Below are 53,944 nucleotides of genomic sequence, written 5' to 3' on the forward strand. Positions count from 1 at the left end.
TGGGGACCCGCGCAGCGGGCAACGACTCCTGCGGTCGCCTTCTTTTGCTTACTTTTCTTGGCGAAGCAAGAAAAGTGAGTAGCCGCCGGGCTACCCCCCGGCAAACCAAGGCTGATCGAAGAAAGAACAGAATCGGTAACCAAAATACGAAACGAAACCAACCCACCAATAAAAAATGCCGCTTAGTCAAAAACCAAGCGGCATTTTAAAAAAAACGTCAATTAATGACCGGTCGAATCAGCATTCCGGCCTGCCTCAAACAGGAACCACGTACGCTGCTCAGCCTCATCAATCCAGACTTCGATCAAACTGGTCGTACCAATATCGTGATGCTCATCGCATACAGCATGGGCGGCACGCAAACGTGAAGTCAGCAACTTGTTATCTTCACGCAGCTCCGCCAGCATGTCATTAGGCTCGACGTAATCTGCATCGTTGTCCTTGATGCGCTGGGTACGCGCAATGTGACCGATAGAGCGCAGGGTCATGCCGCCTACTTTACGGATACGCTCTGCTATCAGATCAGTCATCGCATAGATTTGAACGGCTTGTTCATCAAGCAGCAAGTGGTAGTCACGGAAGTGAGGGCCGCTCATGTGCCAGTGGAAGTTTTTGGTTTTCAGGTAGAGCGCAAACACGTCTGCCAGTACGCCATTCATTGCAGCAGAGATGTCTTTCGTCGCTTTGGCTCCCATGTCGCTAGGGGTAATCAAAGGCGCACTCTGTCTGCGCTTGATATCAGCTACCGAACTGGCCTTGGTAGTTTTCACGGCTTTAGCAGCTTTAACTGGTTTTTTCATACATCGCTCCTCGGTTATTGCTCAGTGATTGAGAGTCACATGCGTATGACTTGGCATGCTTGAAAGTACGCTCTTGCATTTTGACCCAAGCTGCACCATGCAGCAAGTTCGTTAAACTTATAACTCAGATAGCGAAAAATAATTGGATAGTGGATCGCATCATCGTTTAATTAGTAATGCGACCACCCTGCTTTATTTTCAAGTGTTTACTGCAAAAAGAAATCAACTGCCAGCGCAACGATAGGTGGCTGAATGGAGTGATTGCCATTGAATTCAACCAGCTCCACGTCATAACCGGCCGCTTTCAGTTTGGCGACATGCGGACGCGCACTGGTTTCTATCGGCAATTGCTCATCGACCAGACCGTGCGAGATGAAGACCTTGGGCGCGCCTTCTTGCATGAAGACCGACATGAAGCCGCCCGAAAACACGATGACGTGGCTAACCAGATCACCATTGGTGATGCCTGTTGACAGCGAATAGCTGCCACCATCCGAGAAGCCCGCGAAGCCGAAATGCTCCTGATCGATCAGGTAACGGGAAGCAACTTCTGTCAGCGCTTCACCCAGACGCTGGATGTCAGGACCATTGCCTCCAATGACGATATCCCAGGTCACGTACAGCGATTGCGGCAGCAGTAGCAGGAATTTATTGCGCTCGGCATGCTCTTCGAGGAAGGGCAAGACCTTTTCCGCGCTGCCGCCTGCGCCATGGAACATGACCAGCAACGGCACCTTGGCATTCGGTTCAAGACCGGTTGGAACATACAGCACAGCATCACGTTCCTCGAAGATCCCGAGAGAATGTCGACCTGGCTGCAACGGAGATTTGGTAGGCGACGCGTGCGTGAACGACAGGCGTCCCATTAATGAGAGATCAAACATGCCCTTATCTTACCTCTTCCCTCCTGAATTGAAAACCGCGACCCCGCTGCTTGCTGACTGCTCGCCTGCCAGCGCGAGCAAGAACCACACGCCGGCAAGCAGTTGCTGGTCAGCCTTGTCGGCTGGCCTGATGGCGTATTCGTCGATGATTTTGCCGAAGGTGATGGGATCAATCAGCGCCAGTACGGCTTGAGGTAAGTCCAGAGGATGTACACGGCTTCCGCTTCGTGCTTGACGAACGCTGGCTGCAGATAGCCAGGCGGAAGCGCTATCCGGTGATCAGGCCGCGGCGGAGCTCAGGCTGTCTGCGTTGCTGTACTCATCTGCCAGCACCCGGTTGCGACCCTCATTCTTGGCAGTGTACAACGCACGATCAGCCCGTATGCTTAAACGGTCAAAACTTTCACCTTCACGCCAGGTCGCAATACCGATACTGATGCTGTAATGACATTCGCCAAAAGCGCCGGAAATCAGATGCAACTCGGAATCTTCGCGCAAACGCCGTGCAATGGCCAATGCCCCGTTAGTATCCGTATTCGGCAGGAGGATGCCGAACTCTTCGCCGCCGAGTCGCCCCAGAGCATCGCCATCGCGCAGGGATGCGCGCGTCATGCGGGCAAATTCACGCAGCACCTCGTCGCCGCCGGCATGACCAAAAGTGTCGTTGATGCGTTTGAAATGATCGAGATCGATAATCAGCAAGGACAGCGGCCGCCCCAGCTTTCCGGCCCGCATGATCTGTTCGCGCGCCACTGCTTCCAGCCGTTTACGCGACATGGCTTCCGTCAGATGGTCATGATTGGCGGCGTCTTCCAGTGTCGCCAGCATGGCATCATGGGTCAGCATGACCGCTGCCATCGTCATGGTTGGCAAGGTCACCGCGCCAATCACCATGAGCACGATGTTCCAGAAGTTATCGAACATCATGGTGTTGGATGGCTGATCCAGCGTGATGAAGTAAATGCCGCGTGTCAGTTGGCAAGTCGCAAAAATCAGCGCCAGGATGGCAGCGAACCAGTAATTATAGGGATTGCGATGCGCCGGTCTGTGGCGCAGCAAGACCACACTGGACGCGACGCATATCGTGCAAAAGAAGGTGGTCATGATCAGCACCCGCACCGGGATGCTGTTAATCGCGTAGCGCCAGATGATCAGGCCGACGGCAATCGCCGTAATGCTGGCGATCAGCACATTCCAGCGAGACGGCTGGCCGACGAAACGTGCACAGCCGACGAAATAATAGGCGGCAGCTAAAGCCAGTACGGAATTGGCGATAACGACAGAGATGAAATCCGGGATCAGGTCGCGCAAGGCCAGCAAGGGCAAGGAGATGACCACCATCAGGTTGGAGGCAAACCACTCCTGCACACCTGGCACCGACGAACGCAGCAGCGATCCCAGCACTATCGCCATTGCGAGACTGAGCAACGCAGTGGTAGTCAGGATCGAAGCAAGTGTCAGCATGAGCCGGGAGCCGATTTTGGGTGGTGGATACCTATTGTAATCGGCGTAATCGGCAAAAACTTGATTCATTGCAACATTTGCCAGATCTAAATCGGCAAATGTTGTATGAATCGATGGACGTTTTAGTAATTGCTAGCAGCTGTTAATAACTGCGATCAGTCGGCGGCGTCCACTGGTACAACCAGGTTTCCGACAAAGGCTGGCCATCTGCCGCCAGATACAGGCGCAGATCGATAGGCCCTTTGACGTCATCCGCTACCTTCAGGTCAAAAATGGCGCGATAACCCTTGATATCGTGCAAAGGCCGGGCCGAGGTAATTTCCACCGTGCCGTGGGTTGCCGAGATGACCGGCACGACTTTGACGTCCTTGCCCAGCAGCGCAAAATCGCCGCCGGCGAAGTCCACCGCGAAGCGCCAGGAGAAATAAGTGCGTTTTTTGCCGATCACGCCACCTATGCCGGTGCGGGTCGCGACCACCGTTGCAGCCTTGGGTGCGTACGGCATCTTCGCGCCCCAATGCAGTTTGTAACCATATAGCAGCTCTTGCCCCGGCTGCGGCTTGGCTTCCGGATTCCAGAAGGCGACGATATTGTCGAAGGTTTCATCCAGCGTCGGAATTTCGACCAACTGCACCGAACCCTTGCCCCACCCGGCTTTCGGCTCTACCCACAGGCTGGGGCGGCGATCATAAAACACGCCGTCATCCTGATAGTGGTCGAAGTTGCGATCCCGCTGCATCAGGCCAAAACCGCGCGGGTTTTCGTCGGCATAGGCGTTGAAGCGCAGATGTTCGGGATTAAGCAAAGGACGCCAGATCCACTCGCCATTGCCGGTCCACATCTCCAACCCGTCGGAGTCATGGATTTCAGGACGCCAGTCATTGCTGATGCGGCGGTCGTTTTCACCCATCTGGAACATGCTGGTCAGCGGTGCGATGCCCATGCGTTCTATGGTCTTGCGCGGATACAGGGCGACATCCACATCCATCAGGGTCGTCGCACCCGGCGCTATTTCAAAGCGATACGCACCCGAGATGCTTGGTGAATCGAGCAAGGCATACACCACCAGATGACTCGATTGTTTGCTGGGGCGCTCCAGCCAGAACTCGCTGAAACGCGGAAACTCTTCCGGCCGCTCCATGCCGCAATCGATAGCCAACCCGCGTGCCGACAGACCATACTGCCAGTCGCCACCGACCGCACGGAAATAGCTGGCACCGAGGAAAGCGGTAATGTCACGTACCAGATCGGTATGGAAGTTGACACGGAAACCGGCGAAGCCAAGATCCTTGGGCATCTCCGATCCTTTCAGCCCACTCTTGCCATAGTTAAACATGGCCGGGTCGTAAGCCAGTTCGAGCGCCTTGCCGTCCTTCACTTCATGGATTTTGACCGACTGACTGGCATACATGCCGAGATGGAAAAATTTAACCTGGAAGCGCAGTTTGTCCTGGGCCCACAAAGCGTGATCGTCGCGATAGCCGATAGCCTGGTACTGATCCCAATCCAGTGCCTTGACTGCAGCCGGCACCGGATAATCCGGCGCATGGTAAGGCTTGGCGGCCAGATCGCGGGCCTGCCCTTTCAGCCATGCGTAATCGAAGGATGCGGGCTTACCCAGGGTTTTAAGATTGGAATTGGCACTGCCTGCGGCATACAGAGCGGGAGCATGAAATCCGGCCAGTGTCAGCGCGGCGGAAGCTTTGAGTAAATCACGACGTTGCATTGTGCTCCTTGATAGCTATAGGTTCAGCACGCTTTGGCATGTCTGAGGCAAGAACGTTCACTTTCTTGCAACAGGAAAATCATTTCACTGCGCGCATATGCAAGGTTTTACTAGCAATTCGTGCGCCACCACAATTTTTCCATCAGGAAATTAACCATCCTCGAATTTACTTTAAATAACAAGATTAAATTCAGCAAAATCAATTACTTGGAAGCTAATTGCAATGCTATTTATCCAAGTCACTATCCGCGCCCGATCTGATAAAAAATGATTAATTGACCCATACCAAGACAAACCCCGCCCTGATTGGATACTATTTGCCTCTTACTCATACCAACGATAGGAGCATCCATGAGCGATCAGAAAACAGACACGGCACCAGCAGAAGACACATACAGCCGTAGCGAGATCCTTTCTTTCTGCCGCCACCTCGGTCGCAGCCTGAAAGGCAGCAACGATGAAAGCAATACAGCCCTCGCCATGCACCTGATGCGTGAAGCCGAGTACCTGGGCAAAAACCAATTCGAAACCGTTGCTGATATGTTTGCAGCGGTGGCACACACGGTCGATCCTAATCTGCCGAAGAAATAATCTTCCGCATCAATTCACAGAATTGAAACACCTGCTGCACTGAGTAAAAATTGTGCAGCAGGCATCCCTCTCCGGCGCCCTCGCCTCCGTCATTCAGAATATCTCTGAACAATTTAACATCCGTTACAAAATATAGTCTGCTGCACGCTGCTTAACACCAACTTTGCAGTAAGAAACGAGGCTATTATTCCCGCTCAAAGAAATTCACCCGAGCGTTTATGATCCGTTCTCTCCTCCTCGCTGTTGCCATCACCGCTGCCAGCTCTGCATCTGCCGCTACCGTCGGTTCCAAACATGCCATCGTCATCGATGAAGGTACCGGCCATGTAGTATTTGAAAAGAATGCGACCGATATCGTCCCCATCGCTTCGCTCACCAAACTGATGACGGCGATGGTGGTACTGGATACCAAACCCGATATGCATGAGCGCATCACGGTGGCCGAAGAAGATGTCGATACGCTGAAGTTCAGCTCGTCGCGCGTACCGGTAGGCGCAGTGCTGTCGCGCCACGAATTACTGGAGCTGGCGCTGATGTCATCCGACAATCGCGCCGCCCATGCACTGGCACGTACCTATCCGGGCGGCATGGAACACTTCAAGCTGGCAGTGCGCAGCAAAGCGCATATGCTCAACCTGCGTCGCACCAATATAGAAGAACCGACCGGCCTCTCGCCTTATAACACCTCGACCGCTACCGACCTCGCCAAGCTGGCGCTGGCAGCATCCAAATATCCGGAAATCGAAAAGATAACGACCGTCAGCAATGACGTGATCGACGTCAACGGCTCTATGCGCCAGTATCACAACACCAACAAACTGGTCGGTGACAAGAACTGGTCTATTTTGATGTCGAAAACCGGCTATACACAAGAAGCCGGCCGCTGCATCATCATGCGTGTACGTGCCGCAGGACGCGATGCCATTATGGTTTTATTGAATGCACGCGGGAGTGCGAGTCGGACTGCAGATGCCAACTACCTGCATCGTTTGCTGACGAAAGAACATCATCAGCCGGTGATGGCCAGGCTCAATATCAAATAAGCCTGACCGGATTGCAATCGCTTAATGCATTTAAGCGATTGCGGCTTGCATAGCCAACCTCAAATATGCCGCTGGAACTCCAGCGGTTTCGCCTCAAGCCTCGCTTCAGACTCTGCTTCCGGATTTGATTCGCAAGTCGAGCAAGTGCTGCAACCGCTACCGCAGCCACCACCCGAACTTTCACCCGGCATCAGGAACGCACCCAGGCTGCGCAACAAATACGTGCGCGCAGGCTTGCTCAGCATAGTCGCCAACGCTTGTTGACGCGCGCGCATCCACTTCGGCAGCAATTTGCGCAGCACATACAGTGCACTGAAGAAAACGATCGCGCCGATAATCACATCCTGCAGCAAGTCATACGCGCTCATGTCAGTGCCTTTGTAATCTGATAAGTCAGGAATGCCGCCAGATAAGCCAGGCCAAACAGATAGCCTGCGGAAACGGCTACTGTACGCCAGGAATTCGTTTCACGCCGGATCACCGCCAGCGTCGACATACATTGCGGCGCGAACACATACCAGGCCAGCAAGGACAAGGCAGTTGCCAGCGACCATTGTGCCGCGATCAGCGGGCCGAGCTGCGCTGCCACCGCTTCTTCGCTACCCGACATCGCATACACGGTACCCAGTGCCGCTACTGCCACTTCACGTGCCGCCAGACCAGGAATCAGCGCAATACAAACCTGCCAGTTGAAACCGATAGGAGCAAAGACAGGCTCCATCAACCGTCCTAGCTGACCCGCCAGGCTGTAATCAATGGCAGGCAAGGTTGCGCCTTCCGGCGGTGCGGGGAAAGTAGAGAGGAACCATAGCAGTACCGTCAGCGACAGGATGATAGTCGTCACACGGCGCAAGAAGATCAGTGCGCGTTCCCACAGACCAATCGCGACATTGCGTACGCCCGGCATGCGATACGACGGCAATTCCATCAGTAAAGCGTGCTCGCTCTTATCCTTGCGCATGCGCTTGATAAACCAGGCCACCGCCATCGCGCTGACAATACCCGCCACATACAGCACGAACAGCACGATGCCCTGCAGGTTAAAGATGCCCCACACCGTGCTGGCCGGAATAAACGCGGCGATCAGCAAGGTATAGACCGGCAAACGTGCCGAGCAAGTCATCAGGGGTGCGACCAGGATAGTCGTCAGACGATCCCGCGGGTCCTGGATGCTGCGTGTCGCCATGATGCCCGGAATCGCGCATGCGAAGCTGGACAGCAAAGGAATAAACGAACGCCCGGTCAGCCCCGCCTTGAACATCAGGCGGTCCAGCAGGAAGGCCGCACGCGGCAGGTAGCCGGACTCTTCCAGCACCAGGATAAAGAAGAACAGAATCAGAATCTGCGGCAGGAACACCAGCACCGCGCCCAGTCCGGCAAACAAACCGTCCACCACCAGGCTACGCAGCAAGCCATCCGGCAAGGTCGCGGCAAACCATTCACCGGTTACCGTCACGCCGTTGGTAATGCCGTCCATCAAAGGCTCGGCCCAGGAAAATACCGCCTGGAAAATAAAGAACATCACCAGCGCCAGGATCGCCAGACCGAACACCGGATGCAGCACCCAGCGATCTATGGTGTCGTCTATGCCGGAAGTCGCGGTCGGCATCACTACCGCCGCAGCCAGTATCTTGCGTACCTGATCATGCACTTCACCTTCGTGCACAAGCGGCGCGACCATATCCCTGGCCACTACCTTATCCAGATGCGCTACCAGGTCTTGCGCGCCGCCGGTCTGAATGGCGACGGTTTCAATCACATCCATACCGAGCTGACGCTGCAACTCTTCGCGATTAATCGTCACGCCACGCTTGCGTGCCGCATCCATCATATTCAGCGCCAACACCATCGGGCGCCCCAGACGTTTGACTTCCAGCACGAAGCGCAGGTGCAAACGCAGGTTGGTAGCATCCACCACGCAGACGATCAGTTCCGGCACCGCTTCACCTGCACGTCGGCCCAGGCAGATATCACGTGTAATCACTTCATCCGGGCTGGTCGCATCCAGGCTGTAAGCGCCTGGCAAATCGAGCAGGCTGAAGACGCGACCGGATGGCGCAGTAAAGCGCCCTTCTTTACGCTCCACCGTCACGCCAGCGTAGTTCGCTACTTTCTGGCGGCTTCCGGTCAGTTGATTGAATAAGGCAGTCTTGCCACAGTTGGGATTACCGACAAGCGCAATGCGGGATATGGACATGGAATATAAAAATTAGCTGGCGACGTGCACGCGCACGCGCTGCGCTTCAGAACGACGTAAAGCAAAACGGGTAAAACCAATTTGCACTAGAAGGGGATCGGCACCTATAGGGCCACGCGCCACGATGCGCACAGGCTCGCCGGAAACAAAACCGAGTTCGCGCAAACGTTTGGCGATCGGATCATCGCCTTCGACATTAATAACGTCGTCAACTACGGCGGGAGTAAAGGGAAGCAATTCGGAAAGATTCACAGCGGACCAATACAAATAACAATGATTCTCATTATAAGACAATTCTGTAGAGAGGATGAGGCTGGGAAAAGTTTCACGTAATTAACAAACATGCGCTAATTTATTTTTTGCTGACGCTTTTCTTTGCCGTTCGCACCCGCAAAATATGCGAACGCCATTATCGTCGCTCCGGTCCGCGCTGATCTTTATTTTTTGTATCCGCATGTGCAGATAGGCAAAAACCGCAGTCTGTGTTTATCATGACGCACTGCATATGCGCACTATGCGGGTATCCCCATGAACAGTCACTGCCAGGAATCATGAACCAAGAAGCTCTTCAACTACTGGTAAGCCGCACCATGCCTTACGGGAAATACAAGGACAGGCTGCTGGCTGATTTGCCCGGCCACTACCTGGGCTGGTTTGCACGGGAAGGTTTTCCTGCGGGCGAACTGGGTAGCCTGATCGCGCTTATGTATGAACTCGATCACAATGCGTTGCGGCATTTGCTGGATCCTTTGCGCAACCGATAGCTCACACAAATGCCGTCAACGTTTATCTTTTAAAATCAACGTTTTGAGAGACATAGCGAATGATGTTTCTGACGCAAATCGCAAATAACAATCCGCCTGTCAGCAGAATAATCAAACCTGGCAACCAGGGCGCGACCAGATCTCCCATCCAATTCAATAGCGCAGTCATCGACAGCCAACCGTTTGTTCCGGATTTGCCGATGTAATCGCCTGTAATCATCATGCTCGACCCCAGCTTGATGAGTACCACCGCAATCGACAGCAAGATCCAGCTCCACCAGTACCACTTCTTCGCTTCGTGCACCACCGCATCCCGCCCATAACAGGCTTTAAGCAAACGAAAAAAGCAAACCGCATAAAACAAAACAATGGCCAGTACTGCAACTGAAACCCAGTTCAGGTTTGTCGCTACCATCAGCAGCGCAATGCAGGAAAACGCGGCCGTCAGGACGAACCAAAGCGCATAAAAAATCTGTTTCATTCCATTGCCTCAAACGAGATCAGGGTTACAAGCTCAAACACGCGGTCGCTCCGGCACATTAAGCCCAGCCACGCGCCAGCGGCATGCCAAACTCCACCATATCAATCAGGCGCTGCCCTATCGCTGCCGCCTGCTCATCATTCAGGCTGCGTAAAGGCCCGTCTATCGACAGCATGGCCAGTCCATGCACGGCCGACCATGCAAGGAACTCGGCACCCGCGCGCCGCTCCGGCGCCATTACACCGGCCGCCACCAGCTCGTCCAGCGCCGAACCCAATAACTGGAAAGGCGTAAGGCCACTCGCTCCGGCCATTGCCGGCGTCTGCGCCTGCTGCAAATCTTCATGCACCGAAAAGGCCGTGCGGAACAAGCCCGGCTCGGCGCGTGCAAAGCGCAGGTAGCCGGTGCCGACTGCACGCACATGTGCGCGCGCCAAATCAGCGGCATTGCCATTACCGACGCAAGCCTGCATTTCCGTTTCTATTGCCAGCGCAAGCTGTGACTGAGCGACAAAGCATACCGCCTGCAATAAGGCATTGCGATCGGCAAAGTGCCGGTAAGCCGCATTCGGCGCGACCCCGACCTGCCGCGTCGCCTCCCGCAATACCACGGCAGCCGGCCCTCCGCCCCTTGCCAACTGCGTTCCGGCTTCCAGCAAAGCCCGGTATAAATCCCCGTGGCGGTAAGTCTCGCGCTTAGGAATTACTGATTTTTTCGTCATCTTGAATAAATGTGTACGCCGTACACTAGTTGTACTATTATTTATGGACACTGTACACAATAACTTACTTCCACAGGAGAAACAGTATGAGTCAGGAGACAAATAACACCGCAGCAGAAGCAGAAATCCGCACCTTGATCGATAGCTGGATCAAGGCCGCCAGCGCCGCCGATGTGGACGCCACGATGGCGCACTACGCGCCTGACGTCATCGCCTACGATGCCATCCTGGCCTTGCAATTCAAGGGCTGGGATGTATACAGAAAGCATTGGCAGATGTGTATGTCCATGTGTTCTGCGATGAGCTTCAAGGTAGATGACTTGCATATCGCAGCGAGCGAGAACGTAGCCTTCAGCCATTGTCTGAATCGTTGCGGCGGCGTAGACAAGGACGGCAATGAACACACGTCATGGATGCGTGCGACCACCGGATATCGCAAGATAGATGGCAAATGGAAAATCGTGCATGAACATTTCTCCGCACCTTTCGATATGGAAACCAGTAAAGCCCTGTTCGACCTGCAACCTTAAACCTGGGAAATCGGGGCCAGATAAAAACAGAGACCATAGAGTCCGTGCAACAGACAGGGATCACTTATCACTTATCTGATATCCACGAGGAGCACACCATGAGCAAGCCGGCAGTCAAAGCCATTCCGGACGGAATGCACAGCCTCACCCCACACCTGGTCTGTGCCGATGCAGCGGCCGCCATCGAATTTTACAAAAAAGCGTTCCACGCCACAGATGTATCCGTCCTGCCCGGCCCGGGCGGCAAGGTGATGCATGCTCAGTTGCGCATAGGCGACTCAGCGCTGATGCTGATGGATGAATACCCTGAGTTCAACGCCTACGGCCCCAAATCACTGAAAGGCAGCCCGGTCACCATCCACCTCTATGTGGAAAATGCCGACGCCGTCTATAACCGCGCCGTCGCCGCCGGTGCGATTGCCAAGATGCCGCTGGACGATACCTTCTGGGGTGATCGCTATGGTGTGCTGGAAGATCCGTTCGGCCATTCATGGTCCATCGCTACCCATATACGCGACCTCAGCCCGGAAGAAATCCGCGCAGGTGCGCAGAAGATGTGTACTGAAGAGCCCGTCAAATAAAGCCAAAAAAGGAACATCAGCATGCGCTTTATGATCATCATCAAAGCAGACAAAAATACGGAAGCTGGCGTCATGCCCGACGAAAAACTCTTTACCGAGATGGGCAAGTTCAACGAAGAACTGGTGAACGCAGGCATCATGCTGGCGGGTGACGGCCTGCATCCAAGTTCAAAAGGCGCACGCGTCCAGTTTTCCGGTGATAAGCGTACCGTCGTAGACGGGCCTTTTCCCGAAAGCAAAGACCTCATCGCCGGCTTCTGGATCTGGAAAGTAAAATCGAAAGAAGAAGCCATCGAGTGGGTCAAGCGCTGTCCCAACCCGACTGGCGCCGAATCGGAAATCGAAATCCGCCAGTTATTTGATATGGAAGATTTCGGTGCCGAGCTGACGCCGGAACTGCGTGCGCAGGAAGAACGCTTGCGCGCCAAAATGGAAGCTGATCAGGGCTGAACCGTGCAACACCATTCATAACAACACTAATCATTCGAGACATTACATGCTAAAAATCATCGCCATTGCCATACTGGTTGTCGTCGTCGCCATCCTGATCTACGCCGCGACCAGGCCGGACACCTTCCGCGTTGAACGCACTACCACCATCAAGGCACCACCGGAAAAGGTATATGCGCTCATTAACGACTTCCACAGCTGGACCACATGGTCACCATATGAGAAAAAAGATCCGGACATGAAGCGCACCCATAGCGGCGCAACCAGTGGCACCGGTGCAGTCTACGAATGGGATGGCAATAAGAATGTCGGCAAGGGACGGATGGAAGTCACCGAATCCTCACCTTCATCGCGCATCGTGATCAAGCTGGATTTCTTCTCGCCGTTTGAAGCGCACAACACGGCGGAATTCATCTTGCAAGCGCAGGGTGACTCCACTGAAGTGACCTGGGCCATGTATGGCCCGGCCAACTATATGTCTAAATTGATGGGCGTCTTTTTCAATATGGACAAAATGGTTGGTGATGATTTTGCCATCGGCCTGGCCAACCTGAAAACCACTGCCGAGAAGTAAACATGGGCATGACGCAAACAGGCTGAAGCGAACATTCAAATTAAGAATGAATATTCAAATCAGCCTGCCTTGCGAAACGTCAGGTTAATCCGGCGTCTGCCCAGCAAGGGATGCATTGCCTCCCTCAGCGCCAGCACCCCGTGATAACGCAAACGCGCAGGCCCGCCCCACACCACTACATCACCATGTTGCAATGGTAAGCGTTGCGGCTTATCTGCACGCGTATCACCGCCGAACTGGAACACTGCGGGAATGCCGAGCGAGACGGACACAATGGGCTGCTGCAAGTCCTGCTCATCCCTATCCTGATGCAAGGACATGCGTGCACCCGGCTCATAACAGTTAATCAGGCAGGCATCCGGCAAGAAGTCTGTGAAGCCTGCCGCTGACGCTGCAGCCTGCGCCAGCCGAACGAACGACGCCGGCATCTGCGGCCACGGCTGACCACTCAAGGGATCGATAGCATCATAGCGATAGCCAGTCCTGTCAGTAACCCAGCCGCAAGCACCGCAATTCGTCATTGCCACCGACATGCGAAAACCACCAGGCGTATGCATATGACGGAACGGCGCCGCCTGGCGCACGCTTTCGATGCCAGCCAATAAATCAGCCTCGTACTCCAGCGCATAAGCGCGCAGCACGACAGCACCGTCGCACAGATCTTCGCGCCAGCTGCGTTGCTCATCTATTCCGTCAAGTAAGTCCAAATCCGATACCCACATTTATATGCCTGCTGCATGCGGCCTGCCCCATGCCAATCCGACATTATCGCCATACCCCGCAATTCCTGCAGTGAGCGCGCCAAATCGGAGCCACAAACAGGGTTTTATTGCCAAAAGACATCAAACCAGACTGAAGTATTTGCATTATCTAATTTGACTTAGACTGCATTTAGATATATCTTATTTATTCTAGATATAGACTAGCCAGGAAAAATCATGAAACATCATCACTCCCATTGCCGGATGGCCAGCCGTAGCGACGGCGACGATATCGGTGGCGGCCGCGGTCGCCGCATGACAGGCGAAGGACGCATATTTGGCCACGGCGGCTTGCGCTTCGTGCTGCTGCACCTGATCTCGGAGAAACCGAGCCACGGCTACGAATTAATCAAAGCAATCGAAGAACGCCTGGACGGCACTTACAGCCCAAGCCCGGGCACGGTTTACCCTACCCTCACCTTGCTGGAAGAGCTGGCACTGCTCAGCGTGGATGAAGCCGATCAGGGTGGTCGCAAACGTTATCAAATCACCGAAGCCGGTGTGCGCCACCTGGATGAAAACCGTCCCATGGTAGACGCCATGCTGCTGCGCCTGAACGGCGGCGTCGACGGTGCCGGACTGCGTGGCGGCCGCCCACCGCAAGTCAAACGTGCGATAGAAAACCTCAAGCTCGCTATGCGCATGCGCCTGTCCGGCGAAGCGCTGACAGCGGAACAGGCAAACGCCTTTGCCGCCATTCTCGATCGCGCAGCCCAACAACTGGAGCAAATTTAATGACAGCCAAGCTCCCTGCTGCAGCCACGCTACCTGACCGCACACCCAAACGTGTGCGTCACACTTTGCGCTTTCGCGCACTGGAAGTCGTCAAGACCGAACGGGTCACGCCGCATCTTTTGCGCATTACCCTCGGCGGTGACGAGCTGACCGACTTTGTCAGCCCGGGCTTCGACGACCACGTCAAACTCTTCTTTCCGGATGCAAACGGCACTCTGACCTTGCCGACCGCGGGCCCGGATGGTCCGGTCTGGCCGGATGGCGCCAAACCGACGATGCGCGATTACACGCCGCGTCGTTTCGATCCGGTCGCCAAAACGCTGGAAATTGATTTCGCCCTGCATTTGGCCGGCCCGGCAACGCGCTGGGCCGAACAAGCCGCACCTGGTCACCGCATCGGCGTAGGCGGACCACGTGGCTCATTCATCGTAACGACAGATTTTGACTGGCACTTGCTGGTCGGTGACGACACCGCCTTGCCCGCTATCTCGCGCCGCCTGGCCGAATTGCCTGCAGGCGCGCACGCCATCGTCATTGCCGAAGTAGATACACCCGAAGATAAAGTGACGTTAACGACAGCCGCCAATGTGCAAGTCATCTGGGCCTATCGCAATGTGGCAGGTGACGTAACATTCCCCTTGCTGACCGCACTGGAACAAACTGCACTGCCGGAAGGTGATTTTCATGCCTGGGTAGCCTGCGAATCTGCCGCGGCAAAAGCCGTACGCACACATTTAATCGACGTCCATCAAGCGAATCCAAAATGGATACGTGCTTCCGGTTACTGGCGCAAAGGCAGTGCCGATACGCATGACTCTATCGACGACTAACAGTAAAAAGCCCGCTACAGCGGGCTTTTTTAGCGCTTTACGGCACTGCTTTACTTCGCATTCGCCTGACGTCGTGACAACCATATCCCGAGTATCACCAGCGCCAGCACCACCGCCTGCGTGCTCACACCTTGCAGGGTCGGATGTATGCCGAGGATAGGCACGGTGATGAAGTGGATGCGATCCGCCTCTATCACGCCTGCTTCCTGCAAAGCCGCGATACCGTTACCGGCAAATACGACTGCCAGGAAAGCCAGCAAAGCCGAAGTCACGCCAAAGAACGGGCCGATAGGCAGGCGTATGCTGTACTTCAGGATAGCCCAGCCGATGATCGCCAGCAGGACTGCCGCGGTTGCAATGCCGCTCAGTACCGCCACATGGCCGTCGTCGCCGACTTGTACCCACAATGCCTGGTAGAACAGGATGATTTCAAACAGTTCGCGGTACACGGCGAGGAAAGAAACGCCGGCCATCGCCCACACTGTTTTCTTTTCCAGCGCTGCGCTGACGTGTTCACGGATGAATTTTTGCCAGGCTTGCGCGTAGGATTTGCTATGCAACCAGTAACCGACATACAGCAACATGGCCGCGGCAATCAGCGCAGTAATGCCCTCCGTTAGTTCGCGGTTAGCACCGGAAATGGTGAGTACGTAGTTCGCAACGACCCAGGTCAGGATGCCCAGTGCGACAGCCGCTATCCAGCCGTAATGGATGTAACGCAAGGCGTCGCGGCGACCTGTCTTGATGACAAAGGAGATAATTGCCGCCAGCACCAGTATCGCTTCCAGGCCCTCACGCAACAGAATGAGCAAGGCGCTGAGGAAGGCCGTGGTTGCCGACAAATCGCCGGATAGCGCCTCTTCTGCTTCATCCAGCAAGTCGTCGATTTCCTTCACCTGCCTGGCGACTTCTTCTACCGGTTTGCCGGCACCTATCGAAGCGCGCAACGCCATCATTTCCAGTTCAATTTTTTGTCGCAGCACGCCGTCGGCGTTATCCAGGCTGCTTTCCACCAGCTCAAAACCCTCGAGGTAAGCGGTAATCGCCAGTTGGCGCGCAGTTCCCGCATCACCAGCCTGGTATGCCGCCAGCGATTGCGCCAGTTTTTCGCGCGAGAATTGCAATGGCGAAGGCGCGGCGATCTTGATTGCTTCAGGATGTTTGGTCAGATAGCTTTGAACTTTGGTGAGCGCGCTGCCGCCAAGTTGTTCTACTTCATCCGGAGTCTGGGTGACCAGTGCACGCAGGTTTTCAAACTCTTTCTTGCCCACGCCTTTTTCCCACCCGGCCTCACCCTGCTTTACATCCTCTTCGGTACCGCGCAAGGTGCCGACGAAAAATGCCAGTGCCCAGCGATCCTCTTCAGTAATTTCAGTAAAAGGCCGCATAGGCGTGCCGCCTACGCCCAGCGCGATGGTGTTGTACAAGCCGTAGATGCTGCGTACTTTCATGCGCGCCTGATCGTGGAAGTCGCTCGGTTCCGGTTCCATGCCTTTAGCCAGCGGGCCATCGCCACGACCTGTCGCACCATGACAGGCGGCGCAGTTCGCTGCATACAGTTGTGCGGCACGTGCCAGATCAGGTGTGCCTTTCGGTGCGACCGCGACCTTATAGACGCGGATGACGTCGGCACGCAAAGCGTTGGCCTGCTTCGATACTTCGGCACCTTCCGCCTTCGCGGCGATGGCTTTACGCAGCGCCTGCCCTTTGTCGAGCAAGCCAGCCTGTTCTGCATGTGCCGGCATTTCTTTTAACAAGCTTAAAGCCTGGGTAGCAAACTCCAGTTGCTCTTCAAATTCAGATTGATTCAGGACCTTACCGTTTTGCACAAACTCCGGATAGTCGACGCTGATGTAATCAAGCATGTGCACCACGGTCTGCGCTTTTTCATCGTCGCTGGTCGCTGCCACGCTGTACGCGCTGGCGCATAGGCCCAGTAGCAACAATACAAGCGAGGCAAAGAAATGAACGTAAGAGATTCGGGACTTATTTTGGAAATGCATTGTTAAAAAAGTGTGAGGAAATAAAACTCAGATGGTAGCAGATAATATGAGAATGTTTCTCATTATCATTTATTCATAGGGGCATTTCCAGCTTGCTCTTGAAGTTGAAGCAATGGCCGACGCAATAAAAAAAGCCCGCATCAGCGGGCTTTTTTAAGCAGTGACAAGCAGCAGAGCTTACTTGTTCACCAGCGAACGTGGTTGCAGCAATGCCAGGCCTGCACCCAGTATCAGCGCACCAGCGACGAAATACATACCAGCGTTGGTGCTGCCGGTAACGTCTTTCAGCCAGCCGACAATAGTCGGGCTGACGAAACCAGCCAGGTTACCAACCGAGTTGATCAGGCCGATACCAGCAGCGGCAGCGGCACCACCCAGGATTGCGCTTGGATAAGTCCAGAACACAGGCATGGTCGACAACATACCAGCGGTACCAAGCGACAAGGCCATCAATGCCAGTACAACGTTATTGCCATACACGGTGCTGAGGAACAAGCCGAGGCCACCCAAGGCACTTGCGATGGCAAAGTGCCAGCGACGTTCACGCATACGGTCAGCGCTGCGTGCCACCAGCAAGGTAGCAATCACGCCACAGGTGTAAGGGATTGCGGTCAGCAGGCCGACGTCCAGTGCGTCTTTCACGCCGGAAGCCTTGACCAGGGTTGGCAGATAGAAGCTGATACCGTACAGACCCATCATGCAGCAGAAGTAGATTGCAGCCATCAACCAAACTTTTGGGTTGGTGAAGACGCCAGCTACCGAGTGCGATTTGTTACCGCCTGCATTGTCTTTGGCGATGTTGTCTTCGAGGATGGTTTTTTCGCTATCCGACAACCACGACGAAGCGCGGATGCTGTTCGGCAGGTAGAACAAAGTCATGATACCGAGCGCCAGCGATGGCAAGGCTTCCAGCAGGAACAGCCATTGCCAGCCGTGCCAGCCATTCATGCCAGCGAAGGCATTCATGATCCAGCCCGACAAGGGACCGCCGACCACGCCAGCGATAGGAATACCAATCATGAACAAAGCGTTCATGCGGCCGCGACGCGAAGTCGGGAACCAGTAGGTCAGGTACAGGACGATGCCCGGGAAGAAACCAGCTTCAGCTACACCCAGCAGGAAGCGGATAACGTAGAACATGGTCGGTGTTGTCACGAACATGGTCGCGGCAGACAGGATGGACCATGTAATCATGATGCGGGCGATCCAGCGACGTGCGCCGACCTTGTGCATGATGATGTTGCTTGGTACTTCAAACAGGAAGTAACCGATGAAGAAGATACCGGCGCCGAGGCCGTAAATGGTTTCGCTGAATTGCAAGTCGTTCAACATGCTGAGCTTGGCGAAGCCCACGTTGACGCGATCAAGATAAGCTGCAACGTAGCAGAGGAAAAGGAAAGGCAGCAAACGCAGGGTTACCTTGGCGTAAATGCTGTCCTCCAGCTGGGTACGATCGCTGGCGGTAGTACTGAGTGGAATGGAGCTCATATATAAGTGTTAAATCAGAATTGTCAGGCCGAAAGCACAGAAGGGAAAAAACTGCCTTCTGATCATGCCGGATGGTGCACTGCCTCCAAAAGACAGGTGCTATCTACTAAACTGCTACAAATGCTGGATTGACAGACGTTTGCGGGTGCCGGTTTGGGATATTACCGGGCATGGATAGGTGGCCAGTTTTGCTGACTTGGCGATCATAGCACCCGGTTTTTTGCTCACACATGCAAACAATTCATCTGTAGATGAAAATAATGCTGCAGGACAGCAATGCAAAATTCATCTGTTTGCAGAATGCAAATGGATGTTGATCATCAAATTATTGCTGCACTTGCAAATTTATTATCAGATTGCCTGATCCCAGTCCGGCTCGTCCGTATACCGTTCCGCCAGGAAATCCAGCATGGACCGTAACGTCGCAGGCATATGCTTGCGTGATGCATACACACCGAACACGCCAAACTCCTGCGGATGATATTCCGGCAACAAGGCTTGCAATTGTCCGGAGCGGATAAAAGGTGCTGCCAGGAAAGTCGGCAGCAATGCCACCCCTGCTCCGGCCAGTGTCGCCTGCACCAGCGACGTTGCATCGTTGGCGCTGATATTTCCTTTCACCGCGACATTCACCGGCTCATCACCACGTTCCAGCATCCACACGCTGCCGTAATAAGAATGTGTCAGGCAGTTATGCAGCGCCAGTTGTTCCGGCTGCGTCGGTTGGCCATGCTCACGCAAATAAGCAGGTGATGCACAGAGTACGGAGCGGCATACAGTCAAACGACGTGCAATCAGGTTAGGATCCAGTTCCTTGCTGATACGTATCGCCAGATCGATGCGCTCCTCGACCAGGTTCACTACCCTATCCAGCAACAGCATATCCACTGTCACGCCCGGGTATCGCTTCACGTAATCAGCCACGGCTGCCGCCAGTTGTGCCTGCCCGAACGAAGTGCTGACCGTGATGCGCAACAAACCCTGCGGCGCATCTTCCGGAATCGCGACGACGTTCTGCATATCGGTCGCCAGTTCCAGCATCTGCCTGCAGCGCGGCAGCATCTCTGCTCCGGCGGCGGTCAGGCTCAGTTTGCGTGTGGTCCGGTGCAATAAACGCGCACCGGCCCACTCTTCCAGTTCTGCCAGATAGCGCGACACGACCGGGCGCGACAGGTCGAGCTGATCCGCCGCAGCAGACTGGCTGCCGCTATCGACTACACTGACAAACACTTGCATTGCGGTGATGCGATCCATGATTTGACCGATTTTAGAAACAAACTATCTTAGATAATACGCTTTTTACATCTGCTTTAAGCAACTAAGCTACATACGTCACTTAACCTTTTAGGAGAAACATATGAGCAAGATTGCCATCATCGGTGCCACCGGACGTGCCGGTAGCCAGTTACTGGAAGAAGCACTGCGTCGCGGCCACAGCGTCACGGCCATCGCACGCAACACGGCCAGGCTGGCAGGTCGCCCTGGTGTAACGACTGTTGATGTCGATGTACTGGATACCGCTGCCTTGGAAAAAGCCGTGGCCGGACATGACGCTGTTTTCAGCGCCGCGCACTTCAGCGGCATCCCGGCCAGCGCAATTATCGATCCGGTCAAGAAAGCCGGCGTCAAACGCTTGCTGGTAGTTGGCGGCGCCGGTAGCCTGCTGGCCGCACCTGGCGTACGCGTCATCGACTCGCCTGACTTCCCGGAAGCGTACAAGGCAGAAGCAACTGCCGGCGGCGTCTTCCTCAATACGCTGTTGCAGGAAAAAGACCTGGACTGGACCTTCCTGTCGCCGTCTGCAGAATTCGTGGAAGAAGCCCGCACGGAAAAATTCCGCCTCGGCAAGGATGAGCTGTTGGTTGATGCCAATGGCCGCAGCTGGATTTCGTTCAAGGATTACGCAATTGCCTACATCGACGAACTGGAAAAACCAGCACACAGCCGCCAACGCTTTACCATTGGTTATTAACAGTTGATTGCTGACTGCTGATTGCAGCAGACAGAAAAAAACGGTGAGGTCATTACAGACCCTCACCGTTTTTCACAAGCGCGACTTTTTTGCACTATGCGCAGCGCAACTGATCCTGCAGCCTGACTTAGGCTGCAGTACAGCTTATCTTTCTGTCTGTTCCAGCTTCCAGTACATGATCGCTGCGACCATACCGAAAATGACGTGAGCTATCATCGTTGTCCAGCCCCGTATTTCAGCAAACCACGTGAAGAAACGAACCATACCGTAGAAGTTAAACAGGTACACCAATACACCGAATACAGCACCGGTCAGCAAGACCATACCTATGCTCGAATCAAAACGGAAAGGTACGATAATCGCAGCCAGTACCAGACCCAGTCCTATACCCAATACATAATGCGTAACAAGCGCAACGCCGACTACTTCCAGACTGAAATCAGTGGATTGCAGCGCATCCCGTCCGAGCACGATCGCGGCAATCATGTGTGACATCACCCATGGACTTGCGCCCTGGATAATCGTCGACCAGAGTAGTTCCAACACCATTAAAACCGCGCCTGCTGCAAACCCGGAAACCGCTGCCACAGTCCAATCTGGCATGCGTTGCTCCCAACGATGCGAATGCATGTGAAGTTCCATAGCAACCTCCGTTAAACATACAGTTACCGATCACTTGCCTGCGGACTCGGTAACTACCCTATCTGCTTCCTGTCGTTGCATGTCCGCTCCGGTAACGACATGAAGCTTTAGTGCCTGGCAGTTCGTTTATGGGAAAACCGGGATATGCGGTTCTTCACCGCTAAAGCGAATTTCCGGATGACGTTCCGCCAGCATCTTTTCAATTTCCTCAACGCGACGTGCCGGTACGTGCACGATCATCAGCACCTTGCCACGCTCCAGTTCAGGCATGAATTTTTTCAGCTGTGAATTCGGCATCGCTGCAGCGGCCATGCTGGAAGCCCAGCCACCGAACAGGATACCCATCAGGGTCGTTACCAGCACGGTTGCAGGTCCTACGTCATAGTAATTGATCAGCAAGGCACCAAAAGCAGCACCGAGCATTGCGCCAATAATCATCCCGGCTGCAGCACCGTGCAGCACATCCGTTTTTACGAGGAAATTAGCTTCCGGCAAATCATGTGGAAGCGACGCACCACCAGAAATGAAGCTCACGTATTTTTGCTCGATACGACTGAGCAACATATTGTCAAAGGCGCGACGGGCACTGCTGATATCCGGAAGAAAATAATAAAGTCTGTGTCTCATGATGTCTCCTTTACTTACCCGCTCCCAAACTCAGTATAGGCAGTTTGTCCTGACATGCAATGCACAAGTATTAGCCAAACTGCAATGATTCATTCCGGCAATCAAGACTAAGCATCACCTTGTCACCGCGCCACATCTGCACGTCTGTTTTTCGACATAGCCGTTCCAGCCTGCCGTCGAAACAATGTGTCTGCAACAGTTGTTAAGCCGACTGCATCCAATGCCGGAACCTGCTTTAAAGGCGCACTATCCATAACGGGAACGCCGATAAGCCGAGTTACATCCAATAACACGACAACACCGAAAAAAGAAAAATCATGCCTACCTCCAGCACTCACACAGATTTCAACAATTGGTCCGACCTGGAAATAGCAGAACAGATTGCGGGCGGCGATCACTTCGCTTTCGAACTGATGATGCGACGTCATAACCGCCCCTTATATCGCACTGCACGCAGCATTCTGAAAGATGATGCAGAAGCAGAAGACGCCCTGCAGGACGCTTATCTGGCGGCATATCGCAACATCAAAAAATTCCGCGGTGAATCTGCCCTTGCTACATGGCTGACACGCATAGTCATCAACGAAGCAATCGCGCGTGCACGCAAAGGCAAGCGGCGCGCGCAAGTAATACAGATAGATGGAGACGCACTATTCGAGACCGTTGCGTCGGAGGAAAGCATGAATCAGACATTGCCCGAAGCGCCCGAAACCGCCGCACTGCGCACCGAAGCCCGTCGTATGCTGGAACGTCAAATCGACGCATTGCCTGATGCATATCGCACCGTCTTTGTATTACGCGCGCTGGAAGAAATGAGTGTGGAAGAAACTGCGCATTGCCTGGACATTCCGGCAGCGACGGTACGCTCACGCTTCTTCCGTGCACGCGGCATTTTGCGAGAGGCATTGGCGCGAGAAATCGATTTTGTTTACGAGGAGGCATTCTCATTCGACGGCACCCGTTGTGATCGCATCGTTGCCGGAACCTTGCAGAAAATCAAAAATTTACAGGCCGACGAAGCCTGATTACGTGCAGTAGCTATCCATTGGAGAAATAACATGTCATTTTTAATTCAAACCAGCGATTTGTCACCACAAGTCACGCGCAGATCTTTTCTTGGAAAATCCAGCCTGCTTTTATCCGGCGCTGCGGTTGCCTTGCTGGCCGGACAGGACGCACTGGCAGCCCAGGATCAGACAGCTGGCAGCAATGATGTCAGCATCCTTAATAGCGCACTCGGCGCCGAACTCGAAGCGATCGCCGCTTATCAGCTGGGTGCAGAAAGCGGGCTACTGCAAAAACCGGTGCTGCAACTGGCACTGACTTTTCAGGGGCATCACAAGGAACATGCGGACATTCTTGCAAAAACGATAGGCAAGCTGGGCGGGCATGCCGTCCATGCCAAAGAAAAATATGTGTTCCCGGTTGAGAAACTGAAAACACAAACCGATGTACTGCGTTTTGCAGCCACACTGGAAAAAGGTGCGGTCAGCGCCTACCTCGGTGCAGTGCCGCTGTTCGGCAATCGAGACCTGGCAAAAGCGGCCGCCAGCATACTCGGCGACGAGGCCATGCACTGGGCCATCCTGCGTAACGCATTAGGTGAAATACCAGTCCCCACAGCCTTTATGTCATAAAGGTCTACAATTATGCGTATGCTGGTCGGTTCAATACTGCTTGCCTGCATGGCGCAGACAGTCGTGGCAGCGGACAAAACTGCTGCCCTGTCTGCGCGCATTACAGCTGGCGAATCAGTTTACACACGTTGCATGGCCTGTCACAGCCTTGCTTATGATCGTACCGGCCCACGACATTGCGGCCTGTTTGGACGCCGTGCCGGAAGCGTGAAAAATTTCCCGTATTCATCAGCAATGCGACAATCGAATATCATATGGGATGAAAAAAGCTTGGATATCTTTTTATCCAATCCAATGAAAGCAATACCAGGCACCAGTATGGGATATGCCGGCGTTCCGGATATGAAAGAACGCAGCGATTTGATTCTCTATCTGAAGCAAGCCAACATGTCCCCGGAATGCAAAAAATGAATAAACCTTTTGATCAGCAAGCAACAGATGGAGTCCCATTGAAACAGGTTACAAACACAGCCCAATCGGAAAACGATGATTTCTCAACCGAAGACTGGCGTCGCCTCCTGACCCATCTCGGTGAAAATGCAGACCGCCAGGGTTTGCGTGAAACGCCGCAACGCGTGGAGAAAGCATGGAAGCACTGGACCTCGGGCTACGACCAGGATCCGGCAGATATCCTCAAGGTTTTTGAAGACGGCGCCGAGCAATACAATGAATTGATCGTGGTGCGCGGCATTCCTGTCTATAGCCATTGCGAACATCACCTCGCCCCCTTCTTCGGTACCGCGACCATCGGCTATACGCCTAACGGCAAGATCGTCGGACTGTCGAAGCTGACACGTCTGGTCGATTGCTTTGCCAAACGTTTGCAAGTGCAGGAACGCCTGACCATACAGATCGCCGACACATTGATGGAACACGTACAACCATTGTCGGTAGGCGTGGTCATCCGTTGCCGTCATATGTGCATGGAAAGCCGCGGCATACGCACACCGGGCGAAGAAACCGTGACGTCGGCGCTGCTGGGCGAGATGCGCACCAACCTCGGACTGCGCAATGAATTCATGATGCTGGCACGCGAAAAAGATTAATCGCGTCCGCTCATGCCGTACGTAAAAAGGCCTGCATCATGTGCAGGCCTTTTTTATTTGGCTTTTTGATTTATGCCGAGAAGCCACCATCGATCATCAGGCTGGCGCCTGTAATGTACGCCGCTTCCGGCCCCGCCAGATACGCCACGAAGCTGGCTATTTCTTCATCCTTGCCGTAACGTGGAATCGCCATCATCCCTTTCAGGGTTTCAGCGAAATCACCGCTGGCAGGGTTCATATCGGTATCGACCGGGCCTGGTTGTACGTTGTTCACAGTAATGCCGCGTGGACCGAGATCGCGTGCCAGGCCTTTGGTCAGGCCGACGATCGCAGACTTGCTCATGGCGTACACGGAGCCACCACCAAACGGCATGCGCTCAGCATTGGTGCTGCCTATGGTAATGATGCGTCCACCGTCACCCATATGACGCGCTGCTTCCTGCGCTGCCACGAAGACACTGCGTACGTTGACGGCAATGGTGCGGTCGAAGTCTTCCAGTTTGAAATCTTCCAGCGGCGCCAGCGCCAGCACCCCGGCGTTATTCACCAGGATGTCGATGCCGCCGTATGCCCTGGCCGCAGCTTGTATCGCTTGCTGTACGGCTTTCTCATCCGCGCTGTCGGCATGGATAGCCAGTGCACGGCCACCAGCCGCTTCTATCGCTAGTGCGACTTCTTTTGCTTTATCAGCCGAGCTGGCGTAAGTGAAAGCAACTGCAGCGCCTTCACGGGCCAGGCGTTTGGCAATCGCAGCACCAATGCCGCGTGAGCCGCCCTGGATGAAGGCGACTTTGCCTGCGAGTTGCTGGCCGTTTGTTTGTGCATTCGATTTGCTGTTCGTCATGATGAATTCTCCGTAAGTGTTTGAGTAAGGAATCAGTAAAAGCAGTACGGAATCAGTATCGGACAAGGATTATGTTGTGACTAGCCAGCAATCCATATAATCTATTGATACTAAAAGTTTAAAGTTATCTTATGGAATCCATGAGCAGCATAGAATGCTTTGTCCGCAGCGCAGAGGCTGGCAGCTTCTCCGAAGCCGCGCGGCGACTGGGTTTGACCTCTGCCGCAGTGGGCAAGAACGTCGCCAGGCTGGAGGCCAGTCTCGGCGTGCGCCTGTTCCAGCGCAGTACCCGCAGTCTCACGTTGACTGAGGCCGGCGAGCGCTTCCTGGCAGAAGTCAGCGGTGGCTTAGCTGTGATCCAGTCGGCGATCGCGAATCTGGCCAGCGCCGATGGCCAGCCCGCAGGCTCGCTCAAGATCAGCATGGGTACCGGCTTCGGACGCACTTACATCGTGCCGCTGCTACGCGACTTCCTCACGCGCTACCCGGCCATCACGCCTGACTGGCATTTTGATAATCGGCGCGTGGACATGATTGCCGAAGGATTTGATGCAGCGTTGGGCGGCGGCTTTGAACTCCCTCCCGGTGTCGTTGCGCGCACCCTGGCACCAAGTCACGGTGTATTGGTAGCCGCGCCGGATTACTTTGAGCATCATCCGCAACTCAGTTCCCCGGCCGAGCTTCCGCAACATGACGGCATCTTCATCCGTTCGCCGCAAACCGGGCGCATACGGCCATGGTCGTTGCGCAACAAAGCCAATGAACAAGCACCCGTGTCCCTGCGGGCACGCATGACCATGAGCGATCCGGATGCCGCCTGCGAAGCAGCCCAAAGCGGACTCGGCATCGCACTGGTGTCCATGCCGAACGCGTTGCGCTATCTGGAAAGCGGCCTATTGAAACGCGTCTTGCCTGCCTGGTATATCGATATGGGCACACTCTCCTTATACTTCCCGGCACAGAAACTGTTGCCCGCAAAAACACGTGCTTTTGTTGACTACGTGGTGGAACATTTCCGGACCCAGAAATTCGCTCAACGTTTTTCCGCCTTCTGACCCATGTCCGTCTCTGCCAAACGCTTAATGTGTGATCAGTGCCGACGCGCACAAAGCGCCTGCATCTGTCACTGGATACGTCCGGTTGAACATCAGGTCGAAGTTTTATTCCTGCAGCATCCACTGGAAGTGAACAACGCCAAGAACAGCGCGCGCCTGCTGCACCTGAGCCTGCCGCACAGTCGCATGACCGTTGGTGAGAAATTCGACGCAGACGAACTGCAACACCTGCTGTATGACAGCAGCAATGAGCGCACCTGTACAGTACATCCTGTGCTGCTTTACCCGGACACCAGTGCCGACCATAAAGTCTCCCTGCCACCACCCTGGCCGGAAGCGGCTGACAGCAGCGACCATGTTTATCGCCTGGTCGTGCTGGATGCCACCTGGCGCAAGAGTCGCAAGATGTTGTACCTGAATCCCATGCTGCAACAACTGCCACGCCTGCCACTGGCAGATATGCCAGCCTCGCATTACGCGATACGCAAGGCACACAAGCCGGACCAGCTATCTTCGTTTGAAGCAACATGTCATGCGCTGATGCAACTGGAAAATGACGCCGACAAATATCTGCCGTTGCTAACGGCCTTCGATGGCTTCGTTGCACAACAGCAGGCTTATCGCCCTGAAACACAGGTTTAAAGCCGTCACCAACACCACTTTGCAAACCTGCCTATAATCTGTCCAGAATTAAGATCGCAACACGCAGCGCACAACTCACCATGCATACAACCAAGGAAGTCACATGACCATCTCTCTTTACGCCGCTTCAGTTCCAGTCTTCAAGCAAATGCTTAATAGCGTCAGCGATGTCCTCAAGAAAACCGAAGAATATGCGACTGCCAAAAACATTGCACCGGAAGCCTATCTGCAGGCACGTCTGTTCCCGGACATGTTCCCCTTGCTGCGCCAGGTACAAGTAGCTTGTGACTTTTCGCGTGGCGTGTCGGCACGTCTGGCTGGCCTCGACGTTCCGAAATTCGACGACAGCGAAAAAAGCTTCGCTGACCTGCAAGCCCTGATCGCCAAGACCCTGGCCTTCATCGACGGCATCAAACCGGAACAAATCGACGGTCAGGAAGCGCGCGACATCGTGCTGCGTCCGGGCACACCGAAAGAAAAGAAATTCAACGGCCAGGCTTATCTGCTCAGCTTCGGCTTGCCGCAATTCTTCTTCCACGTCACGACCACTTACGCCATCCTGCGCCATAACGGCATAGAAATCGGCAAACGTGATTTCATGGGTGCGTACTAATAAATCAATGAATCAGCGAGCAAGCTATCGCTAGCTCGCCTTATTTCATGACAGCAAGGGCAGACAGCGATGTCTGCCCTTCTCATTTGCGCCAAAGAATAGGCGGTAAAAGACAAACTACAGCAAGCACACGACAAAGCAATTATCTGTAAGCACAAAAAGGTATCGCTTGCGATCTTGCTGCATATAATGAAGTGCAAGTTCAACCCATCTCTGTGCGGGAGATTGCCATGAGCGACAGAAAAATGTTTGCCGATATGGATATCGAAACGCAACGTTTCTATTCCAGGATCATCAACACCGCACTCTTCAACATTTATGCCGTTGATCATCATCTCTTCGGTTCGTTATTCTGCGAATCTGATGATCCGATGATCATGCTGCGCTGGCAGGAAGCAGAACCCTTGATTCTTGAAGAGATACGCCGTCGCAGCGAAACGCGCGGCAATAACTGGAATGACTTGTGATTCCTGTATTACCTGCCTCGCCTCACATCCGTCTCGCACCGAACGCAGCCATTGCTGCGACCAGCCTGGCTAGCCGCTGCCGTCTTTAGTCATCAACACCAGTATCCGCACGTACCTGCCTTGCTTCATTCCGGTTGCTGATTTCCCACATTTTATAAATGATGGCCAACATCTATTGAATTTATGATGAGCGTCATCTATTATTCCACTTAATCAAATTTCAGGTGGAATCATCATGCCGCGCGTATCCAAGGAACAAACCGATCTCAACCGTACCGCCATCGAACAAGCCTCCTCCAAGCTGTTCCGCGAAAAAGGCTTTAACGGCGTCAGCGTTGCTGACCTGATGGCTGCAGCAGGCCTGACCCACGGTGGTTTCTATGGCCACTTTTCATCCAAGGATGAGCTGGCCGCCGTCGCTTGCGCCACTGCTTTCAGCGAAGCGTCCGAGCGCTGGCAAAAGCGCATGGAAGGCAAGACGGATGAACAGCAAGCGCTGTACGCCATCATCGACGGTTATCTGTCATCCCAAAAAGTCCGCGACGTCGGCAATGGCTGCCCGGGTGCCGCACTGACTACCGACGTCGCACGTGAAGCACTGGATAAACCGGTACGTGCTGCGTATATGGCAGGCACCGAGGAGCTGGTCGAAATTCTTGCCTCGCTTTGCCCTTCGCCGGACCCCGCAGTACGACGTAAAACCGCCCTCGCGCAGTGGAGCATGATGGTGGGGGCCATGGCACTGGCGCGTGCCACTGAGGGCTATCCGATCGCCGCGGAGTTACTGGCCGTCGCGCGCGCGCAATTGCTCGGCAATATCAACCCTTGATCACTGATTACCCATCGCTCCGAAGATAGGATACTTATGTACGCTCAATCGCTGTCTACCTGGCTGGAACGCAGAGGAATACATTTCTCATGGGTGATCGTTGCGATTACCTTCCTGACGATGCTGACGTCCTCGGCCGCGCTCGGATTACCCGGCGTCCTGCTGCAACCGTTGAGTACGGAATTCGGCTGGAGCAATGACCAGATTTCATCTGCAGTCGCGGTACGTTATGTACTGTTCGGCTTCATCGGCCCGTTCGCCGCCATCTTCATGGAGCGCTTTGGTCTGCGCAAGGTAATTACCATCGCGCTGGTGCTGGTCGCCGCCTGCCTGGTTCTTTCAACCATGATGACGGAACTATGGCAAATGTTCCTGCTGTGGGGCTTGTTGCTTGGCACCGGCACCGGTTTGACCGCACTCGTGCTTGGTGCAGTGGTAGCGAATCGCTGGTTTGAAAAACGGCGTGGCCTGGTACTCGGCTTGCTGACTGCCAGCTCGGCTACCGGGCAACTTATCTTCCTGCCTTTTGGTGCCTGGCTGATTCAGAACTATGGCTGGCGCATGTCGGTGATTCCGGTCTTTCTTTGCTGCGCGCTGGTTGCTGTCATGGCGTTCCTGCTGATACGCGACCGACCGCATGACGTCGGCACTGTTGCCTACGGTGCTGCACCCGACAGCCCGCCACCGCCGCTACCGGCTACCGCGCAGATGACCATGATGGAACCATTCCGTGTATTGCTCAGTGCTTCGCGTAATCGTACTTTCTGGGTGTTGGCGGGTACCTTCTTCATCTGCGGCCTGAGCACCAGCGGTCTGATTCAGACGCACTTCGTTTCGCTATGCGGCGACTACGGCATGGCAGCAATTCCTGCCGCCAGCGTATTGGCGATGATGGGTGCATTCGACTTCATCGGCACCATACTTTCGGGCTGGCTGTCTGATCGCTACGACAATCGCAAACTGCTGTTCTGGTACTACGGCCTGCGCGGTTTGTCGCTGATCTGGTTGCCACATTCCGAATTCACTTTGTATGGCTTGTCGCTGTTCGCGATGTTCTATGGTCTGGACTGGTTTGCCACCGTGCCTGTGACGGTGAAACTGGCGGGCGCTGAATTCGGCAAGGAAAGAGCGGGCATGGTGTTCGGCTGGATCTTTACCGCGCATCAGATCGGCGGCGCGGTTGCAGCGTATGGCGCAGGTTTGTCGCGCACCATACTGATGGCTTACACCCCTGCCTTGTATGCAGCCGGGATCGCCTGTCTGTTCGCGGCCGTGATCGTGTTCATGATCAAGAAGCCGGTCAAGGTCGCGACGTAGACCGGCTCCGCACAACGCTGCTCAGGACTTGCGCCAGATAGTGGCCAGCCATGGTTGCTGCTCCAGCGGCAAACCGGCTGGCCGGTAGTAATGTTCGAGTTCGGTGAAGCCGGCGTCGGTCATAAAGGTGCGCCAGCTACCCAGTTCATGATAAGCGCCGTAACGCCCGCGATTCCACCCTTCTTCGTTCTGACCACGTGGATTCGAGCTGAAGAGCACGCCGCTGGTTTTCAGTGTTGCATGCAGTTGTTTAAGCACACGAGGCAATTCCTGACGCGGCACATGGAATAAGGATGCATTGGCGTACACGCCGTCAAAATGCGCATCCGGCAAATCAAGATGCAGGAAGTCCTGCTGCCACACCTCACACTGCGCGTAATCACGTGCCATCTGCGCGAACTCGGCCGCACCGTCGAGCCCGATTGCGATATGTCCCATTTCACTGAAAGTCTTGAGGTCACGCCCTGGACCGCAACCGAGGTCCAGTATCGTGTACGGCGCAACCACCGTGATGTGTTTGAGTAAGGCCTGGATGTTCTGGCTTACATCGTGCGTACGTGTGCCTTGCCAGAAGTCCGCTGCACGCTGGTTGTAGTGATCCAGCGTGATGTCGCTGATGCGCGCCAGTTCCTGCGCGCTGAGTTTGTCGGCTGAAATTTTATTGCTCCATGGTGGATAGACCTGGCGACAGTATCCACCAATTCAGGCACAGCGTCTGTGCCTGCAGCTCTGCTCAAGGACAGCCGATCCTTTATCACTCAGCGGTGATGCCACGTTCCTTCACCAGCCTGGACCAGCTCGCCAGTTCTTTGGTCAGCTTCGCCTTGGCTTCAGCCGGAGTTGATGTTTCAGGATCAAAACCTTCCTTGATCATTTTTTCTTTCAGGACCGGATTATTCAGCGCTTTCACCAGAGCCGCATTCAATTTATCGATGACTGGTTTAGGCGTGGCGGCAGGAGCGAAGACGATGAACCAGGTTTCGAAGCTATACCCCGGTACGCCTGCTTCGGCCAGCGTCGGTACATCCGGCATCAGCGGCGAACGTTTAGGTCCCGTCACGCCCATCGCATTCAGCTTGCCGGCTTTAACGTGCTGCGCGGCTGCAGAAAGAACCGGAAAGCACATATCAACCTGGCCGGAGATGGTATCGATCAAAGCCGGGCCGCCACCCTTGTAAGGTACGTGTGTAATGTCAACAGCTGCAACGGATTTAAACAGCTCCGCAGCCATGTGGAAGGTGCTGCCGCTACCAGCGGAACCGTAGTTAAACTTGCCCGGACTGGCCTTCGCCAGCGCAACCAGGTCCCTGGCATTCTTCGCCGGGAAGTTAGGATTAACGACCAGTACGTGCTGCGATGTCGCAACCGTGCTGATCTGCGCCAAATCCTTCAGGGTGTCGTATGGCATCCTGGGGAAGATGGATGGATTGATCGCCAGCGAAACGGTCTGCAAACCTATCGTGTAGCCGTCCGGCTCGGCCTTGGCAACGGCATCCACACCGATATTGCCGCCCGCACCTGCCTTGTTTTCGATATACATGCCGCCACCGAGGGATTTACTCCATTCGTCGGAAATACGGCGCGCCACGATGTCGGCACTGCCGCCTGGTGCATAAGGCACGATCAGTCTGATCGGCCTGGTCGGATAGTTATCTGCATGTGCAAATGAGGCACTCAGGCCCAGTGGTAACAAGACCGCCACGATAAGTGATGGAAGCTTCATGTTGTCTCCGATTTATTTTTTATATGAGACCAGATGCTATTCGTAATTACGGCAGATATAATTTCCACACAATTAATTCATTCGGTCGTTTTAGGAATCAATGGACGGTATCTCTGATCTGGCGTTTTTTGCCTTGCTGGTCAAACGCGGCAGCCTCGCTGCTGCTGCGCAGGAATTGGGCGTCACACCTCCCTCGGTCAGCAAACGACTGGCTGCGCTCGAAACCCGCCTGCGCGTACGTTTGCTCAATCGCACCACACGCCGTATCAGCCTGACGCCGGAAGGAGAAATTTACCTGGCCGACGGTGCGCGCCTGGTGACCGAGCTTGAAGCGCTGGAGCAACGCATATCCGGCGGCAACATTACTGCCAAAGGCTTATTGAAAGTCAGTGCGACATTTGGCTTTGGTCGCAGGCACATCACGCCGCAACTCTCTGCGTTTGCGCGGCAATACCCCGATGTAGAAGTCCAGCTACACCTGACCGACAGGCCGGTTAATCTGGTTGAGCAAGGTCTGGATGCCGACATCCGCTTCGGCCAGCTACCGGATGCACGACTCACTGCACGCAAGATTGCCGATAATCGTCGCCTCGTCTGTGCATCCCCTACCTATTTAAAAAAATACGGCGTACCGCTGGTGCCGCGCGATCTGCAAAACCATAGTTGCATTCTGTTGCGGGAAAGCGATGAGATCTACGGTAGCTGGCACTTCAGTTCGGGCAACAAACAGGAAACAGTCAAAGTGCGTGGCTCATTGAGCGCCAACGACGGCGAATGTGCGACCACCTGGGCGCTGGACGGGCACGGCGTCGTGATGCGCTCCGAATGGGACATCGCCCCTTATCTGCGTTCAGGCAGACTCAGGGTCATACTGGAAGAATGGAAGCTTCCACCGGCTGATGTGTACATCGTGTTCCCGACCAAGAATCACTTGTCGGCAAAGACACGTGCGCTGGTCGATTTCATGCTGAAAGCATTCGAAAACCACCGCCGCGACAGAACGGATGCGGACAAAATAATTTGGTGACTGCCGTCATCTCATAACAACTAATCTGCGCGCAGTGCAGCTGGCCAGGTCAGCACTATCTTCAAACCGCCCAGCGTACTGTGCGTGAGTTGTATCTGGCCATTGGTTGCCTCCACCAGTTCTCGCGCAATGATCAGCCCCAATCCCTGATGACCTGGGCCGGCCTCGTCCAGTTTGCCGCGATGTTGCAACGTATAGAGTGTGGCCGCATCGAGACCTAGCCCATCGTCTTCTATCAATAACTCAACCTTATTATCCGCAGCCATTTGACCTCGTATGCTGACCTGACGCCGGGCAAAGCGCGCGGCATTTTCCAGCAGCGCTCCCAATAACTCCTTCAGATCATCCAGCGGCACCGGTACGCGTAACGACGCCGGAATATCGATGTTGAATACGAGCGACTCACCTATGGCCGTATGTTCTATCACGCCGACTATCTGCTCCGCGGCTTCTTGCGCAGACGACGCACTGGAGTAAAGATTGTTGCGTACAGTATCCACGCGCAAACGACCCAATTCAGCATTGACTGCCGCAGTCATCGCACTGATCGCGTGCTCGATTCCGTCTGCAGCCTCGCTGGCACCTGCAGCTCGGGCACGATTGCTCTGTGCTTCCAGCGCAGCCAGCGGGGTCTTCAATGAATGTGCGAGATCGGCAGCGCGACGTTTGGCGCGAGTCAGGTCGGCTTCGCGTGCATCAGCCAGACGATTGATAGCATCGATCAATGGCGTGATCTCACGCGGATGGGTATCGGTCAGGCGCGATGCCGGATGATGCTGCAGGTTCAGCAATTCATATCGCAATTTTCGCAAGGGTTTGAGACCAACACTGACTTGCAAGGCAGCGGCGGCAAGCAGTACTGCACCGAGCACGGCCAGGAACAAACCAAGGTCGCGGCCAAATTCCTTGCGCGCCACATATTGCAGCGCCTTGTCTTGCGCCAGTTGTAACAGGATGGGAGGACTATCCGCAGATAAAGATATGCTGCGTTCCAACAGGAACAGCCGCTGCCCGAAGGGACCGTCTATGCTGCGTGTGCGCCAGGCACTGAGCGGTGGTGCCGGCACCGGCAACGGTAATGATTCATCCCAAAGTGAACGCGAACGCTGCATGCCTTTCGCATTGCTGACTTGCCAGTAAAGGCCGCTGGAAGGCAGGTTAAAGCGCGGATTGGCTGGCGTTTCGTCCACCTGGGGTTCCTGGCCGGGACTCAGCTTCAGGTCGGCGAGCAGAATAATGGCTTCGTTCTCCAGCTCCATCGCCACGCGTCGTTCGATGTGACGGGCAAACAGCCAGCTCATCACGAACCAGGCGATCAGCATTGCAATCAGGACGGCGAAGGCTGCCGCCAGCAACAAGCGCAAACGAAGTGAATGCGCTCTCAAGCGCCCGACCCTGCAAGCATATAACCAAAGCCGCGTCGCGTTTCTATTAGGTCTGCACCGAACTTGCGGCGCATGCGCAGTACCAATGCTTCAATCGCGTTGGTATCGACACCTTCGCTATCGCCATACAGATGTTCAGCCAGTTCTCCGGCTGATACCGGTCGGCCCGGCTGATGTGCAAGATAAGAAAAAAAACGGAACTCCAATGGCGACAAACGCACCGGCTGCTTGTCTATCGTCGCCGTCATGCGCCGGGTATCCAGCGTCAACGCGCCGCAAGTCAGTACCGGATCGGCATGACCGGCAGCGCGGCGCACCAGCGCGCGCGTACGGGCAATCAGTTCGGCCACTTCAAAAGGCTTACCGAGGTAATCGTCAGCACCAGTTTCTATGCCCTCGACCTTTTCAGCCCAGTTGCTGCGCGCCGACAGGATCAACACAGGGAAAGTACGCCTGGCTGCGCGCCAGCGTTTAAGTACGGACAAACCATCGAGCTGAGGCAGACCGAGATCGAGTATAGCGACATCAAACTCTTCGACATCGCCCTTGAACCACGCATCATTACCGTCGCGCGACCAGTCCACCACAAAACCAGCTTCCCGCAGCGCATCGTGTACGTGCTGACCAACGTCCGGATCATCTTCTACCAGCAAGGCTCTCATCAGTGATCTCTTTCAATCATCATCTTTGATGCTCAGCAGTTTACCGTTGCGCGCATCGACACGCACTTTGCGCACCTGCCCATTCGCGCTCAACACCTTGAGCTTGTACTCCAGTCGCTTGCTATCGAGTTCTACCTTGATCACTTCGCCGGATACCTGGGTCGCGGTTTGCGACAGGATTTTTGACAAGGGCAAGATCTGCCCGCGCTGCAAGGCTTCATAGGCGACGTCATGATCATTGTCCTTGCCCGATACCAGCAGAGGCAAGCTGACCGGAACCATGAGCAACATGAGGAGGAAGAATTTTTTCAGCATGGCAACAGTATAACGAAAGCCTGGCTGACATTTACCTGACGCCACCTGTGAGGCAGATGTCAGCAAGCCCTGCGTATAACGGGAACTGCCAATCCGGCAGACTTAAAAAAGAGGTTCCCAAATGGACAAGAACGTTATCAAATTCACAGTCATCGTAGCCATCATAGCGGCCCTTGCCTTTGCGGTACAAGCCAAACCAGCGTCAGCACAACCTGCACCAATTACAAGTGCAAGCACGCTGACACCTATTCCGGCCGCGAAGACGCTCAGTTACGAAGAGCTGGAGCGCCGCGTCACGGCACAAGGATTGCGGATCAGTAAAGCGGAAGTACGTGATCTGCTACTCAAGGTAACAGCCTACGACAGTCAGCATCGCAAGATCAAAATGATGCTGGATCGACGCACCGGTGAAGTCCTGGCGCGCGAAATCAAGAGGGATTAACGGTGGCTGCCACGCGCACACGTCGGCATCCCTCGCAAGTTCTATCATGCGACCGGATACATCTATGCCTTCGATGTGCAAATGATGCGCACGCAGCAAGGAATTAAATCGCGTATTGCAGCCGCAACCTACGTTCAGCGTACATTCTGCATCATGATTTACTTAAAGAGGAGTTGCAGCGAACGTTAATAGCTTCGCCGCAACATCTTGCATCACACCCGTACCGTACGCGGACCATAACGCAAAGTCAGCACAGTACCCAGGGTAATCGCAACCGTCGCGAAGATCGGACCGCCAAGCGCACCGACATGATCAACCAGTATGCCGCCACCAATCGCACCGCTGGCAATCGCGATCTGGAAGGCGGCAACCATCAAACCACCCGCGGCTTCAGCCTGATCCGGCGCAGCCCGCACTATCCAGGTCTGGAAGCCGACCGGGAATGCACCGAACGCAAAGCCCCACAGCGCAATCGCGACCGCTGCAACGACAGGCGAACTGCCCGCCATCCACAATGACGCCGCCAGCACGACGATCAGCGCACCACCGCACACCACAGCGTAGCGCTCGCTGCGTTCAGCAATAAAGCCACCAGCAAAATTACCGAAGAAGCCACCGATGCCATACCCAAGTAACACTGCAGAGATGGCGCTGACCGACAGCTGCGTAACGTGCTCCATCAATGGACGGATATAGGTAAAGCCCGCGAAGTGCCCTGAAATAACCAATAGCACAGCAATCAAGGCGACCCGGATGTTGGTTCGACGTAGCAGTTCAAACATCACCTTGACGCTCGGATTGTCTTTCGGCGGTAACGACGGAATCGCGAAGATTTGCACCAGCAAGGTCATCACGCTCACGATACCCGCCGCAACAAAAGCACTACGCCAGCCCCACAGGTTACCCATATATGCGCCGATAGGCGCGGCACCGACGGTGGCAACGGAAACACCAGTGAGGATCAAGGACATCGCCCGTGCGAATAGATGATCCGGCACCAGTCGCAACGCCAGCGCCGCCGCCATCGACCAGAAGCCACCCAGGCCTATACCCAGTAACACGCGCGAGACCAGCAATACGGAAAGACTATCGGCCGCCACGGCCAGCACATTCGACAACAGCAGCAAAGTCGTCAGCGCCAGGATCACGCGCTTGCGGTCGAAGTTGCGCGTGAAAACCGGTATCGTCAACGCGGCACCCGCTGCGACCAGCGCAGTCGCCGTCACGGCCTGCCCGGCAGCACCGTCGGAGACACCCAGATCATTTGCCATTGCAGTCAGCAGACTGGCCGGCAGGAATTCCGCAGTAACCAGGCCAAAGACGCCGAGTGTCAGACTGATAATTCCGGCCCAGTTAGCGCTGCTGCCCGTATCGCTGATAGATGTATCGCCGGGGCTGGCGACGAATTGAGGATCAGGACATTCAGCGCATGTTGCTTCATTCATTGCGATACTCGGAAAGTTGTAGAGTGCACAGCTTACGGTGAAGAGCCTGGACTTTCCATGTCATTAAAATCCTATATCATGACTATTCGTCCAAAAAGGAATGAAAAGCATGAAGGATACAAATAACGCTCCGCAAGACACGCGCGATACCCTGACGGAAATTTTGCTCGGCCTGCGACTCGACGGCGTTGAATACGGCCGCTGTGTGATGCATGAACCGTGGGCGATTGCATTTCCATCCAGACGGGAAGCCAGTTTTCACTTCATCGCGCAAGGCAATTGCTGGATACGCACCCAGACCACAGACTGGATGCGCCTGAATCCGGGCGACGCGCTGCTGTTACCGCGCGGGATGTTCCATGTACTGGCGAGCTCGCCGGAAGTACCGACTATCGACATCGACGCGCTGGCACGCACAGTCGTATCAGAAAATCTCTTTTTACTGAATGACGACAAGTCCGTGCACCCGGTCGTTGCCGACGATGAGACTGCGGCGCATATCTTGTTTGGCGGCGTGATGCGCTTCAATCTCGATCCCTTGCATCCACTACTGGCAATGATGCCGGATGTGATGCGTGCGTGCGACCTGGCACAGCGCGACCCGGCAGTCCTCGTCATGCTGGAAATGATGGAACGCGAAATGGCGCTCGATCGCATAGGTGCATGCGGCATACTTGCACGCCTGGCCGACGTGCTGGCGGCCAGCATCATACGGGCCTGGGTCGAGTGTGCGTCCAGCGGTGCGAGCGGCTGGATCGCTGCCGTCCGTTGTCCGCAGATAGGTCGCGTACTGGCTGCCATACACAATCAACCCGAACGGGAATGGTCAGTCGCGGAACTGGCTGGCGTGATGGGTGCTTCGCGCTCCAGCTTCGTGGAAAAATTCTCCAATGCAGTCGGTGATACACCGGCCAAATATGTGGCGCGCGTGAAGATGTTCCAGGCACGTTACTGGATCGCACATGAAGGCATGCGCATGGCGACAGTTGCCAGTCGCCTCGGCTACGACTCCGAAGCGTCGTTCAGTCGCGCCTTCAAACGCATCATCGGCCATCCGCCCAGCGAAGCACGTAGCGGATAAATACGCTGCTTAGATTCGCTCATAAAGTTCGTCGCCGTAACTATCTACACTCATAGGCTTGCACCGTCTCGCACACGAAACGGTGCAAGGCGGACAGCGCAATGGCGCTGCATATAGTACGCAAACCTCAGTGAGATAGCACAATGAAAAAACACTTCCTTACCGTAAGCACCCTACTCCTCATCGCTGGCGGCATTATGACCAATGCATATGCCGGATCGGGCGCCAATACTATCGGCCTCACGAAGCTCCACAACCAGTTGACTAGCAAACTGCGCGTTGCAACCAGCTGCCAGGGCCTGGGCCAATGGCAAGTCATCAATGTAGGACCGAACGCGACAGAAACCGCGACCGTCACTTCAGACTCCAGCGGCTCCACCATGTATGCCGACGTGCCGGGCTTTGCCAATTGCACGAAATTCACCGCGCGTAATGGCAAGGCCGTCAAGTTCTATGACGACAAAGGTAAGTTAGGTATTTCGGAAAAGTAAAAACTTATTCAGTAGTGCAGCGATCGTAACTTGCTGCACTACTGACGCAGTAGAAATTGCTTATTCCTGAGGAGCTGAAACATTCCAGCTTTTGTCTTTCAGATCAGCCGGATCAGATTTCAGCAGTATCTGACTATGTACTTCCAGTAATTTTTGCTGCCAGTTATACAGCGCCGAAGATTGCTCATTCTTCAAATCGTCCAGCAACGGCTTCAGTGACTCCAGAATATCGCGCCTCTGTGATGCATTGAATGGCGTAGTGGAGTCATCCGTCAACACGCCCAATTCATACTTGGAGGTACGGGTAGATTGTTTCGCTGATTGCTCTGAATACGCCTCACTCAACACGCCCTTGGTGTACGAAATCCCTACCTTGCTCTGAGCCGTATCATTTATCTGCTTGTAATAATAATTTTGCGACTTGTTGTCGGTGGTGAGTATCAGTGGCACGTCCGGTATCAGTGACATGTGATAACTCGCCTTCAGATTCGATTGCTGCTGTTGCGAGATGGAGCGATTGAACTGATTGATGCCGCCTACCTGTGTGGTCTGCGATGCGTCATAAGAAAAAGAGTCGACTTCACTCAAATTCTTCGGATTCGGTGAAGTCGTCACTTGTTTGACTGATGCCTTGAAGTCAGCCAGGCCAGTCAACATCGCATGATCGATGTCCGCCAATGAAATCCTGGGTTGCTTAGTCGGCGCGACATAGTCGCTGTTCATCTGCGCAAAGGCATCCTTGAACATACCGACCAGTGACTTGTCTGCATTGCCGCGCGATGCCGCCTTATCAAACTGCTTCAGGTAGCTATCGATGGCAGCGGCTCTCTGTCTGGCGTTACCCCAAACGGAAGAGTCACGCATATCGACGCTGACGTTCATCGAACCGAGTGGCCCGTCCACATCGAGGTTTCTGCTTACGCTGTCTGCATGGAAAGCCAGCTTTTGTGGTCCATCCTTATCCAGCGTGACGCTGGATTGAAAATCCACCGAAGACAATACCCTGGTATCGAACTTCGTCAGCCCGGAGAGATTAAGAACCGGCGGCTGCGCTGCCAGGCCGTCGATAGCCTTCTGAAATCCGGCCGCTAAATCACCCAGCGCAGTACGTTCAGCTTCACTCAGATCGCCACTGCTTTGCATCTGGACTTGCAAGCGATCATTCTCGCTGCCTAATACGATCTCGACGTCGACACCACTTTCGGTCCGGATCTGCAGCTTTATCTCTGCCGCCGGATAAGAAATCGATTGCGTACCGCCAGACGTGACTGCGCCCGCCTCGCTGCTTGGGAGTGCGACTGATTGCGTGAAGCCATCCACGCCATCCTTCAACATGCCCAGCAATGCACTGCCCAGGCCGTTGAGTCGATTGTTAACAGATGAAGAGAAAAAATTCCCTGCCATGAGAGTGGATACAGCGTCGTTCGAGCGCACCTTCCAGATCGGCGCTGATACCGAATATGTCGGGTCCAGCGCGATATTCTGATTATTGCTGCCTAGTGTGACTATCGTGGATTGCTGCGACGTCGACGCTGATTGCGTCTGAGTGGAAGCCGACGATGCCCGGGATGAGCCAGTATATTGCGGTGTTGTTGGCGACACGGTGGAACGTGACACCCCAGACTGCAATGCAGACATGGATGTCATATAAGTGCCCCCGCTGCTTTTGTCATTTTTATCATCAGATCGCTATACATAGGACGCAACATCATCTCGCTGACTCATCTAATGCATGTTTCCATACATTGAATGGAGGATGTCTTGTATAACGACTGGGTTGGGGGAAACTTGAATTACTGGAAACGCACTGCCTTTATCTGATTACAGTTGAAACCATTTTTGGGTTACGCAAACGCATCCACCAAAAACTTCTCCAGTTCCCGCTCTTCCAGCAGTTCTATAGAAAAGTTTCCAAACTTCTTCGGCAACCAGATAATGCGCGCCCCGCTCGGTGAACTGAGATTGTCACGCGCCAGGGCTTTGCCATTTTCATTTTCCGGCTGCACGCCCAACGCGACCAGCTCGTCGTAAGCAGCCTCTATATCCGGCGTCGTATAACAATGGCGGTATATCGTGCCCTCGCCTTTGCTATCCATCAGTTCCTTGAGATTGCCGTTGATGGGCTGCACCAGCATGAAACGCTCAGCATCCCATCTGACTACCGCATAGCGCACATGCAAACCGTCGCGTTGCCAGACCAGTGTCTTCGAGACTTGTGCACTGAACAGACGTGCGTAATAGGCGCAGGCTTCTTCCAGGTTACCGACCAGGATATCTATGTGACTAAATTTCAGCTTCATGGTTTAGGGTGTGGCAATTGATCGTCGGTTTAACGGCGATGTATTTTCATGATTTTTTGATGTTCGCGCATCCAGTCACGGTCTTTCTCTGTGTTGCGCTTGTCGTATTCCTTCTTGCCTTTGGCCAGCGCAATGTCGCATTTCACGCGACCACGTACCCAGTGCAGGTTGAGTGGCACCATGGTGAAACCGGACTGGTCTACCTTGCTCAGCAATTTTTTGATTTCAGCTGCGTGCAGCAAAAGCTTACGCGTGCGTACCGCTTCCGGATGCGAGAACGATGAAGTGCTGTTCAGCGCACTGACGTGCGCGCCGAACAGGAAGATTTCATTGTTACGGGCAATGACGTAGGCTTCCTTCAGTTGCACCCGACCTGCACGGATAGCTTTGACTTCCCAGCCATCCAGCACGACACCTGCTTCGTAACGATCTTCTATGAAGTAATCGTGAAATGCTTTTCTGTTATCTACTATGCTCATGACGATCTCTTTAAGGTAGCGAGAGTTTAACCCTGCGGGCCGTCTTCTGCAGCACCAGCAGTTCCAACCCAAATTCCCGCCTTGCATTACTATAGCGGACACATTCGACAAGAAACGCATAGCGTTCACGAATGTCACCCATACAAAACATGAGCTCCTACATATTTGTCCTGATGGTCGGATTGCTGGCTGGCGCCATTAGCGGCGTCATCGGCACCGGTTCTTCCATCATGCTGCTGCCGGTATTGGTCTATACCTTCGGGCCCAAACAGGCTGTTCCCATTATGGCGGTCGCCGCTGTTATGGCCAACCTGGCGCGAGTCATGGCCTGGTGGAAGCTGGTTGACTGGCGCGCTTTTGCCGCTTATTCGATCACCGGCATTCCCGCAGCAGCAATCGGCGCCCGTACCTTGCTGGCCTTGCCGCCGCACCTGATAGAAATTTGTCTCGGCATCTTCTTCATCCTGATGATTCCCGCACGGCGCTGGCTGGTGGCACGTGATTATCGTATCAGGCTCTGGCAGTTATCCATCATAGGCGGCCTTATCGGCTTCCTGACTGGCCTGGTGCTATCCACCGGGCCACTCAGCGTTCCGGCCTTTACCGCTTACGGTCTGGTAAAAGGCGCCTTCCTTTCCACCGAAGCCGCCAGTTCGCTGATGCTGTATGTCGCCAAGGTCATTACCTTCCGTGAATTCGGTGCGATGCCGCTGGAAATATTTATCAAAGGCTTGCTGGTCGGAGCCTCGCTGATGGCCGGTACCTTTATCGGTAAAGCCGTAGTGCTGAAGCTAAGCAATCAAGCGTTCCAGCATTTGCTGGATGCCTTGCTGCTGTGTTCCGGCATTTCGCTGCTGTGGGCTGCGTTTAGTTAGTTATCCGCGCTTACAGCGCCATGTGCGCCCTTGTTTTCAATTAGCAAAACTGCACCGGGTTGACGGAATATTCTAAATGGCTATACTCACCCTATCCCCAACTTGCATACACAGCTTGCAATGACCACCTCAACCTTCCTGTCGAAACGCATCAGTTCTGCGCCGAACAAGGAAGAGTTGCGCGTGCGTACTTTGCTCGCGGGTCGCGCTTCGACCACCGTGCATGCAGTCGCAAAGATGTACTCACAGTCATCTTTTGTAAGAGACCTCGCCTGCCTCCCTTAGGCTCGGTGAGTGTCCACAGGAACGAGGCTTCGTTCCACCCACATCGCTCCCGAGCCACCCTCTCGTAAATTTCACGCTGTGTTGATGCCTTATGCATCCGCACTGAATTGCCATTTTTTGGTCGATCTCTCGTATCGGCCCGGAGCTATTACTAAAATGAAAAATGAACGTTGCCTGACCCAGAACGACGCCGCCACCCTGAGCCGCATCGCCGAACACCTGTTGCGCATGGGCGAAGTGGAAGTCAACGCAGGAGAGCAATTGCTCGACATTATCTCGACCTCCATCATCCTGCCGGTTGATGTGCAACGTAAAGGTTATGTCACCTTGTACTCGACCATCTCGTACAGCCCGGTTGGCAGCGATGAAGTACGCAAGCTGACCATCGTTTGTCCGCAAGATGCGAATCCGCAGCTGGCACTGATCTCTGCATTGACGCCCATCGGACTGGCCTTACTCGGTCGCAAGGCATTGAGCACTATCGAAGTGAATCTGCCGTCGAAGCGCATCGAGAAACTCAAGATTCTTGAGGTATTGCCACTGGATACAAATATAGGAGAATTGGCACTGTCATGAAACGCGTAATCGCCATACAGCTGGTAGAGCGAGGCAAACGGCTAAAAAAATGGTTAGCCGCAGGTATCGCTGTCAGCATCACGCTGGTCATGCTAGTCGTGGCCTTCGATTGAACGTGCAGGAGTGTGGATGATAAGGGCAGCGTATTACGCAGATAGTCTGAAGGAGCGCCTGTATGAAGACATGCAGGCCTCCGCCCGCCACGGCTCCGCTCATCCGACATTTACATCGCTAAAGTTAATGCGGCCACTTCGGTGAACCGAGGCGCGTGTCGGCACTTTCCTGTGCGCTGGCCATCGCCGCTGCTGCAGAGCGTGTTTCCACTCCCAGTTTTTCAAATATATGTTCGAGATGCTTGCTCACGGTGCGTGGGCTCATCTTGAGGATTTCCCCGATATCACGATTGGTTTTACCCTTGGCCAGCCACGACAATACTTCTGTTTCGCGCGGCGTGAGTGCCGCGCTGGCCAGGCGTCCACCTGGTAATGCATGACTACCGCTGAGTTCAATCAGCAACATGATTTCATCCATACCTGCCGCACCCATATTGCGCACCAGCAGGCTGGCGCCTGCAGGTTCGGTAACAGGTGCCACCAGCTCCATGCCACTGCTACCTTTCCACCATGATTGCGGTACCGTCAGCGCATCTGGATTGATGCCGAACTGCGTCAGCAACTGGCGCGCGCATGGCGAGCACCAGGAAATACTACCTTCGTTGTTCAGCATGATGACGCCCAGGCCGGATACATCTATCGCATCCAGCGCGAAGCGTGCCATACGTGCGTTGCCCAAATGCGTATGCAGGCGCGCCAGCACTTCCGGTGCGCGTACCGGTTTGACCACGTAGTCCACACCGCCAGCGGCGAAACCTTCCAGCACATGTGAGGTATCAGACAAACCGGTCATGAAGATGACAGGGATATGTTTGGTAGTAAGATCCGCCTTGATACGACGGCAGGCATCAAAGCCGGAGATGCCGGGCATCACCGCGTCCATCAGGATCACGTCCGGCGTGACCAGGCTCAGGCGACGCAAGGCGGTATCACCATCGCAGGCCACCAGCACGGTATAACCGGCATCCTCCAGGGTTTCGCACAGTACGCCGAGGCTGCTCGGTGCATCGTCAACCAGCAATACCACCGGACGGTCATCAGGATTATCAATCAGGTGATGCGACACGTTCATTCTCCATTAATGCATTCTCCAATGCGCCCAACTCAAAACGGTCCAGCAACGATCTTACTACGTTGCAGGATGCCACGATTGCGGCATCATCCGTCATCGACAGGCGATCCAGCGCGCGGCGCAAACCGGCGACGTGGCCCATGCGCGTCAATTGCAATAGTTGCCCTATCGCAGCTTGCTTAAAGCACAAGCTTTCTGGCAAAGCTTCGGTGACAGGGACGACCGGTGGCGCACTGGCATAAATCCACTCCAGTCCCAGCTGTCTTTGCAAGGCCAGCATCAGCTCCGATTCCAGCACCGGCTTGCCGACAAAATCCTGGCATCCGGCAGCGCGTAATTTTTCCTGATCGTTCTCAAATAAATCCGCTGATACAAAAATAATCGGAATACTGGTACCGCTGAAGGCGCGCACATGACGCGCCGTTTCCCAGCCGTCCATGCCATCCATGCCGATATCCAGCAGGATGGCATCCGGCACAAAATCGCGCAGCAAATCAATACACTCATGCCCACTCGCTGCTTCGCGCACATTGAAACCCAGCGGAATCAGCATGCCGCTCAGCATATGTCTCTGCACCGGTTGATCATCCACTACCAGCAAGGTACGCATGGCACCGGTATGGCCGATCACATCACGTTGCGGCAAGGCTTCAAAGGCATTGATTTCCATCAGCGGCAGGCGTACAACAAAGGTACTACCCTGCCCCTGCGTACTGATCAGATTCAGGCTACCGTTCATCATCAGGATTAGTTTTTCCGTAATCGCCAGTCCCAGACCGGCTCCCGGTTCGCCACGTAAGCGCCCTGCCGCGCCACGTTCAAACGGCTGGAAGATGCGTTGCCTGTCCTGTACCGCAATCCCGATCCCGGTATCAATCACATCGAAGCGCATAGACGCACTGGTACATTCGACATGTAGCGTCACGGAACCGGTATCGGTAAAGCGCAGCGCATTTGTCAGCAAGTTAATCAATATCTGCCGCAAACGCTTGCCGTCAGCCAGCACGTAATGCGGTAAATCACCACCATGCGTATATTGCAAGCGCAAGCCTTTGGCTTCTGCCTGCGGTCGTACCATGCTGAGCAAATCATCAAGGAATGCCGCAAATAAAATCGGTGTCGGCTCCAGCCGCATGCGATCCGCTTCTATGCGTGCCAGATCCAGCAACTCATCCACCAGTCCGAGCAAATGTTCGCCGCTGCGCTGTATGGTCTGGATCGCGGTACGCGGTGCGGCATCCAGCTGTTCATTCTTCAGCAGGATTTGTGAATAGCCGAGGATGCTGTTCAATGGCGAACGCAGTTCGTGCGAGATACCAGCCACGTAACGCGTCTTCGCCTGGTTCGCCGACTCAGCGGCTTCCTTCGCACTTTGCAAGGCGGCATCGGTGCGTTGATGGGCATCGATCTCTTGCGTCAGCAATTCGTTTTGCCGGTTCAGATCATCCTGTGCCAGGTGGCGTCCTTCGCTACCCAGCACCACCCACCAGCTGGAAACAGCAACGATGATCAGCAGCACCGCAGATATCTTGATGAAGATGCTGTCGAGCAGCATGCGATCATGCAATGTAGCGAGCGAAGAAATTTCCTGTGCATACACCAGCCCCAATGCCGCAGCACCCACTGCGCACAGAGACAACACCACCACCATGTAATTACCGACGCGTCGATTAACCAGGTGCGACAAGGCATTCGGCAACAAAGCCGACAGCAGTTGCTGCGCCTGTTCCGCAGTACGCGATTCCTTTTTGCATAAATCATGACAGCGCGATTCCAGCGTGCAGCAAAGCGAACAGATAGACGCACCATATGCCGGGCAATGCGCCATATCTTCCGATTCAAAGCTGTTATCGCAGACGCCGCATTTCACCGCCTGCCCCGGCAAACCAACCGCTGTCGGACGCCGCGCCAGATAGTAGCGACCGCGCGTCATCCATGCCAGCAAAGGTGAAACGATGAAGGCCATACCCAGTGTCACGAATGGCGAAAAGGCCGCGACCTGGTGCCCCCACACACCAGAGAAAGCAGCGATACCTATGCTGGCAGACAAGAGCATAGTGCCCAGTCCGACCGGATTAATGTCGTACAAATGCGCACGCTTGAATTCGATCCCTTTCGGGCTCCAGCCCAACGGTTTGTTGATGACCAGATCAGCGACCAATGCCCCCACCCATGCCACTGCCACATTGCTATATAAACCGAGTACGTTTTCCAGTGCGGCGAACACACCGAGGTTCATCAACAGCAAAGCCAGCAGGCAATTGAAGACCAGCCACACCACCCGCCCCGGATGGCTATGCGTCAGGCGTGCGAAGAAATTCGACCAGGCCAGCGAACCGGCGTAAGCATTGGTGAGATTGATCTTGACCTGCGACACCACGACGAATAGCAAGGTGATTGCCAATATCCATACCGGGTCGCTGAACAGATAAGAGAACCCAAGCAGATACATGCGCGTCGGCTCCATCGCATTTTCAGCAGGCACACCGCTCTGGAACACCAGGTAAGCGAGGAAGGCGCCACCCAGCATCTTCAAACCACCCGGTATGATCCAGCCAGCGCCGGCGACGATGATGGCAGTCCACCAGCGACGACGATTCTGCGGCGTGCGTTCCGGCAGGAAGCGCAGGAAGTCGACCTGCTCGCCGATTTGTGCCACCAGTGAAAACGCTACCGTCGCCGCCACGCCGAACATGACGGGATCGAGGCTATTGCTTTTGGAAATGGCGCCGACGAATTGTGCGAACTCGGTGTAGGCCTCGGGCTTCTTCCAATAGATGGCAATATAAGGCGCAACCAGCAGGACCAGCCACAGCGGCTGCGTCCACATCTGCAAACGTGAAATCAAAGTGATTCCGCGCGCCACCAGCGGCACTATAAATAGTGCGCAAATCACATACCAGATCCATAGCGGCCACTGTATCCACATCTGCAGTGCGACCGCGAGTATCGCTGCCTCCAGCGCAAAGAAAATAATAGTGAAGCTGGCGTAGATCAGTGAGCTGATGGTCGAGCCCATATAGCCGAAACCGGCGCCGCGCGTCAGCAAATCCATATCAATGCCGTAACGTGCCGCGTAGTAACTGATAGGCAGACCGGTCAGGAAGGTAATCAGCATCACCGTCAGGATGGCGGTGACCGCATTCGCGAAGCCGTAGTTCAGTGCAATCGCACCGCCTATCGCTTCCAGCGCGAGAAAAGATGCAGCGCCGAAAGCCGCATTGCCCAGCTGCCACTCCGACCATTTGCGGAAGTGGCGCGGCGTATAGCGCAATGCGTAATCCTCAATCGACTCATTGGCGACCCACCGGTTGTACTCGCGACGTATGCGAAAGATTTTTTGTTGGGCCATCAGCTCGATGAAGAATTGGATAGGCTGCAAATGCTGCGACGCAATACAAGCCTGTTCTTAATGGTCGTCACGTCCATGCGCGTTATTTGATTTTTATATCGCAAATATCGTCAACGATAGTCTCCTGCAAATTCTGCCTGCTTTTTCAAATTACAGGAATTGAAAATATTTCACAAGGTGAGTTTCCATCCCACCAGAAGCATCGGCAATTTTGCATGTACGCCGTTTGACGTATTGGGATATACGCACAGTCCATACATTATCTAGTTCGGAATGCTCGGATCGCAGTCTCCAGGTGCGCGCGCGCTGGATAGTCAGCATCGGGGAATCCGGGTTCCATCCATACAAACATAACTTTGAGAGGTAGACATCATGGCTGAAACCCTGATTAAAGTAGATCTGGATCAATCACCCTACGATAACGAAAATGTCCATAACCGCTGGCATTCGGACATTCCTATGGCGACCTGGGTTAACCCGGGCGACGACTTCATCCTCGAAACATATGACTGGACCGGCGGCTACATCAAGAACAATGATAGTGCCGACGACGTCCGCGACGTCGATCTCACCACCGTCCACTTTCTGACTGGCCCGGTTGGCGTACACACAGCAGAACCAGGCGACCTGCTGGTCGTCGAATTACTCGACATCGGTGCCAAGCAGGAATCGATGTGGGGCTTCAACGGCTTCTTCTCGAAGAAGAACGGCGGCGGCTTCCTGACTGACCATTTCCCGGAAGCGCAAAAATCGATCTGGGACATCAAAGGCATGTTCACCTCGTCACGTCACGTGCCGGGCGTGAACTACGCAGGCCTGATCCACCCTGGCCTGATCGGCTGTCTGCCAGATCCTAAACTGCTGGCTGAATGGAACAAGCGTGAAACCGGTCTGATCGCAACCGAACCTGATCGTGTACCGCCACTAGCCAATGCACCGTTCGCACCGACTGCGCATATGGGCAAGATGAAAGGTGCAGCACGCGACAAGGCGGCAGCAGAAGGTGCACGTACCGTGCCGCCACGTGAACACGGCGGTAACTGCGACATCAAGGATTTGTCGCGCGGTTCGAAAATCTTCTTCCCTGTTTATGTCAAAGGCGCTGGCTTGTCGGTCGGCGATTTGCACTTTAGCCAGGGCGATGGCGAAATCACCTTCTGCGGCGCGATCGAAATGGCAGGCTGGGTACACATGAAGGTCACGGTGATCAAAGGCGGCATGGCCACCTATGGCATCAAGAATCCTATCTTCAAACCTAGTCCTATCACACCGCATTACAACGACTACCTGATCTTTGAAGGCATCTCGGTCGATGAACACGGCAAGCAGCATTACCTCGATGTCAACGTGGCTTATCGCCAGGCTTGTCTGAACGCCATTGAGTACCTGAAGAAATTCGGTTACTCCGGTGCGCAGGCATACTCGATTCTGGGTACGGCTCCGGTGCAAGGCCACATCAGCGGCGTGGTTGATATTCCTAACTCCTGCGCTACCTTGTGGTTACCGACGCAAATTTTTGACTTTGATATCAACCCGAGTTCTGCTGGCCCTGTGGTGCAGAAATTCAAAAGCATGGGTATGCCTCTGTCGCGCGATCTCAAGTAATAGGAGAAAGTCATGCCAACCTACGATTACGTCTGCAAGGACTGCGGTTTCTTCGAAGCGGTGCGCACTATCGCTGCGCGCAACGATCCTATCGATTGCCCGCACTGCACAGCGCAGGCCGACCGTACCTGGTCGTCCGCGCCCAGCCTGGCGCTGATGCCGGAAACCCGTCGACATGCGATGAGCACCAACGAAAGAGCATCGCATGAACCGATGAGTTCCAAGAACTACGCATCCAAAGCGCATCCTTCCGGATGCAGTTGCTGCTCTTCATCTGGCAAGAAGAGTAAATCCACCATCGTCGCCCCGAATGGCAACAAGGCTTTCGCCGGCAAACGACCATGGATGATCAGCCACTGAAGTCAGTTCTGGCATGAGCGGAACGCCGGTGCAGTTGCAACGACTGCGCCGGCTACACGCAATGTGAAGTTCCTATGTCTTTTTGAGTGCCGAATAATTAAAATCGCTGCTTCATTTATCAAGGAGATGCCATGCTATTAGGTCTTTCACTACTTTATGTGGGCGCAGTACTGTGCCTCAACGGCCTGTGGCTACTTGGTCGCATAGGCGACAGGGAAATCTGGGTCATCAATATATTTTCCGGCGGCGTCACTTTACTGATTTCGCTGCAAATGGCTTTCGGTGCCAATGCCGATGCCGCATCGATCAAGGGCGCTGCACTCACCCTGCTGTTTTCCTTCACCTACTTCTGGGTCGCCATCAATCGCTTTAACGGAGCCGACGGACGCGGTCTCGGCTGGTTCAGCCTGTTCGTTGCCATCACTGCGATTCCGGTCGCAATCGAAACCCTGCAAACCGCGACCACGACCTGGGGCACCTGGTTCGGCCTGAGCTGGGCGGCGTGGGCAGTGTTGTGGTTTATGTTCTTCCTGCTGCTGGTGGCTGAAAAGCAAATCGCCAAGATCACCGGCGTAGTTGCCTTGCTGTGCGGCATTTTCACCGGCTGGCTGCCCGGCCTCCTCCTGCTCAACGGTGTATTGAAGTAAAACCAAACTGCTTGCATGTGCCATGCATGCAAGCAGTTTTTCCATCGCGGCAAACCTGCCTGATCTGTACTTTCCGTCCTCCCCGCACACAAAAATAATTAAACCAAATGGTTTACTTTTAATTTTCCCATGCTATATTCAACCACATGGTTGAATTAAATTCTGCAAAACTCGATGCCATCTTCAATGCACTGAGCGATCCGACGCGACGCCAGATGCTGCGCCTGCTGGCCGACGGTGAACGCACGATAGGTGAGCTGGCTGCACCTTTCGAGATGTCGTTCGCCGGTGCGTCCAAGCATGTCAAAGCACTGGAACATGCCGGCCTGGTCAGTCGCAGCGTGCAAGGTCGTACGCACGTCTGCACACTGGAAGCTGCACCACTGGCTGCCGCCGAAGACTGGCTGCGCTTTTATCAAGGTTTCTGGACTGAGCGCCTGGATGCGCTGGAACGCGAACTACTGGCGAAGAAAAGGAGAAAGTGATGGACGAATATGGCGTAGCAACAGACAAGACCACCGTACACATGACCAGGCTGTTACCGGCCAGCGTCGATATCGTATGGGAATACCTGACGCAATCAGACAAACGTGCAAGCTGGCTGGCCTCCGGCGACATGGGCTTGCATGTGGGCGGTCAGGCCGATCTCGTTTTTAACTTCAAGAACCTGACCAGCGAAGCGACGCCGGAACGTTTCCTGCCTTATGAATCGAATCACCGGCAACATGGCCATGTCACCGCCTGTGAACCGCCTTACCTGCTTAGCTTTACGTGGAATGAACGCGATGGTCGTTCGTCAGAGGTACGCTTTGAACTCAAGGCGCAAGGCGATAAAACCTTGCTCACGCTGACCCATAGCCGCCTGCCGAATCGCAATGAAATGGTCAGTGTTTCCAGCGGCTGGCATATCCATCTGGGCATATTGGAAGACCGCCTGAACCGCCAGCAGCCGCGCCCGTTCTGGGCCACTCACGCACAGCTGGAAGCCGAATACAAGCAACGCATATCCGAGTGACTGTGAGCAGACAGTCAGTTAGTTACTTAACCGCCACTCCGGCCTCGACCAGCAGACCGATGACGCCGGTCCAGAAGATTTCTACCCCGATACACAGCAGGATGAAGGCCGACAAACGCAGCATCACCATGGTGCCGAGTCGGCCCAGCATCTTCACCATCTTATTGGCCGAGTTGTAGCAAAGCCAGATCACGAATGCCGTCATCGCCGCACCCACCGCAGCGCTGCCGAGTGAAATCACCTGATCCAGCAAACGTGCCGGTGTACTCGCACCCAGCGTAATCGAAGCCGCAATCGCACCGGGGCCGACTGTGAGCGGAAAGCTGATCGGATAAAAGCTGCGCACCTTGAACTCTTCGTCCGACCACGCCTCCATCGGATTGGTCGCGACCTGAGTGCGTATCGCATCCTGCCCGTTATCGTTGAGCAGCTTCCACGCAGTGAATGCAACCAGCAAACCACCGCTGATGCGTACGATAGGAATCGAAATGCCGAAGAACATCAGCACATGCGAGCCGATAAACATCGCGCCGAGCAAGAGGAAGAAGCAATTCAGAGCAACCTGGCGCGCCAGTTTCTTTTCCACGTCGCGGCTGACATTGCCCAGCAGGCTGGCAAACACGGGGGCATTACCAAACGGATTAATGATGGGCAGCATGGTGATAGGCACCAGAATCGCCGCCTTGAAGAAAAGAATCAGCATCGATGAAATCCTATCCTGAAGTCAGACGAATTCGTCTATGTTATATCCGGCCGCAACCCATGCATCTATACCACCAGTTAATGGCCGCACGCGACGGTAACCACGCGCCATCAGTTTCTTCGCGACACGTGCAGCAGAAGCCTCGTTCGGGCAGGCGCAGTAGACGATGACTTCCGAGTCCAGCTCAGTATTCACGACCAGCGCGCTGATGTCATCATCGGATAGCACCATCGCGCCCGGGATTTTTCCGCTTTGCTGCGCTAGACCGGAACGGACATCGATAATTGTCGGCGGCTTGCCATTCTTCAACAACTGGTCCAGCTCATCAACCGTGATGCGCGCCATGCGCAAATCTTTCAGGAAACTATGCCGTTGCCACCATTTTTTTGCAAGGTAGACGGCAAACGCCAGCGCCACCAGCAGGATGCCCCACTTGCCCAGATTAGCCAGGATATCCAGCAAGTCGGCCACCGCGGAGCTGAATAAAGAACCAAGGAAAATGGCGGAACCTGACCACAGGGCTGCACCCAGCGCGTCATAAATAATGAACTTGGCCGGGCGTGTACCGATGGCACCGGCCAGCGCACTGGCGACTGAAGCAAAGCCGGGTATGAATTTGGCGACCAGCAAGGAAGCAGGGCCGTAGCGAACATACATGGCTTCGGTCTGCCGCACGCAAGAATCCGGCGACAGTGAAATCTTGCACAGACGCGCCATTACGCGCCCGCCATAGCGACGTCCCGCCATATACCAGGCAAAGTCTGCAATCAGCGCAGCCATCACTGCTACCAACAACAGCATGGGAGCCGAATATTCGCCGCGGCCGAGCAAAGCGCCGGTAATTACCAGCGTCGGATATGCGGGTATCGGCGCCCCCAGTTGTTCCAGCAAGACGTTGCCGAAAACAAAGAGCAGTCCATATTGTTCTATCAGATTCAGCAGGAAGCTCATGTCGTTGCAGTACAATTGGTCGTTCAGTTTATGGTCTGCCTAGCATAGCAGGCAGAGCTCGTTTCCATGCAAGTTTCGCATCGACCTGTCGACAGCTGTTAGTCGCACGGGTCACTAACAGTAGCGTTTACCCTGATAAGGAGATTTGTATGTCACAGCCGTGGAATACCGAAAGCAAGGACGAGGAAAAGCAAAGCGGCAAACTGAGTAGCGTGGAAGAGCTGCGCAAGGTCAAACATCCGGATCACAGCTTGCTATCGGATGAAGTCAAGAATGAAGAGAAGCTCAAGGGGCTGGTGGATGAAGACCATCCATTCCCCTCCAAAGGCAACTAGGACAAAGCAAATTCAACAAACCCGGAAAACGCGTACAGCGAAGAACTGATTAATTAGTTCTGCGCTGCCTGCTCAGGCGGTGAATCAGCCGACTGTTGTACGCCGTTTGCCATCACTTCGCCAAGCCGGACTGCAGCGGCTGGTTGCCACTTGTCCGTAAAGGCCAGGGCATCCTTGGGGAACAGCATCACGACGGTGGAGCCGAGCAGGAAGCGCCCCATCTCTTCGCCTTTTTTCAGCTGTAAATACTGTTTGTCGTAATGCCACTCACGCACCGCATCCAGGCGCGGCGGATTGACCACGCCATGCCATACGGTTTGCATACTGCCGACGATAGTCGCACCCACCAGAGTCAGCACAAACGGCCCGGACGGACCTTCAAACAAACACA

The 53,944-nt window shown here is 54.6% G+C and carries 65 protein-coding genes and 1 pseudogene (1 of these 66 cut by a window edge); 35 read left to right on the forward strand and 31 right to left on the reverse strand.

Features of this window, described 5'->3' with window-relative positions; translation table 11 throughout:
* Positions 1 to 209 (forward strand): hypothetical protein (locus DBR37_RS17220; protein WP_233588232.1); only part of this gene is annotated, 209 nt, incomplete at its 5' end.
* A 12-nt stretch (positions 210 to 221) separates the two neighbouring features.
* On the opposite strand, the gene DBR37_RS00470 is transcribed toward DBR37_RS17220, so the two are convergent.
* Together DBR37_RS00470 and DBR37_RS00475 are read right to left on the reverse strand one after the other, a co-directional pair.
* Positions 222 to 800: a Dps family protein gene (locus DBR37_RS00470; protein ID WP_233588233.1), complete on the reverse strand. Its 579-nt coding sequence runs from the start codon at positions 798 to 800 to the stop codon at positions 222 to 224.
* Positions 801 to 1,006: 206 nt separating this feature from the next.
* Entirely contained in the window at positions 1,007 to 1,684 is a 678-nt protein-coding gene (locus DBR37_RS00475) for an alpha/beta hydrolase (protein WP_124572337.1), read from the reverse strand.
* Here DBR37_RS00475 and DBR37_RS00480 point away from each other — a divergent pair.
* Entirely contained in the window at positions 1,683 to 1,877 is a 195-nt protein-coding gene (locus DBR37_RS00480) for a hypothetical protein (protein WP_124572338.1), read from the forward strand. The genes DBR37_RS00475 and DBR37_RS00480 overlap by 2 nt on opposite strands.
* A gap of 86 nt (positions 1,878 to 1,963) precedes the next feature.
* On the opposite strand, the gene DBR37_RS00485 is transcribed toward DBR37_RS00480, so the two are convergent.
* Both DBR37_RS00485 and DBR37_RS00490 read right to left on the reverse strand, forming a co-directional pair.
* A complete protein-coding gene (locus DBR37_RS00485; protein ID WP_233588234.1) occupies positions 1,964 to 3,148 on the reverse strand; it encodes a diguanylate cyclase in 1,185 nt (394 codons plus the stop codon).
* A gap of 142 nt (positions 3,149 to 3,290) precedes the next feature.
* Positions 3,291 to 4,874, reverse strand: coding sequence for a glucan biosynthesis protein (locus tag DBR37_RS00490; RefSeq protein ID WP_124572340.1), 1,584 nt, complete (start codon positions 4,872 to 4,874; stop codon positions 3,291 to 3,293).
* 351 nt (positions 4,875 to 5,225) lie between these two features.
* Here DBR37_RS00490 and DBR37_RS00495 point away from each other — a divergent pair, with 351 nt between their 5' ends.
* Positions 5,226 to 5,465, forward strand: a complete 240-nt coding sequence (locus DBR37_RS00495; protein ID WP_124572341.1) for a hypothetical protein — start codon at positions 5,226 to 5,228, stop codon at positions 5,463 to 5,465.
* A 218-nt stretch (positions 5,466 to 5,683) separates the two neighbouring features.
* On the forward strand, positions 5,684 to 6,508 hold the full coding sequence (locus DBR37_RS00500) for a D-alanyl-D-alanine carboxypeptidase family protein (RefSeq protein WP_124572342.1): 825 nt from the start codon (positions 5,684 to 5,686) through the stop codon (positions 6,506 to 6,508).
* A gap of 59 nt (positions 6,509 to 6,567) precedes the next feature.
* On the opposite strand, the gene DBR37_RS00505 is transcribed toward DBR37_RS00500, so the two are convergent.
* The 3 genes from DBR37_RS00505 to DBR37_RS00515 are packed head-to-tail and all read right to left on the reverse strand — an operon-like array spanning position 6,568 to position 8,957.
* Positions 6,568 to 6,876, reverse strand: coding sequence for a DUF6587 family protein (locus DBR37_RS00505; protein ID WP_124572343.1), 309 nt, complete (start codon positions 6,874 to 6,876; stop codon positions 6,568 to 6,570).
* A complete protein-coding gene (locus DBR37_RS00510; protein WP_124572344.1) occupies positions 6,873 to 8,705 on the reverse strand; it encodes a ferrous iron transporter B in 1,833 nt (610 codons plus the stop codon). Before DBR37_RS00510 ends, DBR37_RS00505 begins: the two co-directional genes overlap by 4 nt.
* Positions 8,706 to 8,717: 12 nt before the next feature.
* Positions 8,718 to 8,957 (reverse strand): FeoA domain-containing protein, encoded by a 240-nt coding sequence (locus DBR37_RS00515; protein ID WP_124572345.1) that lies wholly within the window; start codon positions 8,955 to 8,957, stop codon positions 8,718 to 8,720.
* Positions 8,958 to 9,256: 299 nt separating this feature from the next.
* Between DBR37_RS00515 and DBR37_RS00520 the strand changes: the two genes are divergently transcribed.
* Positions 9,257 to 9,469, forward strand: a complete 213-nt coding sequence (locus DBR37_RS00520) for a DUF3820 family protein (protein WP_124572346.1) — start codon at positions 9,257 to 9,259, stop codon at positions 9,467 to 9,469.
* Positions 9,470 to 9,491: 22 nt separating this feature from the next.
* On the opposite strand, the gene DBR37_RS00525 is transcribed toward DBR37_RS00520, so the two are convergent.
* Together DBR37_RS00525 and DBR37_RS00530 are read right to left on the reverse strand one after the other, a co-directional pair.
* Positions 9,492 to 9,950 carry a hypothetical protein gene (locus DBR37_RS00525; protein ID WP_124572347.1) on the reverse strand — a complete coding sequence of 153 codons (459 nt, stop codon included), beginning with the start codon at positions 9,948 to 9,950 and terminating at the stop codon, positions 9,492 to 9,494.
* Between the two features lie 58 nt (positions 9,951 to 10,008).
* Entirely contained in the window at positions 10,009 to 10,671 is a 663-nt protein-coding gene (locus DBR37_RS00530; protein WP_124572348.1) for a TetR/AcrR family transcriptional regulator, read from the reverse strand.
* A gap of 86 nt (positions 10,672 to 10,757) precedes the next feature.
* On the opposite strand from DBR37_RS00530, the gene DBR37_RS00535 reads away from it, so the two are divergent.
* The 4 genes from DBR37_RS00535 to DBR37_RS00550 all read left to right on the forward strand — a co-directional run bounded on the left by DBR37_RS00535 (position 10,758) and on the right by DBR37_RS00550 (position 12,806).
* The gene (locus tag DBR37_RS00535; protein WP_124572349.1) at positions 10,758 to 11,201 is read left to right on the forward strand and encodes a nuclear transport factor 2 family protein; all 444 of its coding nucleotides are present in this window, start codon (positions 10,758 to 10,760) and stop codon (positions 11,199 to 11,201) included.
* Between the two features lie 98 nt (positions 11,202 to 11,299).
* On the forward strand, positions 11,300 to 11,782 hold the full coding sequence (locus tag DBR37_RS00540; protein WP_124572350.1) for a VOC family protein: 483 nt from the start codon (positions 11,300 to 11,302) through the stop codon (positions 11,780 to 11,782).
* 21 nt (positions 11,783 to 11,803) lie between these two features.
* The gene (locus tag DBR37_RS00545; RefSeq protein ID WP_124572351.1) at positions 11,804 to 12,232 is read left to right on the forward strand and encodes a YciI family protein; all 429 of its coding nucleotides are present in this window, start codon (positions 11,804 to 11,806) and stop codon (positions 12,230 to 12,232) included.
* A gap of 46 nt (positions 12,233 to 12,278) precedes the next feature.
* Entirely contained in the window at positions 12,279 to 12,806 is a 528-nt protein-coding gene (locus tag DBR37_RS00550) for an SRPBCC family protein (protein WP_124572352.1), read from the forward strand.
* Between the two features lie 59 nt (positions 12,807 to 12,865).
* Here the strand turns inward: DBR37_RS00550 and alkB are convergent, their stop codons facing one another.
* Entirely contained in the window at positions 12,866 to 13,528 is a 663-nt protein-coding gene (alkB, locus tag DBR37_RS00555) for a DNA oxidative demethylase AlkB (RefSeq protein ID WP_124572353.1), read from the reverse strand.
* A gap of 216 nt (positions 13,529 to 13,744) precedes the next feature.
* Between alkB and DBR37_RS00560 the strand changes: the two genes are divergently transcribed.
* Positions 13,745 to 14,302, forward strand: coding sequence for a PadR family transcriptional regulator (locus DBR37_RS00560; protein ID WP_124572354.1), 558 nt, complete (start codon positions 13,745 to 13,747; stop codon positions 14,300 to 14,302).
* Positions 14,302 to 15,132 (forward strand): siderophore-interacting protein, encoded by an 831-nt coding sequence (locus DBR37_RS00565; RefSeq protein ID WP_124572355.1) that lies wholly within the window; start codon positions 14,302 to 14,304, stop codon positions 15,130 to 15,132. The genes DBR37_RS00560 and DBR37_RS00565 overlap by 1 nt, the downstream gene beginning before the upstream one ends.
* A gap of 50 nt (positions 15,133 to 15,182) precedes the next feature.
* Here DBR37_RS00565 and DBR37_RS00570 read toward each other — a convergent pair whose 3' ends face one another.
* The 3 genes from DBR37_RS00570 to DBR37_RS00580 form a co-directional block, all read right to left on the reverse strand.
* Positions 15,183 to 17,042, reverse strand: coding sequence for a cytochrome c/FTR1 family iron permease (locus tag DBR37_RS00570; RefSeq protein WP_233588235.1), 1,860 nt, complete (start codon positions 17,040 to 17,042; stop codon positions 15,183 to 15,185).
* Positions 17,043 to 17,312: 270 nt separating this feature from the next.
* Positions 17,313 to 18,623 (reverse strand): MFS transporter, encoded by a 1,311-nt coding sequence (locus DBR37_RS00575; protein ID WP_124572357.1) that lies wholly within the window; start codon positions 18,621 to 18,623, stop codon positions 17,313 to 17,315.
* Between the two features lie 351 nt (positions 18,624 to 18,974).
* A complete protein-coding gene (locus tag DBR37_RS00580; protein ID WP_124572358.1) occupies positions 18,975 to 19,877 on the reverse strand; it encodes a LysR family transcriptional regulator in 903 nt (300 codons plus the stop codon).
* Between the two features lie 103 nt (positions 19,878 to 19,980).
* Between DBR37_RS00580 and DBR37_RS00585 the strand changes: the two genes are divergently transcribed.
* Complete coding sequence (locus DBR37_RS00585) at positions 19,981 to 20,595, forward strand: NAD(P)-dependent oxidoreductase (RefSeq protein WP_124572359.1); 615 nt, start codon at positions 19,981 to 19,983, stop codon at positions 20,593 to 20,595.
* Between the two features lie 144 nt (positions 20,596 to 20,739).
* On the opposite strand, the gene DBR37_RS00590 is transcribed toward DBR37_RS00585, so the two are convergent.
* Both DBR37_RS00590 and DBR37_RS00595 read right to left on the reverse strand, forming a co-directional pair.
* Positions 20,740 to 21,237 (reverse strand): hypothetical protein, encoded by a 498-nt coding sequence (locus tag DBR37_RS00590; protein WP_124572360.1) that lies wholly within the window; start codon positions 21,235 to 21,237, stop codon positions 20,740 to 20,742.
* A gap of 126 nt (positions 21,238 to 21,363) precedes the next feature.
* Positions 21,364 to 21,864: a DUF1269 domain-containing protein gene (locus tag DBR37_RS00595; RefSeq protein ID WP_124572361.1), complete on the reverse strand. Its 501-nt coding sequence runs from the start codon at positions 21,862 to 21,864 to the stop codon at positions 21,364 to 21,366.
* 317 nt (positions 21,865 to 22,181) lie between these two features.
* On the opposite strand from DBR37_RS00595, the gene DBR37_RS00600 reads away from it, so the two are divergent.
* The 4 genes from DBR37_RS00600 to folE are packed head-to-tail and all read left to right on the forward strand — an operon-like array spanning position 22,182 to position 24,547.
* Positions 22,182 to 22,889, forward strand: a complete 708-nt coding sequence (locus tag DBR37_RS00600) for an RNA polymerase sigma factor (protein ID WP_124572362.1) — start codon at positions 22,182 to 22,184, stop codon at positions 22,887 to 22,889.
* Positions 22,890 to 22,922: 33 nt separating this feature from the next.
* The gene (locus DBR37_RS00605; protein WP_124572363.1) at positions 22,923 to 23,501 is read left to right on the forward strand and encodes a ferritin-like domain-containing protein; all 579 of its coding nucleotides are present in this window, start codon (positions 22,923 to 22,925) and stop codon (positions 23,499 to 23,501) included.
* Positions 23,502 to 23,513: 12 nt separating this feature from the next.
* The gene (locus DBR37_RS00610; protein ID WP_124572364.1) at positions 23,514 to 23,912 is read left to right on the forward strand and encodes a cytochrome c family protein; all 399 of its coding nucleotides are present in this window, start codon (positions 23,514 to 23,516) and stop codon (positions 23,910 to 23,912) included.
* On the forward strand, positions 23,909 to 24,547 hold the full coding sequence (gene folE, locus DBR37_RS00615; protein ID WP_370454213.1) for a GTP cyclohydrolase I FolE: 639 nt from the start codon (positions 23,909 to 23,911) through the stop codon (positions 24,545 to 24,547). Before DBR37_RS00610 ends, folE begins: the two co-directional genes overlap by 4 nt.
* 70 nt (positions 24,548 to 24,617) lie before the next feature.
* On the opposite strand, the gene DBR37_RS00620 is transcribed toward folE, so the two are convergent.
* Complete coding sequence (locus DBR37_RS00620; RefSeq protein ID WP_124572366.1) at positions 24,618 to 25,391, reverse strand: 3-oxoacyl-ACP reductase family protein; 774 nt, start codon at positions 25,389 to 25,391, stop codon at positions 24,618 to 24,620.
* Positions 25,392 to 25,522: 131 nt separating this feature from the next.
* Here DBR37_RS00620 and DBR37_RS00625 point away from each other — a divergent pair, with 131 nt between their 5' ends.
* The 6 genes from DBR37_RS00625 to DBR37_RS00650 all read left to right on the forward strand — a co-directional run bounded on the left by DBR37_RS00625 (position 25,523) and on the right by DBR37_RS00650 (position 30,314).
* Positions 25,523 to 26,446, forward strand: coding sequence for a LysR family transcriptional regulator (locus tag DBR37_RS00625; protein ID WP_124572367.1), 924 nt, complete (start codon positions 25,523 to 25,525; stop codon positions 26,444 to 26,446).
* A gap of 27 nt (positions 26,447 to 26,473) precedes the next feature.
* A complete protein-coding gene (locus tag DBR37_RS00630; protein ID WP_233588236.1) occupies positions 26,474 to 27,088 on the forward strand; it encodes a tRNA-uridine aminocarboxypropyltransferase in 615 nt (204 codons plus the stop codon).
* A 103-nt stretch (positions 27,089 to 27,191) separates the two neighbouring features.
* Positions 27,192 to 27,701 carry a DUF1993 family protein gene (locus tag DBR37_RS00635; RefSeq protein WP_124572369.1) on the forward strand — a complete coding sequence of 170 codons (510 nt, stop codon included), beginning with the start codon at positions 27,192 to 27,194 and terminating at the stop codon, positions 27,699 to 27,701.
* A gap of 230 nt (positions 27,702 to 27,931) precedes the next feature.
* Entirely contained in the window at positions 27,932 to 28,168 is a 237-nt protein-coding gene (locus DBR37_RS00640) for a hypothetical protein (RefSeq protein ID WP_124572370.1), read from the forward strand.
* Between the two features lie 235 nt (positions 28,169 to 28,403).
* Positions 28,404 to 28,997, forward strand: a complete 594-nt coding sequence (locus tag DBR37_RS00645) for a TetR/AcrR family transcriptional regulator (RefSeq protein WP_124572371.1) — start codon at positions 28,404 to 28,406, stop codon at positions 28,995 to 28,997.
* A gap of 36 nt (positions 28,998 to 29,033) precedes the next feature.
* Positions 29,034 to 30,314 carry an MFS transporter gene (locus DBR37_RS00650; protein ID WP_124572372.1) on the forward strand — a complete coding sequence of 427 codons (1,281 nt, stop codon included), beginning with the start codon at positions 29,034 to 29,036 and terminating at the stop codon, positions 30,312 to 30,314.
* 21 nt (positions 30,315 to 30,335) lie between these two features.
* Here DBR37_RS00650 and DBR37_RS00655 read toward each other — a convergent pair whose 3' ends face one another.
* Both DBR37_RS00655 and DBR37_RS00660 read right to left on the reverse strand, forming a co-directional pair.
* A complete protein-coding gene (locus DBR37_RS00655) occupies positions 30,336 to 30,917 on the reverse strand; it encodes a bifunctional 2-polyprenyl-6-hydroxyphenol methylase/3-demethylubiquinol 3-O-methyltransferase UbiG (protein WP_233588248.1) in 582 nt (193 codons plus the stop codon).
* A 151-nt stretch (positions 30,918 to 31,068) separates the two neighbouring features.
* The gene (locus tag DBR37_RS00660; RefSeq protein WP_124572374.1) at positions 31,069 to 32,037 is read right to left on the reverse strand and encodes a tripartite tricarboxylate transporter substrate binding protein; all 969 of its coding nucleotides are present in this window, start codon (positions 32,035 to 32,037) and stop codon (positions 31,069 to 31,071) included.
* Positions 32,038 to 32,137: 100 nt separating this feature from the next.
* Here DBR37_RS00660 and DBR37_RS00665 point away from each other — a divergent pair, with 100 nt between their 5' ends.
* Entirely contained in the window at positions 32,138 to 33,064 is a 927-nt protein-coding gene (locus DBR37_RS00665; protein ID WP_124572375.1) for a LysR family transcriptional regulator, read from the forward strand.
* 20 nt (positions 33,065 to 33,084) lie between these two features.
* On the opposite strand, the gene DBR37_RS00670 is transcribed toward DBR37_RS00665, so the two are convergent.
* The 3 genes from DBR37_RS00670 to DBR37_RS00680 are packed head-to-tail and all read right to left on the reverse strand — an operon-like array spanning position 33,085 to position 35,402.
* Entirely contained in the window at positions 33,085 to 34,449 is a 1,365-nt protein-coding gene (locus tag DBR37_RS00670; protein ID WP_124572376.1) for a sensor histidine kinase, read from the reverse strand.
* Complete coding sequence (locus tag DBR37_RS00675; RefSeq protein WP_124572377.1) at positions 34,446 to 35,111, reverse strand: response regulator transcription factor; 666 nt, start codon at positions 35,109 to 35,111, stop codon at positions 34,446 to 34,448. Before DBR37_RS00675 ends, DBR37_RS00670 begins: the two co-directional genes overlap by 4 nt.
* 12 nt (positions 35,112 to 35,123) lie before the next feature.
* Positions 35,124 to 35,402 (reverse strand): PepSY domain-containing protein, encoded by a 279-nt coding sequence (locus DBR37_RS00680; RefSeq protein ID WP_158610213.1) that lies wholly within the window; start codon positions 35,400 to 35,402, stop codon positions 35,124 to 35,126.
* Positions 35,403 to 35,547: 145 nt separating this feature from the next.
* Here DBR37_RS00680 and DBR37_RS00685 point away from each other — a divergent pair, with 145 nt between their 5' ends.
* A complete protein-coding gene (locus tag DBR37_RS00685) occupies positions 35,548 to 35,868 on the forward strand; it encodes a PepSY domain-containing protein (protein ID WP_124572379.1) in 321 nt (106 codons plus the stop codon).
* Here DBR37_RS00685 and DBR37_RS17385 read toward each other — a convergent pair.
* A pseudogene (locus DBR37_RS17385) lies at positions 35,833 to 35,967 on the reverse strand (hypothetical protein); the annotation flags it as partial. The gene DBR37_RS00685 and the pseudogene DBR37_RS17385 overlap by 36 nt on opposite strands.
* Before the next feature lie 113 nt (positions 35,968 to 36,080).
* Complete coding sequence (locus DBR37_RS00695; RefSeq protein ID WP_124572380.1) at positions 36,081 to 37,313, reverse strand: MFS transporter; 1,233 nt, start codon at positions 37,311 to 37,313, stop codon at positions 36,081 to 36,083.
* Positions 37,314 to 37,413: 100 nt separating this feature from the next.
* On the opposite strand from DBR37_RS00695, the gene DBR37_RS00700 reads away from it, so the two are divergent.
* A complete protein-coding gene (locus tag DBR37_RS00700; protein ID WP_124572381.1) occupies positions 37,414 to 38,394 on the forward strand; it encodes an AraC family transcriptional regulator in 981 nt (326 codons plus the stop codon).
* 143 nt (positions 38,395 to 38,537) lie between these two features.
* Complete coding sequence (locus DBR37_RS00705; protein ID WP_124572382.1) at positions 38,538 to 38,885, forward strand: hypothetical protein; 348 nt, start codon at positions 38,538 to 38,540, stop codon at positions 38,883 to 38,885.
* A gap of 60 nt (positions 38,886 to 38,945) precedes the next feature.
* Here the strand turns inward: DBR37_RS00705 and DBR37_RS00710 are convergent, their stop codons facing one another.
* From DBR37_RS00710 to smpB, 3 genes are all read right to left on the reverse strand, one after another.
* The gene (locus DBR37_RS00710) at positions 38,946 to 40,502 is read right to left on the reverse strand and encodes a hypothetical protein (protein ID WP_124572383.1); all 1,557 of its coding nucleotides are present in this window, start codon (positions 40,500 to 40,502) and stop codon (positions 38,946 to 38,948) included.
* A gap of 227 nt (positions 40,503 to 40,729) precedes the next feature.
* The gene (locus tag DBR37_RS00715) at positions 40,730 to 41,185 is read right to left on the reverse strand and encodes a VOC family protein (protein WP_124572384.1); all 456 of its coding nucleotides are present in this window, start codon (positions 41,183 to 41,185) and stop codon (positions 40,730 to 40,732) included.
* A 29-nt stretch (positions 41,186 to 41,214) separates the two neighbouring features.
* Complete coding sequence (smpB, locus tag DBR37_RS00720; protein WP_124572385.1) at positions 41,215 to 41,664, reverse strand: SsrA-binding protein SmpB; 450 nt, start codon at positions 41,662 to 41,664, stop codon at positions 41,215 to 41,217.
* A 149-nt stretch (positions 41,665 to 41,813) separates the two neighbouring features.
* Between smpB and DBR37_RS00725 the strand changes: the two genes are divergently transcribed.
* The 3 genes from DBR37_RS00725 to DBR37_RS00730 all read left to right on the forward strand — a co-directional run bounded on the left by DBR37_RS00725 (position 41,814) and on the right by DBR37_RS00730 (position 43,400).
* Positions 41,814 to 42,539 (forward strand): sulfite exporter TauE/SafE family protein, encoded by a 726-nt coding sequence (locus DBR37_RS00725; protein WP_124572386.1) that lies wholly within the window; start codon positions 41,814 to 41,816, stop codon positions 42,537 to 42,539.
* Positions 42,540 to 42,659: 120 nt separating this feature from the next.
* On the forward strand, positions 42,660 to 42,824 hold the full coding sequence (locus DBR37_RS17115) for a hypothetical protein (protein WP_158610214.1): 165 nt from the start codon (positions 42,660 to 42,662) through the stop codon (positions 42,822 to 42,824).
* 156 nt (positions 42,825 to 42,980) lie between these two features.
* Positions 42,981 to 43,400 (forward strand): GreA/GreB family elongation factor, encoded by a 420-nt coding sequence (locus DBR37_RS00730; protein WP_124572387.1) that lies wholly within the window; start codon positions 42,981 to 42,983, stop codon positions 43,398 to 43,400.
* Positions 43,401 to 43,637: 237 nt separating this feature from the next.
* Here the strand turns inward: DBR37_RS00730 and DBR37_RS00735 are convergent, their stop codons facing one another.
* Entirely contained in the window at positions 43,638 to 44,585 is a 948-nt protein-coding gene (locus DBR37_RS00735; protein WP_124572388.1) for a response regulator transcription factor, read from the reverse strand.
* Positions 44,560 to 47,937, reverse strand: coding sequence for an ATP-binding protein (locus DBR37_RS00740; RefSeq protein ID WP_124572389.1), 3,378 nt, complete (start codon positions 47,935 to 47,937; stop codon positions 44,560 to 44,562). Before DBR37_RS00740 ends, DBR37_RS00735 begins: the two co-directional genes overlap by 26 nt.
* A gap of 372 nt (positions 47,938 to 48,309) precedes the next feature.
* On the opposite strand from DBR37_RS00740, the gene fmdA reads away from it, so the two are divergent.
* The 5 genes from fmdA (at position 48,310) to DBR37_RS00765 (ending at position 51,564) form a co-directional block, all read left to right on the forward strand.
* Entirely contained in the window at positions 48,310 to 49,542 is a 1,233-nt protein-coding gene (gene fmdA, locus DBR37_RS00745) for a formamidase (RefSeq protein ID WP_124572390.1), read from the forward strand.
* Positions 49,543 to 49,554: 12 nt separating this feature from the next.
* Positions 49,555 to 49,902, forward strand: coding sequence for a zinc ribbon domain-containing protein (locus DBR37_RS00750; protein ID WP_124572391.1), 348 nt, complete (start codon positions 49,555 to 49,557; stop codon positions 49,900 to 49,902).
* A 131-nt stretch (positions 49,903 to 50,033) separates the two neighbouring features.
* On the forward strand, positions 50,034 to 50,549 hold the full coding sequence (locus DBR37_RS00755) for an AmiS/UreI family transporter (protein WP_124572392.1): 516 nt from the start codon (positions 50,034 to 50,036) through the stop codon (positions 50,547 to 50,549).
* Positions 50,550 to 50,695: 146 nt separating this feature from the next.
* Entirely contained in the window at positions 50,696 to 51,034 is a 339-nt protein-coding gene (locus DBR37_RS00760) for a helix-turn-helix transcriptional regulator (RefSeq protein ID WP_124572393.1), read from the forward strand.
* Positions 51,034 to 51,564, forward strand: coding sequence for an SRPBCC family protein (locus tag DBR37_RS00765; protein ID WP_124572394.1), 531 nt, complete (start codon positions 51,034 to 51,036; stop codon positions 51,562 to 51,564). The genes DBR37_RS00760 and DBR37_RS00765 overlap by 1 nt, the downstream gene beginning before the upstream one ends.
* Positions 51,565 to 51,586: 22 nt before the next feature.
* Here DBR37_RS00765 and DBR37_RS00770 read toward each other — a convergent pair whose 3' ends face one another.
* Positions 51,587 to 52,267 carry a MarC family protein gene (locus tag DBR37_RS00770; RefSeq protein WP_124572395.1) on the reverse strand — a complete coding sequence of 227 codons (681 nt, stop codon included), beginning with the start codon at positions 52,265 to 52,267 and terminating at the stop codon, positions 51,587 to 51,589.
* A gap of 21 nt (positions 52,268 to 52,288) precedes the next feature.
* Positions 52,289 to 53,218: a DedA family protein/thiosulfate sulfurtransferase GlpE gene (locus DBR37_RS00775; protein WP_124572396.1), complete on the reverse strand. Its 930-nt coding sequence runs from the start codon at positions 53,216 to 53,218 to the stop codon at positions 52,289 to 52,291.
* 149 nt (positions 53,219 to 53,367) lie between these two features.
* On the opposite strand from DBR37_RS00775, the gene DBR37_RS00780 reads away from it, so the two are divergent.
* On the forward strand, positions 53,368 to 53,553 hold the full coding sequence (locus DBR37_RS00780) for a hypothetical protein (protein WP_124572397.1): 186 nt from the start codon (positions 53,368 to 53,370) through the stop codon (positions 53,551 to 53,553).
* 53 nt (positions 53,554 to 53,606) lie between these two features.
* Here DBR37_RS00780 and asd read toward each other — a convergent pair whose 3' ends face one another.
* Positions 53,607 to 53,944: the 3' end of an archaetidylserine decarboxylase gene (asd, locus tag DBR37_RS00785; RefSeq protein ID WP_124572398.1), read on the reverse strand. Its footprint extends 550 nt past the window's final position; 338 of the gene's 888 nt are visible here — the last part of the coding sequence; its start codon lies off the right edge, out of view — the gene reads right to left on this strand; the stop codon is at positions 53,607 to 53,609.

The organism is Herminiimonas sp. KBW02 (assembly GCF_003852535.1).
Classification (GTDB): domain Bacteria; phylum Pseudomonadota; class Gammaproteobacteria; order Burkholderiales; family Burkholderiaceae_D; genus Oxalicibacterium.

What these genes read in the sequence shown, in the direction of transcription:
- DBR37_RS00470 (WP_233588233.1), bottom strand. Translation starts at nt 800, where the DNA reads ATGAAAAAACCAGTTAAAGCTGCTAAAGCCGTGAAAACTACCAAGGCC.
- DBR37_RS00480 (WP_124572338.1), top strand. Translation starts at nt 1,683, where the DNA reads ATGCCCTTATCTTACCTCTTCCCTCCTGAATTGAAAACCGCGACCCCG.
- DBR37_RS00475 (WP_124572337.1), bottom strand. Translation starts at nt 1,684, where the DNA reads ATGTTTGATCTCTCATTAATGGGACGCCTGTCGTTCACGCACGCGTCG.
- DBR37_RS00485 (WP_233588234.1), bottom strand. Translation starts at nt 3,148, where the DNA reads ATGCTGACACTTGCTTCGATCCTGACTACCACTGCGTTGCTCAGTCTC.
- DBR37_RS00490 (WP_124572340.1), bottom strand. Translation starts at nt 4,874, where the DNA reads ATGCAACGTCGTGATTTACTCAAAGCTTCCGCCGCGCTGACACTGGCC.
- DBR37_RS00495 (WP_124572341.1), top strand. Translation starts at nt 5,226, where the DNA reads ATGAGCGATCAGAAAACAGACACGGCACCAGCAGAAGACACATACAGC.
- DBR37_RS00500 (WP_124572342.1), top strand. Translation starts at nt 5,684, where the DNA reads ATGATCCGTTCTCTCCTCCTCGCTGTTGCCATCACCGCTGCCAGCTCT.
- DBR37_RS00505 (WP_124572343.1), bottom strand. Translation starts at nt 6,876, where the DNA reads ATGAGCGCGTATGACTTGCTGCAGGATGTGATTATCGGCGCGATCGTT.
- DBR37_RS00510 (WP_124572344.1), bottom strand. Translation starts at nt 8,705, where the DNA reads ATGTCCATATCCCGCATTGCGCTTGTCGGTAATCCCAACTGTGGCAAG.
- DBR37_RS00520 (WP_124572346.1), top strand. Translation starts at nt 9,257, where the DNA reads ATGAACCAAGAAGCTCTTCAACTACTGGTAAGCCGCACCATGCCTTAC.
- DBR37_RS00525 (WP_124572347.1), bottom strand. Translation starts at nt 9,950, where the DNA reads ATGAAACAGATTTTTTATGCGCTTTGGTTCGTCCTGACGGCCGCGTTT.
- DBR37_RS00530 (WP_124572348.1), bottom strand. Translation starts at nt 10,671, where the DNA reads ATGACGAAAAAATCAGTAATTCCTAAGCGCGAGACTTACCGCCACGGG.
- DBR37_RS00535 (WP_124572349.1), top strand. Translation starts at nt 10,758, where the DNA reads ATGAGTCAGGAGACAAATAACACCGCAGCAGAAGCAGAAATCCGCACC.
- DBR37_RS00540 (WP_124572350.1), top strand. Translation starts at nt 11,300, where the DNA reads ATGAGCAAGCCGGCAGTCAAAGCCATTCCGGACGGAATGCACAGCCTC.
- DBR37_RS00545 (WP_124572351.1), top strand. Translation starts at nt 11,804, where the DNA reads ATGCGCTTTATGATCATCATCAAAGCAGACAAAAATACGGAAGCTGGC.
- DBR37_RS00550 (WP_124572352.1), top strand. Translation starts at nt 12,279, where the DNA reads ATGCTAAAAATCATCGCCATTGCCATACTGGTTGTCGTCGTCGCCATC.
- alkB (WP_124572353.1), bottom strand. Translation starts at nt 13,528, where the DNA reads ATGTGGGTATCGGATTTGGACTTACTTGACGGAATAGATGAGCAACGC.
- DBR37_RS00560 (WP_124572354.1), top strand. Translation starts at nt 13,745, where the DNA reads ATGAAACATCATCACTCCCATTGCCGGATGGCCAGCCGTAGCGACGGC.
- DBR37_RS00565 (WP_124572355.1), top strand. Translation starts at nt 14,302, where the DNA reads ATGACAGCCAAGCTCCCTGCTGCAGCCACGCTACCTGACCGCACACCC.
- DBR37_RS00575 (WP_124572357.1), bottom strand. Translation starts at nt 18,623, where the DNA reads ATGAGCTCCATTCCACTCAGTACTACCGCCAGCGATCGTACCCAGCTG.
- DBR37_RS00580 (WP_124572358.1), bottom strand. Translation starts at nt 19,877, where the DNA reads ATGGATCGCATCACCGCAATGCAAGTGTTTGTCAGTGTAGTCGATAGC.
- DBR37_RS00585 (WP_124572359.1), top strand. Translation starts at nt 19,981, where the DNA reads ATGAGCAAGATTGCCATCATCGGTGCCACCGGACGTGCCGGTAGCCAG.
- DBR37_RS00590 (WP_124572360.1), bottom strand. Translation starts at nt 21,237, where the DNA reads ATGGAACTTCACATGCATTCGCATCGTTGGGAGCAACGCATGCCAGAT.
- DBR37_RS00595 (WP_124572361.1), bottom strand. Translation starts at nt 21,864, where the DNA reads ATGAGACACAGACTTTATTATTTTCTTCCGGATATCAGCAGTGCCCGT.
- DBR37_RS00600 (WP_124572362.1), top strand. Translation starts at nt 22,182, where the DNA reads ATGCCTACCTCCAGCACTCACACAGATTTCAACAATTGGTCCGACCTG.
- DBR37_RS00605 (WP_124572363.1), top strand. Translation starts at nt 22,923, where the DNA reads ATGTCATTTTTAATTCAAACCAGCGATTTGTCACCACAAGTCACGCGC.
- DBR37_RS00610 (WP_124572364.1), top strand. Translation starts at nt 23,514, where the DNA reads ATGCGTATGCTGGTCGGTTCAATACTGCTTGCCTGCATGGCGCAGACA.
- folE (WP_370454213.1), top strand. Translation starts at nt 23,909, where the DNA reads ATGAATAAACCTTTTGATCAGCAAGCAACAGATGGAGTCCCATTGAAA.
- DBR37_RS00620 (WP_124572366.1), bottom strand. Translation starts at nt 25,391, where the DNA reads ATGACGAACAGCAAATCGAATGCACAAACAAACGGCCAGCAACTCGCA.
- DBR37_RS00625 (WP_124572367.1), top strand. Translation starts at nt 25,523, where the DNA reads ATGGAATCCATGAGCAGCATAGAATGCTTTGTCCGCAGCGCAGAGGCT.
- DBR37_RS00630 (WP_233588236.1), top strand. Translation starts at nt 26,474, where the DNA reads ATGTGTGATCAGTGCCGACGCGCACAAAGCGCCTGCATCTGTCACTGG.
- DBR37_RS00635 (WP_124572369.1), top strand. Translation starts at nt 27,192, where the DNA reads ATGACCATCTCTCTTTACGCCGCTTCAGTTCCAGTCTTCAAGCAAATG.
- DBR37_RS00640 (WP_124572370.1), top strand. Translation starts at nt 27,932, where the DNA reads ATGAGCGACAGAAAAATGTTTGCCGATATGGATATCGAAACGCAACGT.
- DBR37_RS00645 (WP_124572371.1), top strand. Translation starts at nt 28,404, where the DNA reads ATGCCGCGCGTATCCAAGGAACAAACCGATCTCAACCGTACCGCCATC.
- DBR37_RS00650 (WP_124572372.1), top strand. Translation starts at nt 29,034, where the DNA reads ATGTACGCTCAATCGCTGTCTACCTGGCTGGAACGCAGAGGAATACAT.
- DBR37_RS00660 (WP_124572374.1), bottom strand. Translation starts at nt 32,037, where the DNA reads ATGAAGCTTCCATCACTTATCGTGGCGGTCTTGTTACCACTGGGCCTG.
- DBR37_RS00665 (WP_124572375.1), top strand. Translation starts at nt 32,138, where the DNA reads ATGGACGGTATCTCTGATCTGGCGTTTTTTGCCTTGCTGGTCAAACGC.
- DBR37_RS00675 (WP_124572377.1), bottom strand. Translation starts at nt 35,111, where the DNA reads ATGAGAGCCTTGCTGGTAGAAGATGATCCGGACGTTGGTCAGCACGTA.
- DBR37_RS00680 (WP_158610213.1), bottom strand. Translation starts at nt 35,402, where the DNA reads ATGTTGCTCATGGTTCCGGTCAGCTTGCCTCTGCTGGTATCGGGCAAG.
- DBR37_RS00685 (WP_124572379.1), top strand. Translation starts at nt 35,548, where the DNA reads ATGGACAAGAACGTTATCAAATTCACAGTCATCGTAGCCATCATAGCG.
- DBR37_RS00695 (WP_124572380.1), bottom strand. Translation starts at nt 37,313, where the DNA reads ATGAATGAAGCAACATGCGCTGAATGTCCTGATCCTCAATTCGTCGCC.
- DBR37_RS00700 (WP_124572381.1), top strand. Translation starts at nt 37,414, where the DNA reads ATGAAAAGCATGAAGGATACAAATAACGCTCCGCAAGACACGCGCGAT.
- DBR37_RS00705 (WP_124572382.1), top strand. Translation starts at nt 38,538, where the DNA reads ATGAAAAAACACTTCCTTACCGTAAGCACCCTACTCCTCATCGCTGGC.
- DBR37_RS00715 (WP_124572384.1), bottom strand. Translation starts at nt 41,185, where the DNA reads ATGAAGCTGAAATTTAGTCACATAGATATCCTGGTCGGTAACCTGGAA.
- smpB (WP_124572385.1), bottom strand. Translation starts at nt 41,664, where the DNA reads ATGAGCATAGTAGATAACAGAAAAGCATTTCACGATTACTTCATAGAA.
- DBR37_RS00725 (WP_124572386.1), top strand. Translation starts at nt 41,814, where the DNA reads ATGAGCTCCTACATATTTGTCCTGATGGTCGGATTGCTGGCTGGCGCC.
- DBR37_RS17115 (WP_158610214.1), top strand. Translation starts at nt 42,660, where the DNA reads ATGACCACCTCAACCTTCCTGTCGAAACGCATCAGTTCTGCGCCGAAC.
- DBR37_RS00730 (WP_124572387.1), top strand. Translation starts at nt 42,981, where the DNA reads ATGAAAAATGAACGTTGCCTGACCCAGAACGACGCCGCCACCCTGAGC.
- DBR37_RS00735 (WP_124572388.1), bottom strand. Translation starts at nt 44,585, where the DNA reads ATGAACGTGTCGCATCACCTGATTGATAATCCTGATGACCGTCCGGTG.
- DBR37_RS00740 (WP_124572389.1), bottom strand. Translation starts at nt 47,937, where the DNA reads ATGGCCCAACAAAAAATCTTTCGCATACGTCGCGAGTACAACCGGTGG.
- fmdA (WP_124572390.1), top strand. Translation starts at nt 48,310, where the DNA reads ATGGCTGAAACCCTGATTAAAGTAGATCTGGATCAATCACCCTACGAT.
- DBR37_RS00750 (WP_124572391.1), top strand. Translation starts at nt 49,555, where the DNA reads ATGCCAACCTACGATTACGTCTGCAAGGACTGCGGTTTCTTCGAAGCG.
- DBR37_RS00755 (WP_124572392.1), top strand. Translation starts at nt 50,034, where the DNA reads ATGCTATTAGGTCTTTCACTACTTTATGTGGGCGCAGTACTGTGCCTC.
- DBR37_RS00760 (WP_124572393.1), top strand. Translation starts at nt 50,696, where the DNA reads ATGGTTGAATTAAATTCTGCAAAACTCGATGCCATCTTCAATGCACTG.
- DBR37_RS00765 (WP_124572394.1), top strand. Translation starts at nt 51,034, where the DNA reads ATGGACGAATATGGCGTAGCAACAGACAAGACCACCGTACACATGACC.
- DBR37_RS00770 (WP_124572395.1), bottom strand. Translation starts at nt 52,267, where the DNA reads ATGCTGATTCTTTTCTTCAAGGCGGCGATTCTGGTGCCTATCACCATG.
- DBR37_RS00775 (WP_124572396.1), bottom strand. Translation starts at nt 53,218, where the DNA reads ATGAGCTTCCTGCTGAATCTGATAGAACAATATGGACTGCTCTTTGTT.
- DBR37_RS00780 (WP_124572397.1), top strand. Translation starts at nt 53,368, where the DNA reads ATGTCACAGCCGTGGAATACCGAAAGCAAGGACGAGGAAAAGCAAAGC.